Here is a 57,671-nt window from a genome sequence, read left to right on the forward strand (position 1 = left end):
GATACTGGGCCTTTATCATTGATATTCTGTATACTAGGTAACATTGCACACGTTTATTTAAGGAAGACCATGGATGCTTTAACATTGTTGTTAACCCGTCATTCTCAACCTCGTTTAACACAGCCTGCTCCTTCTGGGATGACGCTTGAAAATATTAAACAGGCAGCGCTCAGAGCCCCAGACCATGCGGGACTAAAACCTTGGGAATTCATTGTTTGTACTGATGAGGGGTTATCTAAGCTAGGTGAGATATTTAAAGATTCAGCGCTTAAATCTGGCAAGGGGCAGGAAAGTATTGACCGTGCTTTACAATTGCCGCATCGCGCACCCATGGTAATTGTGGCGATTGCGAAATATGTTGAACATGAAAAAGTTCCCAGAGAAGAGCAAATCGCTGCAACCGCGTGTGCCGTTCAATCTATGCAAATGGCTGCGCTGGTTCAAGGTTTTGCCGGTATTTGGCGCAGCGGGAGCTATGCCCAATGCCCATTTGTTAAAGCGTCGTTTAATCTAGCGGCACAAGATGAAATTGTGGGCTTCTTATATTTGGGTAGCAGTAAGATGAAACCTATGCCAAAACCAAGGATTGCCAGTGATACATACTTTACCCATTGGTCATAATCGACCAATGGGAAGTGTGCTACCTGGTGTTGAAATACGATTAAGATCCAATGCTAAACGTCAGGCCTGCGTGTTTTTGTAAACGTTCAATAAGTGCTTCACCCATTGCTGGCGCTGGTGTATACACGCCACCGAGGGTCGCTAAATCGTCAAATGCTAGACACATGGCGCTTTGGGCGAGCATTTTTGAAGTTGAACCATAGCCAGGATCTTCTGTGCCACTGACACTTGCGACATAGCGCTCATTATTCCCCTGAGCGATAAACATTAAATCGTAACTACCATTATCACGTTCCTCTTTATTAGGCCCTTCTCCCGGTTTTGGCGCATCTTTACCAGCTAATGAATTATCACTAGCGACAAAGTTAGCCATTTTTTCACCTTGTTCACCGGGCCCTGTGAGGATCATTTCATCGTACACAAAGTCTTCGCCGTATAAGTGGTCTAATAGTGCATTAGAGCGATGAATGTTTTTTGTATTAATCGTCGCCATAATAAAAGGGGCGACCCAGCTCTGTAAATCGTCATCGAAATAAGGTTGATCACCTGCTGGTTGTTCTGGGCCAGTAAAGCCATTAGCTAATGAAAAGGGGTCCTTTAGGTAACCTAAAATAGTAGGATCACTGGCTGCTGCTTTCATTGTCGCTTGTAAACTGGCAGCGGTACCCCCTGAAAATTTTCCATTCATTGCACGAACACGACATTGCACTTTGGGTAAGGTTTTAGCGGTGTAATGTTGAATATGTTCTTGTAGATAAAATACCCCTAAATCAAATGGTATAGAGTCAAATCCACAAGAAAACACGATGCGAGCACCTGAATCATGCGCCATATCGGATAAAGCGTCTATTTTTTGGCGCATCCAAGATGGTTCACCACATAAATCGACATAATCCGTTCCTAATTCTGCGCAGAGAGAGACTAGGGTGTCTCCATATAATTGATAGGGGCCTACAGTGGTAATCACAACTCTAGTCTGAGTGACTAATTCACGAAGAGCATCTTCATCATGACTGTCAGCCACTAGCATGGGTAAGTCATCTGGAAGTGCTAGTGTTTGTTTAATCTGCGCTAATTTTTCAGCACTGCGACCAGCAATTGCCCATTTAACGCTACTGTTTGCGTAGTAAGAATGAAAGTATTCTGCGACGAGTTGACCGGTAAAGCCGGTGGCGCCATAAATGATAATATCGAAAGGTTTATCAGAAGTTAAGGCATATGCCATAAAAGCGTCCTTATTATTGTTTTTGTTCAAATGTTAAATAATTGTTACTTAACAAGTGAACTACAAGGTCACTTTTATGGCAAGATATTTTTTAATTAATTATCTATTTAGTCTAATTAACTAATGGTGACAATCTTACAGGTGTTGGTTGCACCAATCGTTTCCATTTGGTCACCATAAGTAAAGATGATTTGGTCACCGACTTCTAATACACCCTCATTTTTCAGGTGCTCAACTACATCAGAGGTAATTTGACCCTGTTTAGATGCTGTTGAATCAAAACGAAGTGGGGTTACTCCGCGATATAACGCCATCATATTGAGTGTATCTGTGTGTCGTGACATACCAATAATAGGCAAAGATGTAGTGATACGTGACATCAGTTTAATACTTGAACCTGATTCCGTTAACCCGACAATCGCTTTAATGGATTTATAATGGTTAGCTGCATATACCGCCGCCATGGCAGTCGCTTCACTAATATTATCAAATTCTTGCGTTAAACGGTGATTAGACACATTTACACTCGGGTGAGTTTCAGCACCTTCACATACTCGCGCCATGGCTGCTACTGTTTCAATAGGAAATTTACCCGCTGCGGTTTCTGCTGATAACATGACTGCATCAGTACCATCTAATACGGCGTTCGCTACATCCATCACTTCTGCACGAGTAGGTAATGGTGCTTCGATCATCGATTCCATCATTTGTGTCGCAGTTATAACGATTTTATTGAGTTGACGTGAACGAGAGATAAGTTTCTTTTGTACACCGACTAATTCAGCATCACCAATTTCTACCCCTAAATCACCACGAGCAACCATTACAGCATCGGATGCTAAAATAATATCGTCAATTGCTGCATCTGTTGCAACAGTTTCAGCACGCTCTACTTTGGCACAAATTTTTGCGAAACAACCAGCGGCTTCGGCTAACTCACGAGCATAATCTAAGTCTGCACCATTACGAGGGAAACTGACAGCGAGGTAGTCAACACCAATGGCTGCTGCTGTTTTAATGTCTTCTTTATCTTTATCAGTTAACGCTGCTGCTGATAAGCCACCACCTTGACGGTTAATCCCTTTGTTATTGGATAATTTACCGGCGACACTGACGTGGTATGGATTTTTGAGCCTTCAACATTGTCAACGATCAGTTGAACACGACCATCGTCAAGTAAAAGTACATCACCTGGATTGACATCTTCAGGTAACGCTTTGTAATCGATACCGACACTGGTTTGTGTTCCACTGTCTTTATCTTGGGCTGCGTCCAACGTAAATTTGTCACCTAAAGATAAATAAATTGGGCCTTCAGCAAACTTACTGACACGAATTTTAGGACCTTGCAAATCACCTAGAATACCAACATATGTGTTTAGCTTAGCTGCTACAGCTCGAACTCGTTGAGCGCGTTGAATATGATCTTCTGCAGTACCATGAGAAAAGTTCATGCGAACAACATTAGCGCCTGCAGCAATAAGTTGCTCAAGCATTTCTGTACTGTCAGTGGCCGGACCTAATGTGGCTAAAATTTTGGTTCTACGTTGCGCTGTCATATATTTCCTTGCACCGTTTGTCGGTGTTTATCATTTTAAAATGGTTAACTTAAGGTAATTATATTACAAAATTGCGATAATTTGGCTATTTTGTTTGTTTATTACGTAATTAATTTTCAATTATAAGTAGAGAGTCTATTTATTTTTGTGAAAAACGAGAATCTTTAAGCGACTCTTTAACCCGTTTTAAATTTTCTCTGAATTTGTTTCCACGCCTTAATGTAAAGCCTGTCGCGAGGATATCGATTAACGTTAATTGAGCAATCCTAGAAGCCATTGGCATATACATATCGGTATCTTCAGGTACATCAAGCGACAGTACATAGTTGCATTCTCGACCCAGCGGACTATCTTTGGCAGTGATCCCCACCACTGTCGCATCATTGGCTCGCGCTATTTGTGCTATTTCTACTAGAGATTTGGTACGTCCAGTATGTGATATCAAGACAATCACATCCCCATCACCACTGTTCATCGTCGACATACGTTGCATAACAATATCTTCAAAATACACGACTGGGACATTAAAACGGAAAAATTTATTTAATGCATCATGCGCGACAGAGGCAGATGAACCCAACCCAAAAAAAGAAATTTTACGTGCCTGTGTTAACAAATCAACGACACGATTGATGGTATTGATATCAACAGATTGTTTAGCAATATCCAGTGCAGCCATAGTCGATTCAAAAATCTTATTAGTGTACTCTTCAGGCCCATCATTTTCATCTACGTTACGATTTACGTAGGGTGTGCCGTTAGCTAAGCTCTGGGCAAGATGAAGTTTGAAATCTGGAAAGCCCTTAGTATCTAACCGTCGACAAAAACGATTAACAGTGGGCTCACTGACGTCTGATAAATTAGCTAAAGTAGCAATACTCGAATGTATTGCATTTTGAGGGTTTGCTAAAATAGCGGCTGCTACTTTCTTTTCTGATTTACTGAAAAGTGCATTGTTGCGTGTAATTTTATCAAGGATGTTCATATATATATGCTCAAGCTGTTGTTCAATATAGCCTTTTATTTAATATTGTTATTGTCGGCTTTGTGTTCAGTATACTCTTATTTTTGTAATTAATTACAGAATTTATTGTCAAAACTAGCAAAAAAGTAAATAAAAACGATTATTTGGTAAGTAAAGTTGTAATTTTACTACAAAGTTGAGTAGAATCTTCAAATAATATTGAAAAGTAATATGTTAATATATTACTTTTCCTAAACTTAATAAGGTTGATATCAGTGTTAAATACATCTTTTGAACCCGTAGATTTTGTTTTATTCGGTACTGCCGGTGACCTTGCTCGCCGCAAACTTCTCCCATCTCTATATGAATTAGAAAAAGCAAATTTGATGCATGCTGAATCAAAAATTATCGGTGTTGCACGAAATGAATCATCTTTAACTGAATATCAAGATATGGTGAAAGAGAATATCGAGAAATTCACCAAGGAAGCAATTTGTCCTGAAACGTGGTCACGTTTTTGCGCTAAGTTAGAGTATTTACAAGTCAACATGAAAGAACCTGAAGACTACAAAGGATTCTTATCTCATGTAGATGATAGTCGTATCATGGTGTGTTATTTCGCCACTCCTCCTGCTATTTTTGGTGATATTTGTAGAGGCTTACACTCGGCTAACATTATCGATGAAACTGTAAGAGTCGTGTTAGAAAAACCGATTGGCAACGATTTAGAAACATCTAAAGCGATTAATGATGAAGTCGCGGAATATTTTAATGAAAACCAAATCTACCGCATTGACCATTACCTAGGTAAAGAAACCGTCCTTAACTTAATTGCTTTGCGTTTTGCTAATTCAATATTTGCAACAAACTGGGATCATAATTGTATCGATCACGTACAAATCAGCGTGGCCGAGTCTGTTGGGATTGAAGGCCGTTGGGGCTATTTTGATGACGCAGGTCAAATGCGCGATATGGTGCAAAATCATTTACTTCAGGTACTGAGCTTAGTAGCCATGGAACCACCCACAACACTGGATGCTGATAGTATCCGTGATGAAAAATTAAAAGTGTTAAAAGCATTACGCCCAATTAATCAATCAAACTACCAGCAATCTACAGTTCGTGGTCAATACATCGGTGGATTTGTGAATGGAGTGGAAGTGCCTGGGTATTTAGATGAACCTGACGCTAATGAACGTTCTCGTACGGAAACATTCGTGGCGATTAAGGCTGAAATTGATAACTGGCGTTGGGCAGGTGTACCTTTTTACTTAAGAACCGGTAAACGTATGCCAGCTAAAACATCTGAAGTAGTGATCTACTTCAAGCGCCAGCCCCATAATCTTTTTGGTGATAGTTTTGCTAACTTACCTCCTAATAAACTGGTTATTCGTCTTCAGCCTGATGAAGGTGTTGAAGTTACGGTGATGAATAAAGTGCCAGGTTTAACTACCTCTGGCTCTATGGATTTGCAAAAATCATATTTAAACTTAAGTTTCTCAGAAGCTTTCCAAGGCGAACGCATTGCTGATGCTTATGAAAAGTTATTATTAGAAGTAATGTTAGGTAACCAAGCATTGTTCGTCCGCCGTGATGAAGTTGAACAAGCTTGGTCTTGGGTCGATTCTATTATTGACGCTTGGAATAACAGTAATGAGCCTCCTGAACAATATCAAGCGGGAACGTGGGGACCGGTCAACTCGATAGGTCTTTTAGCGAAAGAAGGTCGTGCTTGGTATCAATCAAAAGCAGTGAAATAGGACAATATTATGTCATTACAAACGCATGAATTTGTATCAAAAGATGCATTAAACACAGAGTTTGCAACAAAAATTACCGATATATTACAAAATGCCATTGTGCAAAAAGGTAATGCAAGCCTCATCGTCAGCGGTGGGAACACTCCTAAGCCTTTGTTTGCTCAGCTATCTATTGCTGATATTGACTGGGATAAAGTCACTATTAGTCTTGCTGATGACCGCTGGGTTGATGTGACAGATGATGCGAGTAATGACAAATTAGTTCATGAACATTTGTTGGTGAATAACGCAAGTAAAGCCACTTTCATCTCCTTAAAGCATGACGTTGCCAATGCGGCTGATGCTGTTGAGGCTTGTGAAGCTGCAATAAGCGATGTGCAAATGCCATTCGATGTGCTTATTTTAGGAATGGGTGAGGATGGCCATACTGCATCGCTATTTCCATGTTCAGAACAACTTCAAGCTGGCTTAGATCTTAATTCAGGTAAAAAATATATTGCAGTTCAGCCTACTACGGCGCCCCACCAACGTATGTCATTGACTTTACCTGCGCTGTTAGCTTCCAGTAACATCTTCTTGCATTCAACGGGTGAATCCAAAAAAGCCGTTATCGCTAAAGCATTAGAAAGTACCGAATCAGAAATGCCAATAAAAGCTGTCTTAGAAAGAGCTAACGTACAGCTAATGTGGGCACCATAGGAAATTTAATCATGAATAGTTTAATTAATGAAGTCACTCAACGTATTATTGAGCGTAGCCAAACAACACGAGCAGCTTATCTTGCAAAAATAGAAGCTGCACGTATTCAAGGACCACACCGTGGTTCATTATCATGTGGTAACCTCGCCCATGGTTTTGCTGCGTGTGGTAAGGCTGATAAAGCAGATTTAACGAGCATGGTTAAAGCGAATGTCGCGATTGTATCATCATATAATGATATGTTATCAGCACATCAACCCTATGAAGAATACCCTGCGATTTTAAAAGCGGCGATCAATGAAGTGGGTTCAGTCGCCCAGTTTGCTGGTGGTGTGCCTGCTATGTGTGACGGGGTCACGCAAGGTAACGCAGGGATGGATTTGAGCTTGATGAGTCGTGACGTGATTGCAATGTCTACAGCGGTGGGTTTATCGCATAACATGTTTGATTCAGCCTTGATGCTTGGGATTTGTGACAAAATTGTCCCAGGGCTTTTAATTGGTGGATTAAGTTTTGGACATTTACCAACAGTATTTGTGCCTGCCGGTCCAATGCCTTCAGGCCTTCCAAACAAAGAAAAAGCACGTGTACGTCAAGCCTATGCAGAGGGTAAGGCAGATCGCAATGAATTATTAAAAGCAGAATCTGAATCTTATCACTCTGCCGGTACCTGTACCTTCTATGGCACCGCTAATTCGAATCAGCTAGTAGTTGAAATGATGGGCTTACACTTACCAGGTTCTAGTTTTGTTAATCCTGGCACTGAGTTACGTGACGCGTTAACGAAAGCAGCTGCGGTGCAAGCTACACGTATTACTGATTTAGGTGATAACTATACACCGATTGGTCATATTGTTGATGCAAAAGCGGTAGTGAATGGGATTGTTGCATTATTGGCAACAGGTGGCTCAACGAATCACACGATGCACTTAGTTGCAGTAGCTCGAGCAGCTGGATTTATTGTTAACTGGGATGACTTTGCCGATTTATCGCGCGCAACGCCACTACTCACACGTATTTACCCTAATGGCTCTGCCGATATCAACCACTTTACTGCTGCTGGTGGTATGTCTTTATTATTTAAAGAATTATTAGATAATCAATTATTACACAATGATGTTAAAACTATTTGTGGTGAAGGGTTGGATTTGTATACCAAGGAGCCTGTTGTTCGCGATGGCGAGTTATCATGGGTGGATGGACCATCTGCGTCATTAGATAAAACGGTAGTAGCAACAGTGGCAGAACCGTTTAAACAGGATGGTGGTTTATCCGTGTTAGAAGGGAATTTAGGCCGTGCAGTCATGAAGACTTCAGCCTTACGTAATCCACATTGTACCTTTACTGCACCTGCGGTTGTATTCGAAGACCAATTCGATTTAGACGATGCGTTTAATTCTGGTCAATTAAACCGAGATTGCATCGTTGTTGTCCGATTCCAAGGGCCTTCAGCTATTGGTATGCCAGAATTACACCGTTTAACGCCTCCTCTCGGTGTATTACAAGATAAAGGTTATAAAGTCGCGCTTGTTACAGACGGTCGTATGTCGGGTGCATCAGGTAAAGTCCCAGCTGCTATCCATATGACTCCAGAAGCATACAAGGGTGGTTTATTGGCTAAAGTTCAAGACGGTGATCTCATTGAATTAGATACTAAGACCGGTGTGGTGAACTTACTGGTAGATGACGCTGAATTAGCACAACGCGAAAACAAGCCAGCTGATTTATCAAAACACGCACAAGGTATGGGGCGTGAAATGTTTGCATCTATGCGTTTAGCTATGTCTGGAGCAGAGGAAGGCGCATGTGCATTATTTTCTGAACAAGGAAATCTGCATGACGCATAAGTTAATTGCTGATATTGGTGGCACAAATGCACGTTTTGCCCAAGTCACAGATACTGGCTTAATCAACATAGAGAAATATTTGGTGGCGGATTACCCCACCATTCAAGATGCTTTAGAACACTATTTTGCCAGTTATCCAGAAGCTAAATTTACTTCGGTGTGTTTAGCTATAGCAGCGCCAGCCAATCAAGATTGGGTTGATTTTTCTAATAGTCATTGGTCTTTTTCTTGCCAAGATCTCAAAACGGCGTTATCGCTAGAGCATTTGCTGGTGATCAATGACTTTACCGCTGTGGCTCACTCATTACCGGTATTAAATGATGAGCAGATTATACAAATTGGTTCGGGGCACGCTGAACCTCACGGCAATCGGGCCGTATTTGGGCCTGGTACTGGCTTAGGTGTTGAACATCTTACCCATAATGCATCCGGCTGGACAACACTTGATGGGGAAGGGGGGCATGTTGATTTTGCACCTGTAGATCTGACTCAGATGGTTGTTTGGCAACATATCTATAAGAAATTAGGTCGAGTTACCGCTGAAGAAGTCATGTCTGGACGAGGTATTGTCAATATCTATGAAGCCTTGTGTGCGCATCATGGCCAAGAGTCTGTGTTGACTGAAGCTGCTGACATCACTGAGGCGGCATTGGCCGGTTCCTGTAAAATTTGTGTAGAAGTGCTTGACGTCTTCTGCAACGCCATGGGTACCTTCGCTGGTAATCTAGCGATAAATTTGGCGACTACAGGAGGCGTATTTATTGGTGGTGGTATTGCTGCGCGATTCATTGATTTTTTACAAGCCAGCAAATTCCGAGCACGCTTTGAGGCGAAACCTCCTATTTCAGGCTATGTCAAAGACATACCTACTTTTATTATTAACGAGCCTGACCATGGGCTAATTGGTGCGGCAGCGTACCTCAACCAACATTTAAGGAGTGCGCCATAATGAGTCAACATTGGCAAACCACGGCAGCTGAAGTATTTGCCACTAGTCCCGTCGTTCCCGTTATTGTGATTCACAATATTGAAGATGCGGTGCCGTTAGCAAAAGCGTTAATTGCCGGCGGAATCAGTGTATTAGAGGTGACATTACGTACGCCTGTCGCATTAGATGCGATACGTGCGATTGCACAAGCGTTACCTGACTCTATGATAGGCGCTGGTACAGTAACGAATGCTAAGCAGCTTAAAGACGTGACAGATGCTGGCGCTAAGTTTGCGATTAGTCCTGGTATGACGGCAGAATTATTAGCTGCAGGTCAAGCAGGTTCTATTCCTCTGATCCCTGGTATTTCTTCGACATCCGATTTAATGAAGGGAAAAGATGCCGGTTATACACACCTTAAATTCTTCCCAGCTGAAGCAGTAGGTGGTATCAAAGCGATTAAGTCCATCAGTGGTCCGTTCCCTGATATGGTATTTTGCCCCACTGGTGGTATTAGCTTAGCGAATTATAAAAATTACTTGGCTTTACCAAATATTCCATGTGTGGGTGGATCGTGGATTGTACCAGATGACCTAGTGAAAAACGGCGATTGGGCTGGGATTACACAACTAGCTAAAGAAGCTGTAGATGGTGCTAAAATTTAGGTAAATCGCTTAATCGATTAAGTTTTGGTTGAACTTATACAGCATAATGATAGTATACATTTTTTTAACATATTATTAATCTTGCTGTGAAAACTAAATCTAATACACTACGTTCAATTGCTGAGCAACTGAACGTTAGTACTGCAACTATCTCAAATGCGTTTAACCGTCCGGATCAACTGTCGAAGGTTAAACGCGAAGAGATCCTCTCTGCATGTAAGGAACTAGGGTACTTTGGACCAAATAAAGCGGCGCAGTCTTTACGTCGCGGACGTTCAGGTATTATTGCGTTAGTATTAGCTGATAGTATTGACTATATGATCAGCGACCCTGTGGCTTCCTCCTTCATTCGTGGCGTTTCTGAAATTGTTAAAGAACATGATTCACACTTGTTACTTTTTTCTGGTAGTTCGACATCGATAAATTCGGTGATTGATTTTGTTGATGGATTTATTTGTTACGGTACGCCTAGAAACTCAACGTTACTTAAAGAACTGGAACGTTGTCCCAAAAAAGTGATTACGGTTGATTTTGAAATTCAAGATAGAGCCTCTGTGAGTGTAGATAATTATCAAGCCGCTTATGAAATTGCGTTAAAGGCTCTGACACCTAATGATTCGGTAGCTATTGTCGGTTTACGTATTACTAATGATGAAGTTACAACGAGAGTTAACAATACTTCCTTAGCAAATGTCGCGACTTCAGTTGGCTATAAGCGTTATGAGGGATACTTGAAAGCCATGAGTGAGCTTGGCATAGAATTAGACACATCACTTGTATGGAACGTGCCTGAAAGTACTCAAGAACATGCTAAAAAAGCCGCTCTTGACATCCTTGATAGAGAACGGTTACCTAACACGATATTATGTATGTCAGATTTGATTGCCTTGTCGATTTTGAAGGAATTACTCAGTGCTGGTGTGAAAGTCCCTGAGCAAGTTAAGATTGTTGGCTTTGACGGAATTGAAGAAACTAAACGACACCATCCTATTTTGTCTACTGTCTATCAAAATAGTACGGAAAAAGGGCGCATGGCCGCCCATTTATTTAAAAGTAAAGAACCGACAACCACAATGTTAGACTATCATATCCTGGAAGGTGAATCCTGCTAGGCTATCGTTTGAATTAATTGATGATGATTATGCGGTGCTAATTCAAAATGTTGTGTGAGCGCCGTTTCAACACAAATCATTTGTAAGTATTCATCATCTGCGAAATCAACAAAACTCTGGCTCTTATTCCTCCAAGGATTCCAGATCACTAATGAATCATGCCCTGCATGAGTGATTGCAGTGATGGGGCGATCTTTATGATATATATCGGTACTTAATATATTATCAGTATTAGGATGTATCCGGTCAACCTCTCCCGTGAATCGATAAGTTTCAGGAGTACTGCCTATTGCCCCTTCATTAGCATTATCAGAATACTCACCTGTAATACCTGATAAGCTTGTTTCTGGAAGATCATCAATTGCGAAATAACTATGTAACGCACATGACAAGGGAACCGGTTTTTCTCCTTTGTTATGGGATAGTAATTTTACCTCAAGATGGTCGTGTGTTAGCGTGATTATCAATTGACAGGTTAACCCTTGCGGCCATAATGGATGGGTTAGGTCAGTAGGGCTTAATGTAATACTCACGCTTTTAGTTGTGCTGACTTTAGCATCGAGCTCCCATAATTGCTGACGGACCAAACCATGAGCAAGTTTATGCTCGTTAATATCGGGGTGGAGCTGGCCAAACCAAGGCCAACAAACCGGGATACCACCTCGTATCGGACGCGAACCGTCGAGTTTAGCTTGCTTACTCATAAACAGTTTTTCAACGCCTGATTGTGTATAAGATAACACATGCCCACCAAATAAACTGACTACACAGGTATTTTCACCTAGCGTTAAATGGACGAGTGGAACTGAAGCATGAGAGAAGTGAGTCATTGGTCATCCTTAAGGTTGTATGTTTTGGATATAAAAAAAGCCACTTACCCTATCATGAGTAAGTGGCTCTATCACATCGTTTTATTTATTTTGAAATGTGGGTCACAAGGTCAAGTACCTTGTTTGAATAACCCATTTCGTTGTCATACCATGATACGAGTTTTACAAATGTATCTGACAATGCAATCCCAGCTGAAGCATCAAAAATAGAGGTATGCTTATCGCCAATAAAATCATTAGATACTACAGCGTCTTCTGTATAGTCTAAAATACCTTTCATGCTTGTTTCTGATGCCGTTTTAATCGTGGCACAGATTTCAGCATATGTTGCAGGCTTTTCTAGTGTGACAGTTAAATCAACAACAGAGACATCTGGAGTAGGTACGCGGAAAGCCATACCCGTTAACTTACCATTTAATTCAGGGATAACTTTACCAACCGCTTTGGCTGCACCAGTTGATGAAGGGATAATGTTCTGGCCTGCACCACGGCCACCACGCCAATCTTTTGCAGATGGGCCGTCTACTGTTTTTTGTGTAGCGGTTGTCGCGTGTACTGTTGTCATTAAGCCTTCTTTAATACCGAAGTTATCATTAATAACTTTCGCTAACGGCGCTAAACAGTTGGTTGTACAAGATGCGTTTGAAACAATATTTTGTCCAGCATACTCGGTGTGGTTAACACCCATTACAAACATAGGAGTGTGATCTTTAGAAGGAGCAGACATGACTACTTTTTTAGCGCCTGCGGTGATGTGTTGAGCAGCGGTTTCTTCAGTTAGGAATAAGCCCGTCGCTTCAACGACAACATCAGTATCGATAGCGTCCCATGCGAGCGCTTCTGGATTGCGTTCGCTAGTTACACGAATAAATTGTCCATTGACTTCTAAACCACCATCAACAACTTCAACAGAGCCATTGAAACGTCCATGAGTAGAATCGTATTTGAACATATACGCGATGTAATCTAAGTCTAATAAATCGTTGATACCAACAATTTGAATGTTATCTCTTTCTAGCGCAGCGCGCATTACTAAGCGTCCAATGCGTCCGAATCCATTGATTCCTACTTTGATCGTCATGATTGACTCCGATAATGAAATTAAGTTACATAATTATAGGCTTTTAGTCTGATATTTGCAATAATGATGTAGTTTTATTACATGCTGGTTGTTCATTTATTTTTGCAAACGTATTCAATATCACCTTGCTAATGAATAATGAATAATGTTAAGCATAAAAATTTATTATTAACGGAATAATGTATGACTCAATCTATTATCGATACGTTAGTGCAAATGCGTGGCATTGAAACTAGCTTTGTGGATGCATGGGGTAAGCCAGCGACTGTTGCTGATGGTACAAAGGAAAAAATTCTTGGTGTCATGGGATATGACGTTGAAAACATAGATGTACTTGAAGCCCAAATGCATGAACAAGTGAGTGATGTGTGGATGACACCATTGAATCCTGTTCAGGTCATTAGGGATGATGAGCAGGTGCAGATACCTGTGCGCTTACCGATTGAGTTAGTCACTGAAACCGTTTGTTTTACACTGACTTTCGAAGATAAAGATTCACATGTATTTACTACGCAGTTAATTGAGCATGAATTAGTTAATGCAACCGAAGTGGATGGCGCTGAGTTTCAAGAATACATCATAATGTTAGACGTTAATATGCCGCATGGTTATCACACATTAACTTTAGCCATGGAAGATGGTGACGTCATTGGACAAGGCCGAATTATTCAAGCGCCTAAAGCATGTTTTACCCCTGATGCTATAACTCAAGGAAAGAAAATATGGGGATTAAGCATTCAACTGTATTGTGTACGAAGCGAAAAAAATTGGGGGATAGGTGATTTTAGTGATTTAACTGTCTTAATTAACCGCGCAGCCGATCAAGGTGCTGATTTTGTTGGTTTAAATCCAATACATGCGCTATACCCTAATAATCCCAACTCCTGTTCTCCCTATTCTCCGTCATCTCGTAAATGGTTGAATCATTTATATATTAATGTAAGCGCAGTGCCTGGCTATGACCAACCATCTATCCAAGCAATGGTGAATGATGCTGATTTCCAAGCTCAGTTAACTCATACCAGGGCCATTGAATATGTTGATTATAATGCTGTTAGTGCATTAAAAATGCCGGTGCTCAAAGCGTTATTTGAACTTAATTCATCGAATATCGAGCTACAAAAAGCGCTAGATATATTTATTGATGCAGGCGGCGAAAGTTTACAAACGCTCATGCGTTATGATGCATTACAAGCCCACTTAAAAAGCACAGATCAAGACTATTGGGGCTGGCCAGTATTCCCAGAAGCATTACAAACGGCAGATTTACCTGCGGTGGATGAGTTTGCTCAAGCACATGCTGATGAAGTTCGTTTCTATGGATTTTTACAATACCTTGCTGCTGAACAGTTTGAGGCTGCAAGTGCTCAAGCGAATGCACGAAATATGATTATTGGATTATATCGTGATTTAGCTGTCGGCGTCAGCGAAGGAAGTGCTGAAATTTGGGGGGCGAAAGACCTCTACGTGACGGATGCTTCTGTTGGTGCACCGCCTGATATCCTAGGGCCTCTGGGACAAAATTGGGGATTGCCGCCAATGGATCCTGAACAGCTCTATCAACAAGGTTATCAGCCGATTATTGATTTATTTTCTTCAAATATGCAGCATTCCGGCGCCTTACGTATTGATCATGCAATGGCATTATTACGTTTATGGTGGGTCACGAAAGGAGACCATGCTGATAAGGGCGGTTATGTGTATTATCCTGTGGATGATTTATTAGGGATATTGGCCTTAGAATCACATCGTCATCAAACGTTGATTATTGGTGAAGATTTGGGCACTGTGCCGGAAGAAATACGTCAAAAATTAGCAGATAATGGTGTGTATTCTTATCGTGTATTCTTTTTTGAGCAAGCTAAGGATGGCGGGTTTTACTCACCAAGTCACTATCCTGTGCAATCAATGTCGACACTGACAATTCATGACTTTCCTACATTAATTGGTTACTGGCATTGTAATGATCTTGCGTTAGGTAAAGAACTTGGTCTTTATCCGACCGACGAAATTTTACAACCGCTGTATGATTCTCGGCACGATAACAAACAACAAATCTTGAATACCTTGCACGGGCATGGTGCTATTTCAGATAATATTGCCCGATCTGTTGAGCATGTGGGGATGACCCAAGAGCTTAATTACGGTATGCAGGTTCATATGGCAACGGGTTCAAGTGCATTGTTATCTTTGCAGTTAGAAGATTGGTTACAGATGGACAAACCGGTTAATATTCCTGGTACTTTTGAAGAATATCCTAATTGGAAACGCAAATTATCGCATAATTTAGAAGATATATTTACGTTACCTGAGGTGTTAAGATTATCTCAACGGATTAATAGCGCTAGACGCGACGCTTCAACGACATAATATTTTTAGAAGGATTTTTTAGTTTCATGGCTGATTTTACACATATTACTACTGCAAGTGCATCTCATCCCTTTATTGATTTAGGGGCATTCGTGCATGATGACGGGACATTTTTTCGTTTTTCTTTACCCGGTGCCAACGCCGTAGATGTTATTGCTTTAGACGGTAGTATTTTAACTCAATGTGTTGAAACAGAACCGGGTATTTTTGAGGCCACGTCGACGCAAAGTGTGACTCACTATGAAATTGAAGTTACCACACCCGATACACAATATCGAGTATATGACCCATACTCATTCAAAGATGAAGCATATCATGCAGTGCATTTTGTCGACCATGCGCCAGAAAATGTTTACCAACAACTGGGTGCTCAACTGATCAATATCAAACTAGACGACGGCAGTGAAATTAATGCAGTGCGTTTTGCGGTATTTGCACCAAATGCACAATCTGTCAGTGTGGTGGGTGAGTTTAATCTATGGAATGATGTGTGTCATCCTATGCAAAAAACCGACATGGGCTATTGGGTGTTAGTCATCCCTCAAGCGAAAGTAGGTGATAAATACAAGTACGCAATAAAAGATGCGCAAGGTCATTCCCTGCCGCATAAAGCTGATCCAGTGGGTTTTAGTGCCGATCAATATCCATCTCATGCATCTAACATTGTTGATCATAATGCATATCAATGGTCGGACAGCCAATGGATGCAGCGAAAGACGTTTAATCCTTATCAACAACCGATGAGTATTTATGAAGTGCAATTAGCGTCATGGAAACGTCCTCATGATGATCGCACTTATTTAACTTACCGTGAATTAGCCGTAGAACTCGTCGATTATGTTGTCGAAATGGGCTATACCCATATTGAATTAATGCCAATAAGTGAATATCCATTTGATGGTTCTTGGGGGTATCAACCTGTTGGTTTATTTGCACCTACTAGTCGATTTGGTTCGGTAGATGACTTTAAATATTTTGTGGATGCCTGTCACCAAGCTGGGATTGGCGTCATCATTGATTGGGTACCAGCGCATTTCCCAGAAGATGGCCATGGGCTAGCTCGTTTTGATGGTAGCTGCGTATACGAATATGAAGATCCTAGAAAGGGGTGGCATCCAGATTGGAATTCCTGCATTTACGATTTTGGTAAAAGTGAAGTACGTCAATTCCTAGTCGCAAACGCGTTGTTTTGGTGCGATAAATTTCATATCGATGGATTGCGTGTAGATGCTGTCGCATCGATGTTATATTTAGATTATTCACGTGATGACGGTGAATGGATCCCGAATGTTGATGGTGGGAACCATAACTATGAAGCGATTTCCTTATTACGTTGGATGAATCAAGCGGTCTATTCAGCCTTTCCTAAGGTGATGACTATAGCTGAAGAGTCTACTTCATTTGCTAAAGTATCTCGTCCAGTCGATATGGATGGTCTGGGTTTTGGTTTTAAATGGAATATGGGTTGGATGCATGATTCATTGCATTACATTGCCAAGGATCCTGCTTATCGACGTTATCACCATAATGACATCACTTTTAGTATGGTTTATGCGTTTGATGAAAACTTCGTGTTACCTATATCACATGATGAAGTCGTATATGGAAAAGGTTCATTACTTGGAAAAATGCCGGGAGATGAATGGCAACAAGCAGCGAACTTACGTACCTATGCTGGTTTTATGTATGCCCATCCAGGGAAAAAGTTAAATTTTATGGGTAATGAATTTGCCCAGTACAAAGAATGGGATCACGATGGTCAATTGGATTGGGATTTACTTCAATATGATAAACATCAACAAATCCAAACGCTATACAAAACACTTAACCATCTCTATGGAGACTATCCAGCATTGCATGCATGTGATCATGAACATCATGGGTTTGCGTGGTTGACGCATGATGATGCTGAGCGGTCCATTCTATCGTTTAAACGTATTGATCCTAAAACACAACAAACCATCTATATTATCTGTAACTTTACCCCAGTGCCCGTCGATAACGTGCATATTGGTGTGAGTGCTGGTCAATATCGTTGTTTATTAAACACAGATGCAATTGAATTTGGTGGCAGTGGTTTTGCTATACCGGATACGCTCAGTGCTAATGAGTTTGAGAGTCACGGCCAAGCTCATAGTATTGCACTCACATTACCCCCATTATCAACGATGTTCTGGATTGCTCAGGATTAGTTTTTCTCTTAAATAGAGGCGCTATGTCAAGCTTAGCCAACCCTTATCCTTTTGGATGTAGTTTTTTAACTCACGATGTCAACTTTGCGGTCTATGGACCGCAACTTGATAACTGTACTATTTTTATTTTTCATCCTGATACGCAAGAGATATTGTATGAGCAGCCCATGCGTCATCGTCAAGGCCATGTGTGGTTCGACGCTCTGTCGATTAATGTGGAAGGGTTTTGTTATTTATACGGTACGGTCATTGAGGTTGACGGTGTCGAAGAAGTTCAGTATTTTTCTGATCCCTTTAGTCGCGAACTAATTTCTGCGTGGCACTGGGACAAAGCGCGCTATGAAAAACGTTCGCACTTGTTTTATCCTAAAACAAAGATAGTTCAACAACATCTTCACCGTTATCCACTGGCATATAAAATAGCGCCTGAAAAACGGGCAGTGTATGAAATGCACGTTAAGAGTATCTCAATGCGTCACCCCGAAGTCCCAGAAAAAGAACAAGGGACGTATGTCGGGGCAACTCATCCCGCGATCATTGACCATTTAAAGCAACTTGGGATCACTACCGTTCAATTAATGCCAGTGATGGCATATATGCCAGAACCATTTATTACGGAAAAAGGCTTAACGAATTTTTGGGGGTATAATCCCGCTTCTTTGTTAGCGCCTGAACCGCGGTATGCAATGTATGATGCGCATAAAGAACTGCAAGTCATGATTAAGGAATATCATAAAGCAGGTTTAGAAGTCATCATTGATGTGGTGTTTAACCATACCGCAGAGTCTGGACCAGATGGCCCTATTTTGAATCTTCGCGCAACCTGTGAAGATGAAGCTTACACCCGAGTAGAAGGAACTGAGCATTACGCCAATTACTCAGGATGTGGTAATAGTCTTAATCTTGAAAGTCCTTATATCCTCACCTTAGTGTTAGAAGCGATGCGGCATTGGGTCCAGATTTATGGTGTCGATGGTTTCCGCTTTGACTTGGCTACTGGACTTGGCAGAGAGCCGCACGCGTATTCTTCTCGAGCTGCGTTTTTTAAAGCCGTACAACAAGATCCAATATTGCGTAATACTTATATGATTGCTGAACCTTGGGATTTGGGCGATTATGGTTATCAGTTAGGTCAGTTTCCTGTCAGTTTTGCGGAGGTAAATGATCAATTCCGTGATGTAGCTCGAGGTTTTTGGCGTGGAGATAGAGGGTTGACGGGCACTTTTGCTACGCGAATGTTCGGCTCGCGTGATATTTTCCATAAGGGATATTGCAGTATTCACACCTCCGTAAACCCCATTACTTATCATGATGGTTTTACCTTGCATGATTTGGTCAGTTATAACGAAAAACACAACGATGCAAATTTAGAAGAGAATCGTGATGGCCACAACCACAACCTGTCTTATAACTATGGGGTAGAGGGACCGACTAAAGATCTGGTCATCCTTAGTGTCCGTGAGCGGCAAAAACGTAATATGATTGCATGTATGGTGTTTGCTCAAGGGACACCACACTTTTTATCCGGTGATGAACTGAGTAAAACGCAACACGGCAATAACAATGCTTATTGTCAAGACAATGAAATGAATTATTTGGACTGGGACTTAGTCAAATCACAACAGGACTTTTTATCGTTCTGTCAATATTGTCTCGCACTTAAACGCAATAGCCGGATCTTAACCAACGCGCAATTAGACGATGATGATTATCGTCTAGATTCTAATATTGAATTTGTAAAATGGTATAAGATTGACGGATCGGATAAAGGCGACAGTGATTGGGAAGACCCAGATGTATTGGGTTTTGCTGTGGAGATGTGTGAAAAATCTCAAATGACACCACCAACGGATGCAGAGCACTGGCTACTCTGCGTTAATGCCAGTACTCAAGACGACGTATTAGTGTTACCTAAACTGCCTCATGGGGCGCGTTGGGAAGTGTTACTGGATACCCGTATGAGCGAATTTAGACCCAAAGGTAATTACATCCCTAAACCAGAATTTGTGATCTCAAATCGCTCCGTCGTCTTATTTAAAACAGATTGGTCGGCAATCGACTAACTTATGTTGAGGAATGAGGATGAGTATTGATAAAGCACAATTAGCACAACGTCTTAGCCGAGAAGCATTTTATGTGACTCAAGAAAAAGGGACTGAGCGACCTTTTACTGGGGAATATAATGATCATTGGGAAGCTGGGGATTACCACTGCGTGTGCTGTGATGCACGCTTATTTACGCAAGCCCATAAATTTAATGCTGGGTGTGGTTGGCCCTCATTCTTTGAGCAAACCGATGATAGTAATGTGGTCTTTCGTGAAGACAATAGCCACGGTATGGTTCGCACTGAAATTGTATGTAAGCATTGTGATGCCCATTTAGGGCATGTGTTTGACGATGGACCTGCGCCTACTGGACAAAGATATTGTGTTAATTCAGTATCATTATCATTTAAATAAATAAAATATCATTTTTTCATACGTTTTTAGTATTAGTCCTGCCGCTTATTTTGTAATGAAATTTCTCGTAAATGACCTCATTTGTGAGTTTCATGTGTAAAACAGAATAAGCTGTTGTAATCCTTCAATCACATTCACAATTTTCAGCTCATAATTGATGAATTCTGTAATAAATCAACAGTTTGGCAATAATGAAAACTCCGCTTACACTATCTTTGAATTATAGCGGAGGGTAGTGTAATACGCACATTTACTCTCCATTAAGACTTCCCAATTAGGAATCATTTAAGGTAGGAAAATGAATCAACAAGTTGAACAGGATCTCCAAAACAGCTGGCAAGAGCGTCAGGAATACGCTGAAACGATGTTGCCACTGATTGGTAAACTTTATCGTAACCGTGCTATTGAGATTTCGGTCTATGGCCGTTCTTTATTAAATGCCAGTGCAATCGACGTGATCAAAGCACACCGAACAGTGCGTTTACATGAAGGTCAAAAGTTACGTTTACGAGAGTCATTTCCCATTGTTGAGTCGTTAGCGGTGATGCAACTTGCACCAGCGCAGATTGATATTGGCAAGTTAGCATGGGAATTCAATTACGGTCGCGGGAAAGATCAAACTGATTTGACGGCGTTTTTAAATGACGAATTAAATGACATTGTGAATCGCGGTGATGATCAAGTACCTCAAGATGTAGTGTTGTATGGATTTGGGCGTATTGGTCGATTATTGGCGCGTTTATTGATTGAGCGTCAAGGTACCAATAATAAATTACGTTTACGTGCGATTGTTGTGCGTGGAGGTCGAGATGGTGACTTAGAGAAGCGTGCCAGTTTACTGCGTCGTGATTCCGTTCATGGGCCTTTCAACGGCAGTATCACTGTTGATACAGAACGAAAAGCGTTACTGGCTAATGGTTCTTTTATTCAAATGATTTATGCTAATTCACCTACCGAAGTTGATTATACTCAATACGGGATCAATAACGCGATTGTGATTGATAACACCGGCATGTGGCGTGATCGTGATGGTTTAGGTTTGCATCTAAAATCGAAAGGGGCGAAAAAGGTATTATTAACGGCACCAGGTAAGGGCGATATTAAAAACATCGTTCACGGTGTCAACCATGCCGATATCTTAGATTCGGACACCATTATGTCTGCTGCAAGTTGTACTACCAATGCGATCACTCCGGTATTAAAAGCATTAGATGAGCAATATGGCATTGAGAATGGTCACGTGGAAACCGTCCATTCATATACCAATGATCAAAATTTGATTGATAACTTCCATAAAGCCGAACGCCGTGGTCGTAGTGCGCCATTGAATATGGTCATTACGGAGACGGGTGCTGCAAAAGCAGTTTCAAAAGCGTATCCACAGTTAGAAGGGAAGTTAACGGGTAATGCGATCCGTGTGCCTACTCCGAATGTGTCGATGGCGATTTTGAACCTGAATCTTAAACACGCGACAAATAAAGAAGAAGTGAATCATTTTTTACAAGATGCATCGCTTTTTTCTGAACTACAGCACCAAATTGACTTTACTCAGTCTACTGAAATTGTATCAAGTGATCTAGTAGGCGCGCGGGCCGCGTCAATCGTGGATTCAACTGCAACCATCGTTGCGGGTAACCGTGTTACTTTGTATGTTTGGTATGATAATGAGTTTGGTTACAGCTGTCAGGTAATGCGTGTGGTTCGCGATATGGCAGGGATCACCTCTCCAACATTACCTAAGTAACCACAGCGCATTAAGCGCTTAGTTCATTAATAAAAAACCTGAATATTTTATAGTATTCAGGTTTTTTTATGAGGTGATGAAAGATCGACACTCATTTATATGTCTGTTACATTAATAATTGAATATTTTTTGAGTCAAATTGTGTCTGAATCCAGCCCATCTCCCCAAAAGCCACTGAAACGTTATATATTTGAAACAGTGATGATATGTTTAGTCATAGGGGCAGTATTTGCTTTTCAACAACGTAATATGCTGCCAAGTGATGGTTCGGTCAGCTTACCCGATACCCAATTTGTGACGTTATCCGGTCAAACTATTCCTTTGCTAGCTAAAGATAAACCGACACTGGTATACATTTTTGCTCCTTGGTGCACTATTTGTCGTATCAGCATCAATAACCTTGATAGCTTAAATTCCGATAAAGTCAATGTAGTGCGGATTGGAGTTGACTATCAATACATTGAAGAGTTAACCCATTTTGTCGATGAGGTAGGGGTTAAAGGGGAAATACTACTGGGCAATAATCAGACCATTAGAGATTTTCAGGTGACTGCTTACCCCAGTATTTATATCTTACAACCCGATGGCACTGTCGTTGGGCGTTCAGTGGGATATACCACATCGCTGGGTTTAAAATTACGTACTGCATTTGAGTAACGATATTCTTGTATTATTAGGAGTTGCATAGCATTAAATATCTTAAGATCATGCCTAGTATTTTTGATGAGTAATTGGTAAATTACAAAAAACAATAATAACTGGAATGATTCAATGCAAATCAGCTCCCAATTCGACAGTGGTAACATTCACGTCGTTTCTGCAACATCTCCTAATGACATCCGTCTACGTATCAACCGCGATAACCAATCCAATTTTTATCAATGGTTTCACTTCCGCTTACATACTCAAGCCATGGTCAATCATACTATTGTAATTGAGGATCTAGCTAAATCCGCCTATCCAAAAGGGTGGGAAGGTTATCAGGCGCTCGCCAGTTATGACCGAGATGAGTGGTTTCGTGTGGATACCTCTTTTTATGGGGATGAACTCACAATCGATGTGACACCAGAGTACGAGGTGATATATTTTGCATATTTTATCCCTTATAGCTATGAACGTTATCTAAACTTATTAGCGTCCGCACAAACGGCGTTTGATTGTCAGCATGTGTTATTAGGCGACACTATAGATGGGCGTGATGTATCAATGTTAGTGATTGGTGATACCCTCAGTGACACGCCTAAAAAATCAGTATGGATTACTGCGCGCCAACATCCGGGTGAATCTATGGCTTCCTGGTGTGTAGAAGGGTTGATCTATCGTTTGCTAGACGAAGATGATGGCGTAGCGCGCAAATTGTTAAAGGATGCTGTCTTTTATATTGTTCCTAATATGAATCCCGATGGTTCAGTTCGCGGCCATCTTCGGACTAATGCCGTCGGCACAAATTTAAACCGTGAATGGCAAACGCCGTCGTTAGATAAGAGTCCTGAAGTTTATTATGTACTCAATAAAATGCGAGAAACTGGTGTCGACATGTATCTGGATATTCACGGTGATGAAGCATTACCCTATAATTTTGTCGCCGGTTCTGAAGGTGTACCTAATTATGATGATACGATGGCGCACCTAGAAAATACATTTAAACAAGCATTACTCAGCGCAACGCCTGAATTTCAAGATACTTTTGGGTATCCTAAAGATGAACCGGGTAAAGCGAATTTAACGGTTGCATCAAATGCAATTGCACATCAATTTGGCTGTATGTCTTATACTTTAGAAATGCCGTTTAAAGATAATGCGGATTTACCTGATGCTGCGTATGGATGGTCAGTACCTCGATGCGCGCAACTAGGTGAGGATCTATTGATCCCTATCCGAGCCGTGATACAAGAATTACAAAACAATAAAACAACAACGATAAAACAATAACTACATCACAAGGAACACCTTATGGATGCACTCTATAACGTACTAACAACGCTCGATGGCTTTTTGGGGGGCGCTTTTTGGTTCCCTTATGTGCTACTTGGCGTCGGTTTATTTTTTACTCTCTATTTGAAATTCCCACAAATTCGATTTTTTAAGCATGCTTGGAAAGTGGTCACTGGTAAATACGACAAAGCTGATGACCCAGGTGATACATCTCATTTCCAATCACTCACGACTGCCTTATCTGGTACAGTGGGTACGGGTAATATATCCGGTGTGGCATTTGCGATTTTCTTAGGTGGTCCCGCTGCATTATTCTGGATGTGGGTGACGGCCTTTTTTGGTATGACAACCAAGTTTGTTGAAGTCACACTTTCGCATAAATATCGTGAAAAAACGGCCGATGGCACGATGGCCGGTGGTCCTATGTATTACATGGATAAGCGACTTAATATGAAGTGGTTAGCCGTGGCGTTTGCTGTAGCGACAGTAATATGTTCATTTGGTACGGGTAATCTACCCCAATCAAATGGTATTGCCACTTCAATTGAGGCGACGTTTGGGTTTGACCCGATGTTAGTAGGTGGTGTGTTAGCTATCTTATTAGGGTTAGTGATTATTGGTGGTATCCATAGGATTGCAACGGTCACTGCTAAAATTGTTCCGATAATGGCGCTCATTTATATCATTGGTGCTTTAGCGGTTATTTTCGCCAATGCAGGCAATATTGGACCTGCGTTTGCAGCTGTCATCTCAGATGCGTTTACTGGTTCTGCCGCTGCCGGTGGTTTCTTAGGGGCGACGTTAGCATACGCATTTAACCGTGGGGTGAATCGCGGCTTATTCTCGAATGAAGCTGGTCAAGGTTCAGCACCAATTGCTCATGCTGCGGCTAAAACGAAAGAATCTGCCTCAGAAGGTATCGTATCTATCTTAGAGCCGTTCATTGATACTATCATTATCTGTACTATTACAGGTTTGGTTATTTTATCGTCGGGTGTATGGAAAGAAAAACATCAAAACGTCTTTGATGCATCTGATATGGTTTTCTTGGCGGGCCAGCATTCTGATAAGAATCAAGCAGACGTAGAAAACTTATATAAGTTGATTAATAATATTGATGGTTCGAGCGTAGAATATTACAACGGTGTGGTCACTATTGTGGCTGGTAAAGCACAAAACACTGCAGACTTTACGTTAATGAATGCCCGTTCAATTGCTGAAGATGTTTCATATGGCGTCGGGTCTGAAGAAGATTTATTCACAGGTCGTTTTGAAGTCGTCAACGGTGTACCACAAAAAAATAATTTAGTAGTGTCAGGTAAGTCTCTAGTTCACTCGGCTAAATTAACGACCATCGCCTTCACACGCGGTTATTTTGGTGACTTTGGGCAATATATTGTGTCGGTGGGCTTACTATTATTTGCATTCTCGACAGCCATTGCTTGGTCTTATTATGGGGATCGTGCGATGACCTATTTATTAGGGCCAAAATCGGTTATGCCATATCGCGTAGTGTATATTGCAGGGTTCTTCTGGGCTGCTTTCTCTGATACAACCTTAGTTTGGGCATTATCAGCAGTCGCGATCGTCGTGATGACCTTGCCTAATTTGTTCGGCATCATGATGTTACGCAAAGAAATGAAAGATACGATGAACGAGTATTGGAATAAAGTTAAGAGTTAAATCCACTGCTAAAATCGTGTAAACTATAAGACCTAGTAGGGGAGACCTTACTAGGTTTTTTATTTTCCAACCTATTTCTACACTATGATTTTATAATAAGAAAGGAACATGATAATGCTGACGGATTGTCCTGCCTGTAAGAAGAAAATTTCAGATAAAGCTGACATATGTAATCACTGTGGTTTCGCGGTAAAAGCCGAAGATGCTGAAGCGTTGTTACGTAAGCAAAAGATGGATAAATACCAGCGCCATCAGTCCTTACAAACTCAATCGTTTATCGCAGTCCTGTTATTTTTAGCTGGATTTGGAATGATGTACTGGGGCACTCCTGAAGTAGGCAGTACGCAGCATAGCATCGCAATATTAGTGTGTGTACTCGGGTTTATTTGGTACTTGATCAATCGCGTGCGGATATTACTCACGAAACGTAATAAATTTTTTGGCTAATTGGGGCTAATACAGAGGCTGTATAGAGATGAATGTAGAACAACTTGTCAATGCAATGACACCTGAAGTATACCAAAATTTAAAGCAAGCAGTAGAGACTGGCAAGTGGCCAAATGGTGCTGAGCTAACAGAAGAACAAAAAGCAAATTCGTTACAAATGGTCATGTTATACCAGGCTAAAGTAGAGCGTTCAAATGAACACATGACCATTGGGGAAGATGGTGAAATGGTGCACAAGTCCAAATCTGAACTGCGTAATGAGTTGCGCCAAGCAGGTCAAGCTCCCATCGCCCAAGTCAAACTTAAAGACTAATTTCACCGCATAAGTCGCGCGATAATAGCGCGACTTGTTGTTCATAATCATTTGTCTGTGACAGCACAAAGTGTAACTTTGTCAACGCCGCTTCTACCGTCATATCATGACCCGATAGTACGCCTACTTCAGCTAGCCTTTGTCCATTTGCATACCCTGACATATTCACTTTACCAGATAAACATTGTGTACAATTAAGAATAATAATGTGACGGGCCTTGGCTTCTGCGAAAGCCGTTAGCATTGCCTCATTTTGAGGGGCATTACCCACACCATAGCTGAGTAAAATAAGTGCTTTTACCGGTTGTAGTAATAAATTATGAATAATGTCCACACTGATCCCAGGATACAAACTCACTAAACCCACTGGTTGGGCATCTATGTGATGTAAGATTAACGGGCTTGGCTTCGAAGCGATTGGTGAGCAGGCTGCTTGATTGACGTTAATGTTTATACCCGCTTCAATCAGTACTGGATAGTTAGGGGAGGCAAAGGCGTTAAAACCATCTGCATTGACTTTTCGAGAACGATTACCTCGAAATAATTGATTATTAAAAAATAACGTGACTTCAGGAACGGGATAATTTGCAGCAAGAAATAACGCATTTAATAAATTTTCTTGACCGTCTGAACGTAATTGAGCCAACGGAATTTGTGAACCTGTGACGATAATCGGTTTGGTTAGACCTTCAAACATAAATGACAGTGCTGAGGCTGTATAGGCCATCGTATCGGTGCCATGTAAAATAATAAACCCATCATATTGGTCGTAGTGTGATTCAATATCTTGGGCAATCATTTCCCAATCACTCGGTTGCATATCTGATGAATCTAATAACGTATCATACTCGTGTACGGTGAAAGCTGGCATTTCAGTACGGTGGAACTCGGGCATACCATTTAAGGTGTTAGTTAAGAATCCAGCAACCGGAATATAACCTTGCTGTGATGGCTGCATCCCAATAGTACCGCCGGTATAAGCTACATAGATATGCTTGCGTTGTTTTGTGTCGCAAGGTTTTAGTTGAATTGTGTGCTCAGTCATTGGGTTAGCTCATTGAGATTGTTACGAATGATGTGGTAATGATAACAAATATTGGTTGTATATGACGCGTTTGTAGGGCAAATTAAAAGTTGTATCCTTTGATAAATATTAAATTGAGGTAGTTTGTAATGAAAATGATTGGCTTATTAGGCACGTTATTTATCACCTATAGTATTATAATATCTTCGGTTAATGCGCAAACCAATTTTTCTCAAAGTATTGATTTATCTTCGTTAACCCCGTTAACCACTGCCGATATTTTACCGATGAAAGCGCGTGCAGAGCACATAGATACTATGCTAGAAGATAAGTTAGTCAATACACTTCCTCAGCTGATGACTCGCGAAGGCATTGATATGTGGATCTTGATCTCGCGTGAATATAATGAAGATCCGGTATTGAAAACAATGTTACCTGCGACCTGGTTATCTGCTCGCCGGCGAACTATTCTAGTATTAGTGAACCCTGGTGAGGGCAAGGCTGTTGAGCGTTATGCCGTCGCGCGCTATCAAGTCGATACGTTATTTCAAAAAGCATGGGACAAAGAATCTCAGCCGTCACAATGGCAACGTTTAGTGGAATTAATCCAACAAAAACAACCGCGTAATATTGCAATAAATCAATCTACACATTTTGCTTTAGCTGATGGCATGACAGCCACTGAATATGATGAGTTTGTAGCAGTACTTCCTAACTCGTTAAAAGAAAAAATTGTATCAAGTGAACCTCTCGCACTAGCATGGTTAGAAACGCGTACAGCAATGGAATTAGCTATATATCCTGAAATAGTTGCGATGGGACATCGTATTATTAAAGAGTTATATACTCATCGTGTTATTACCCCTGGGGAGACAACAACCGATGACTTAGTGTGGTGGCTTAGAGATAAGTCTACATCCGTAGGATTAAGTAATTGGTTTCATCCGAGTGTTTCGATTCAGCGAGCATCAAAAGAGACGTTTAATCATATCGAAGCATTTAGCAAAAATAAGCCTAATAATATTATTTTACCAGGTGACTTGATTCATTTGGATTTCGGCATCACGTATTTACGCTTACATACCGATCAACAACAGCATGCCTATGTACTCAAAAAAGGTGAAACTGATGCACCTGAATACTTGAAGGCGGCGTTAGCGGATGCTAATCGATTACAGGATATTTTTACAGATAAGTTTGCAGTCGGGGTAACTGGCAATACCATTTTAAAAGCAGCTCGTGAACAAGCAATAGCAGAAGGGATAAAACCGGCTATATACACGCACCCATTGGGTTATCATGGGCATGCTGCAGGAACAACATTAGGTATGTGGGATTCTCAGGGCGGCGTGCCGGTCCAAGGCGATTATCCGCTACATGCAAATACGGCGTATTCGATTGAATTAAATGCAGCAAAATTCATTGAGCCTTGGGGCAAAGAGATACGTATTATGCTGGAGGAAAATGCGATTTTTGATGGAAACAAGGTCACGTATTTTAATGGTCGTCAGACACAATTTCATTTAATCAAACCAAAAGAGTAATGAATGAGAAGCATAAAAAAAGTCCGATAATATTCGGACTTTTTTAGTTCAACATTAAAACGCTTATGTTACTTTTTAGTAGGCGTAAAATGACTAACGACATCTTCACCAGCAGCTTGTTTATCAGCATGGTAACTTGAACGTACCATAGGTCCACAAGCAGCGTGGGTAAAGCCAATTTCATCAGCATATTCACCTAGTGCCGTAAACTCATCAGGTGTGACATAACGCTTAACTGGGTAATGATGACGAGAAGGTTGAAGGTATTGACCGAGTGTTAACATGTTCACATCGTGGGCACGCAAGTCTTCTAATACAACCTTGATTTCATCCACTTCTTCTCCCATCCCCATCATGAGACCCGATTTAGTAGGAATATGAGGGTGAGCAGCTTTGAACTTTTTCAATAAATCCAATGACCATTGATAGTTTGCTCCAGGACGACACTCACGATAAAGACGTGGGATAGTTTCTAGATTATGATTGAAAACATCAGGTAAGCCAGTCGCTAAGATCTCTAAAGCGCGATCCATGCGCCCTCGAAAATCTGGGACTAACACTTCAATTTTAGTATTGGGGCTATGTTCACGAATTGCATTAATGCAATCTACAAAATGCTGTGCACCACCATCACGAAGATCATCACGGTCAACTGAAGTAATGACCACATATTTTAAGTCCATCTTAGCAATTGTAGTCGCTAATTTAAGCGGCTCTTCTGCACTTGGAGGTAGCGGTTTACCATGAGCCACATCACAAAATGGGCAACGACGTGTACAAATATCACCTAAGATCATGAATGTTGCAGTGCCGTGGTTAAAACACTCAGATAGGTTAGGGCAACTTGCTTCTTCACACACTGAATGCAAATTATTCTCACGAAGCGTTTGTTTAATTTTTTCTACTTTTTCAGTCGTGCGCGGGAGTTTAATTTTAATCCACTCAGGTTTACGCAACATTGCTTCCTTTTCAGTTGGAATAATGGTGACTGGAATGTGCTTAACTTTCTCATCATCGCGGAGTTTGACTCCTGCTTCTGGACGTGAACTACTCATCAAAACCTTCTTTAAACTCTATTTGTTGAACACCAATTAAGGTGCAAAAATGGGTGACAATATCTTTACTCGCGATGGCTAAATCGGCAATGCCACCAAGTCGAGCACTATCTGTCATTTCTAGCCCTGCATAACCACATGGATTGATATGGCTAAAAGGTGATAAATCCATATTAACATTTAATGCTAATCCATGAAATGAACAACCTTTACGAATGCGTAATCCGATGGAACATATTTTTTGCTCATTGACATAAACACCTGGGGCGTCTTTTTTTGGATATGCTTGAATACCACTGCCAGCAAGGTGCGCTACAATACACTCTTCTAGTGCAGTGACTAATTGGCGTACTCCTAACTTCAAACGCTTGATGTTCAATAATACATACATCATTTGTTGACCAGGGCCGTGATAGGTAATTTGACCCCCTCGGTCAACTTTGACTACTGGAATATCATTAGGGTTAAGTAAGTGTTCAGGCTTACCTGCTTGACCTTGAGTATAAACAGGGAAGTGTTCGACCAACCAAATTTCATCCGTTGTATCTGCATCACGCGCATCGGTGAATTGATGCATTGCTTCCCAAATGGGTTCATATGCTTGCTGATGAAGTTGTCGAACTATCACAGTCATTAGATCACAACACGCACAAGATCTAAGGCTGATAATTCAGTATAAATGGTTTCCATATGAGTTTTTGACGTCACTTTTACACTGATTGAAAGGGCATGATAATTGCCTTTACTACTCGGCTTGACTGACGGTGAATAGTCACCAGGTGCATGAATTTGTAAACACGCAATCACATCGTTTGGAAGTTGATCGTCTGCCACACCTAAAACTTTAAATGTTTGAAAACAAGGAAACTCTAATAATTCATCAAAATGCGTATCCATCAAACCACCTGTAGATAAAAGTAATACCAATAAAAAACGGCCTGATTATACACTCAGACCGTTTTTTTGCTAGATTATGTGATGTTTAATTCGAGCTTTCATCACTAAACTGTAAACGAAAGTAATCAAGTGCTTTATCAAACATGCCGCCTTCATTAACATCTTGTAATGCTACTAACGGATAGTCAGCAATCGTCTCATTATCTATTTCTAAACTGAGTACACCGACGACTTCGCCTTTTTTGAGTGGTGCTTCTAAGTGACGGTCAATAATGTAGTTTGCTTTGAGGTTTTTAGCTTGCCCTCTGGGGATCGTCAAAGAGACATCTTGTGTGATCCCTAAATCAATTGTCTTACGATCTCCCATATAGATACGATGGGCAACAAAACTATGTCCTGCTTGGTACGGAGATATAGATTCGAAGAACCTAAAGCCATAGCGTAATAATTTTTTATTTTCAACTTTTCGTGCTCGCTCTGAATCTGTACCCATGACGACTGATACTAGTCGCATGTCACCTTGAGTGGCAGAAGTGATTAAGCTATAACCAGCGTCTGAAGTATGGCCCGTTTTAATGCCATCGACACTCAATGCTTTATCCCATAATAGGCTATTACGGTTATATTGGCGGATATTGTTATAGGTGAATTCTTTTTTGCTGTATAGTTCGTATTCTTCTGGATTATCTTTAATCAAAGCACGAGATAACACTGCCATATCACGAGGTGAAGTGAAGTGTTGACTATCATGTAAGCCATGTGCGTTGACGAAGTTAGTTGCCGTCATACCTAATTTAGCAGCATGAGCGTTCATCATTGATGCAAATGCTTCTTCAGATCCTGCAATGTGTTCAGCCATTGCGACACACGCATCATTACCTGACTGAACGACAATACCATGCATCAAATCTGACACACTGACTCTAGTGCCCACTTCAATGAACATTTTAGATGAATCAGGGAAGTTCTTTGCCCAAGCATTTTCCGAGATAATCACCTCGTCAGTCAGTGCAATATTTCCTGCTTGAAGCTCTTGGCCAATAACATACATCGTCATGATTTTGGTAAGTGATGCGGGTGCAAGTTGCATATCTGCATTTTGTTCGGCAATAACATCCCCGGTATTGGCGTCAAGCAGAATATATCCTTTCGCTGCGACACTTGGAGCAGGGGGAATAATTACGACAGCTTGCGCAACAAAGGAAAAACAAATAAAGGACCACACGATAAGCAGTTTTTGCATACAACACCTAGAGCTTAATAATAATTATTGTGAATTATAATACCATTTTAACTGCGTGTATGACTATGCCAGTGCTAAAAAGTTTCAAATATTCTTACTAATATGTCTTTGCAGGTATTAGTGCAAAAGATGACTAGCTACAGGTGTAGCTACGGGGGTAACTAAGGTTTAACTACGGATGTAAATAAATGCTTCATTATATCCACTTCCTTTGACATCGAGAATTAATGCATCAGCTAGGGTACGATTTTTAATGGGACCAATTAATGTTCTATATATAGCTTGAGTCTTACTCACAGTGGTAGGGTGTTGGTACATGATATTGGCAGCTTGTGCCAAAGACTGAGCTTTAGTTTGGTCACTAAATGCAGCAATTTGAATAAATATTTGCGGAGTGACTGTTGGTGCTGGAAGTGCTGGTTTGATATTAATCGGGCTGGGATCTAGAAATTGGGATAATGGAATAGCAGGATTATTCGCGATAGTCACCATATTGTTTTCATCAACATGAATCACTTCAATCTTAACAGGTGCAGTGCCAGTAGTTAAGTAATCCAGTTCTTTCGCCGCAGCAAAGGATAAATCGATAATGCGATTTGAGTGAAAGGGGCCACGATCATTTACCCTAACAATTAATTGTTTGCCATTGTCAGTATTAGTTACTCGCACATAGGAGGGTAAAGGTAAGGTGGTATGAGCCGCGGTAAATTCATACATATCAAAGACTTCACCATTAGAGGTTAAGTGACCATGAAATTTTTGACCATACCAAGAAGCGATACCCGTTTGAACGATCCCTTTACCCGATAAAACCGGCTGATAGTCAGTGCCATTAATAGTATATGGGCGCATGTTGGCTAAACGGTAAGGCTCATGCTTAGGAATAATGATACTGGGTTCATGGTCAGGGATTAATATTATTGGTGCAGAATCAACCTTCATGCTGTATCGATTTGAGGAACTTGAAGCACAGCTCATAACCAATACACAGGTAATGAATAAGCATAATGACTGATAAGCTTTCATCGAGGCATAACTCTATTTTGTGTGGCAATCGCCATTAATAAACCAAAACCAGACATTAATGTCACCATAGATGTGCCGCCATAACTCACTAATGGTAGGGGCACACCTACTACTGGAAGCAAACCAGATACCATACCAATATTAACGAAAACATAGACAAAAAAGGTGAGAGTAATGCTACCGGCTAATAATTTACTGAATAAAAACTGACTTCGAGATGCAATCACCAAGCCTCTACCCACAATAAAACCATACACTAATAACAGACCAATTACGCCTAAAAAGCCAAATTCCTCACTAAATACTGCAAAGATAAAGTCAGTATGGCGTTCAGGTAAAAACTCTAATTGCGATTGTGAGCCTTGGAGCCAACCTTTTCCAGTCCATCCGCCGGAACCAATTGCAATTTTAGACTGAATAATATGATACCCAGCACCTAACGGATCGCTTTCAGGGTTCAAAAAGGTGATGACGCGTTGCTTTTGGTAAGCCTTCATCAAAAATAGCCACATGATAGGGGTGAAACTACCTATTAATAAGGTAAATACAGATATAATCCGCCAGCTCATTCCTGCTAAAAATAGTGCAAATATACCTGAACTGGCAATTAACAAAGAAGTCCCTAAATCAGGTTGTTTAGCTATTAAGATTGTCGGTACGACCACTAATAATAATGCCGTTAATAATGTCTTTAAACTCGGTGGCATGCCAACACGACTGATATACCAAGCAACAGTCATCGGCACAAAGAGTTTCAATATTTCTGATGGTTGGAAACGAAAAGCGCCTAAATCTAACCAACGTTGAGCACCTTTACCGGTGACACCAATTGCCAGAACTGCTATAAGTAATATGATCCCAATACCATAGACGAAAGGCGAGATATTCCGATAAAACAAGACCGGTATTTGTGCGAGCAAAAACATAGCAACTAAACCGATACCCAATCGGATGAGTTGGCGTTTAATTAATGCCATATCTTGTCCACTGGCAGAATATATCGTCATCAAACCAATCGCCATTAATAATAGAAGACCAGCGAGTAACCAACCGTCAATATGGATCTTGGTTAAGAATCTGTCCCGTTGCTGAATTCCTGTTTTACTGACGGGCATACTTTTCTCCTAACCAATAATCCATCACACTGCGTGAAATAGGTGCCGCATTTGAACCACCGCCACCAGCATTTTCTAATGCAACAATCACACTAATTTGTGGAGCGTCAGAAGGCGCATAACCGAGGTACATAGCATTATCTTTTAGATAATCGGCGATAATCAGATCATCTACGTTTTCATCTTGCCCAACCGAAAACAATTGGGCAGTACCCGTTTTCCCCGAAGAAGAGTAGGTCGCATTACGAAATGCTTTATGTGCTGTGCCGTGAGGGAGTCTAACGGTATCTTGCATAGCCTGTTTAACTAATGCCCAGTTTTCAGGTGATAAAACCTGTACTGGAGTGGCTTCGTTTAATGTTTCTGGTATGTCGATATTATCTTGTTTAATGGCGCGAAGTAATTGAGGTCTAAATCGTTGTCCATCATTAATAATAGTGTTGATGGAATCTAATAATTGCACCGGTGTAGCTGTCCAATAGCCTTGTCCGATACCGACTGAAATAGTATCCCCAATATACCAAGGTTGATTAAATTTAGCGCGTTTCCAGCCTCGACTAGGCATATTGCCATCAGATTCTTCTAATAGATCAATGTTGGTATATTCACCGAAGCCAAATTGACTCATATATTCATAAATATTATCAATCCCTAGTTTATACGCCATCTCATAGAAAAATGTATCACAAGAAACTTCTATAGAGCGTTTAATATCGACGATCCCGTGACCTCTTCTTAGCCAATCCCGCCAGATATGTTCAACGTCTTTAAGTTGATAAAAGCCTTTATCTTGTATTTTTGTTTTGGCAGTAACCACTTGGTACTCTAATCCTAATAGAGCCAGGTGTGGCTTGATAAGTGAAGCGGGTGGGTATTGACCTTGTACAGCACGATTAAGTAAAGGACGATCCGGGTTTTGAATGAGGGTTGAATAATCCTTCTGAGAGATACCATTGACAAATAAATTAGGATCGTATGAAGGATTTGAATACATGGCTAATACACCACCATCTCTAGGATCTGAAACGACGACTGAACCGCGACGTTCTAACAGCTGTGATTGGACATAAAGCTGTAACTCAATATCGATATTCAACACCAAATCTTCCCCTGCGATGGGAGCATTTTCTTCCAATACTCGCAAGGTACGACCTTTACTATCCACTTCTAACTTAGCATAGCCAACTTTACCGTGAAGTCGTTCTTCATAATAACGTTCAATGCCTTGTTTGCCGATATTTTTAGTTGCTGCATAATTAGATTGGGCCCCCCAGCTAGCGATTAAATTTAAATCCCGTTCATTAATTTTTGAGACATACCCTAAAACATGAGTCAGGGCGCTCCCATAAGGATAAAAGCGAGATAAACTAGCTTCAACAGAGACACCGTCGAAGAGATGTTGATGCGCGGAGAATATAGCGACCCTCTCCTCACTCATATTACTTTTCAATGTGACGGGTTGGAATCGTCGCTGTCTTTTCCTATTTCGCTCAAAACGAGCAATGTCAGTATCGGAGAGCTGTAACAGTTTTTTAAGTGCTGCTAAGGTAGTGTCTAAATTAGGGACTTCTTCAATACTAATCTCAAGGTTAAAAACAGGTTTGTTTTCGGCAATAATGGTACCGTTTCGATCATATATAATGCCTCTATTAGGGGCCACAGGGACGACTTTAATCCGGTTACCATCTGCGCGTATTTTATAATCTTCAAATTGGTCGATTTGTAATGAGAAAAGATTACTTAATATAACGAATATCAGTAATAAACAAAAAAAGACGGCAAACAAACAACGGCGCAAAAACAAGTTAGACTCTGCACTGAAATCTCGAATGGTTTGACGCTGTTTAGCCATGCAGTACTGCTCAATTATTCGCGGTGATAAGGATGGTTTTGAGTGATTGACCACGCTCGATATAAGCTTTCAACCACAATTATTCTGACTAATGGGTGGGGGAGTGTCAATGGTGAAAGTGACCAGCGTTGTTCTGCTTTAGCAAGACAAGCTGGCGCTAATCCTTCAGGTCCGCCAATGAGTAAGCTGATATCACGCCCATCCATTTTCCAGTGATCTATTTGCTTAGCTAGAGTTGGGGAATCCCATGGTTTACCCAAGACTTCTAAAGTGACGACTTTGTCATGTTTACCAATCGCTTGTAAGGTAAGTTCACCTTCTTTTTCAAGAATTCGTGCAACATCAGCGTTCTTACCTCTTTTACCTGCTGGTATTTGCACAAATTTAACGGGCATATCGCTAGGAAAGCGTTTTAAGAAGTGTGCGCAACCTGTTTCCACCCATTCTGGCATTTTGGTGCCCACGGCGATAATTTGGATGCGCATAAGATTTGATTAAGACCAGAGTTTTTCTAATTGATAAAAATCACGAGTTTCATCTTGCATCACATGCACGACAACCTCACCTAGATCAACTAATACCCATTCACCGGTTTCTTGACCTTCTATACTCAATGGCGGCAATCCAGCTCGTTTCATTTCAATGACAACATTCTCGGCGATAGAACGAACATGGCGCTTCGAATTACCCGAACACACTAACATGGTATCAGTGACTGTTGATTTACCTTCGACGTTAATATCGATGATATCGCGGCCTTTCATGTCTTCAATTTTATCAATGACGAATTTTTTTAAACTATCGTGGTCCAATTTTGCCTCAATCTTCATATAAATTATGTTCTCTTATATAGTTTAACACGCTTGGAATAATTAATTGACTTTCTCTGCTATGATTTTGTAAATCTTTGCGACACTGGGTCGAAGAAATGTTCACTTTAGGTAAGTCTACATGAGTAATTCGTCCAGTTTGATAAGTAATTGGCCCATTTTTTTGAGTGGTGGTATTTTGCACAATATGTTGAGGCAATTGATGAGGAATTTGTTTCGATATCGTGCGCGGTAAGACAATCAAGTGACATAAACTCAAAATGCTATCAAGTTGATACCATTTGGGTAAAGTAATGTAACTATCATAACCAATAATAAAAAACACCTGATAATGACGAGCAAAATGGGTCAGTGTATTCACCGTATAACTTGGTTGAGTTTGATGTAATTCATAATCGTCGATGCATAAGTTAGGATGCTCTGAGATACATAATTCAAGCATGTTAAGACGATGATGATTTGCAACGGGAGGAGTATCAACCTTCAAGGGAGATATTGCGTTAGGTAACAGGGTTATAGTATCAATTTGATATTGAGATTGCAGATCGAGTAATAAATTAATATGACCTTGATGTGGTGGGTTGAAGCTCCCTCCAAATAAATAAATTGGCGTTTTATTCATACGCTAATGGAAATCCTGATACGGCATATGGAGTAAACAACAAACATAAGTGACACAAAATCACAAAAGGTCTAACGGGTGTCGTGTTTTTAAATTGAAAATCCGCTTCTTTTAGCGCATCACGAATGTCATTAAAACGTTGCGGGGTCAATTCATTCACCAATTTGGTATAGAGTCCTTGTTTGTTACCCCACACTCGTAAAGCAGACCAATTAATGCGTTGACAGGTTCGCTGGAGCTGATCAATTTGATACAAGGTCTCCCATTCTTTAATTAACGCCCAAATGACAATATTCGGCTCCAATCCTTCACTCTCTAAACGGTATAAGAGTTTTACTAGACGTTGTGCATCACCACTGAGCATAGTGTCGATAAGTTGATACACTGTAAAACGTGATGTGTTCAACCACAGCAGCCTTAGTTTGAGTAATATCTAGTGTCTGACCAGCATATAGTAAACCCAGTTTATCGATTTCTTGTTTAGCCGCTAGCATATTTCCTTCACATGCATCAGCAATAAACGTGACACAGTCGGGGGTAGTATGAATGGGGATAGCGGTAAGTAATTGAGAGATCCATTGCTCTAAATCACGACCTTCTAAGGCATAACAAGGAATAAACCAACCTGCTTGTGACAGCGTTTTAAACCATTTAGTGTTTTGTACATCTTTACCAATGCGTGGGCCGTGAATGACAAGCAATACATCGGGTGACGCATTCGCTACTATGTCTAATAATGTTTTACTGCCTTCTTTGCCTGGTTTACCGGTGGGTAGATGTAATTCAATTAACTGTTTATCGCTAAACAGTGACATGGTTTGGGTTGCGTCAATGAGGGTTGACCATTCAAAATCACCATCAACGGTCAAACTTTGGCGTTCTTCAAAACCGTTTTGTTTAGCTGTATTTCTAACGGTATCTAATGCTTCAATAGTTTGTTGAGGTTCATCACCAAAAATAAGAATAAAAGGGACTAAACCTTGTTGGCATTGTGAGGCAAGTTGATGTTGGCGCAATTGCATGGTTATAGACCTAACTGCTGTGTGATATTGGCAGGTAGTCGCTGATATATAGTACGAGCGGCCTCTTGTCTTAATTCGCTTAGCACTAAATTTAACTCTCGAGTTTTCGCTAACACTTGCCGCGGATCATCTTGGTATTCTCGGGTTAGAACAAACTGATAGGATACCGGTGGATTATCACCTAAGCTAAGCGCATAGCGAACATTGTAAATCAATTCATACTCAGCCACTTGGCCAGTAGAGAATACCGAAAGTAATCTACGTTCGATGTTTTCAGGTTGCAACACCATTGTGTTTTGGATTTGGCCATTAAGAGAATCAGCCATCCCTTGTTTCTCTAGTAGTTGCTGCATGGTCTGATGTAAATCAGAATACTGAGGAGTAGATTCTAATGTTAAATGAGAGAGTAAACTCTGCGGGATCTGTTGACCACGCAGAGTAAAACCACACGCACTGAGCAACGCCATTATACAAATGAGTAAGACAATACGAGTGTTCCGCATAATGTAGTCCTTAATTTGCCACAATATTCAGTAATTTACCTGGCACATAAATCACTTTACGAATCGTTTTGCCATCGACAAAACTTTGGACATTCGTTTCAGCTAACCCTAATGCTTCAACTGTATCTTTATCGGCATCCGCAGCAACTGTGATTTTCGCTCTCAACTTACCATTAACCTGAACAATGATAAGTTTCTCTGCTTCTACCATAGCATCGGCATCTGCTATTGGCCACTGAGCTAGATGTACATCAGTGTGTCCCAGCGCGGTCCAAAGTTCATGACAAATATGCGGTGTAATGGGTGTTAGCATTAATACGACTGCTTCAACCCCTTCTTGGAGAATGGCTCTGTCTTGTGCATTATCACTCGGTGCTTTTTGTAAGTGATTACATAATTCCATGATGGCAGCAATAGCGGTATTAAAGGTTTGACGACGTTCAATATCATCACTGACTTTTGCGATCGTTTGATGTACGAGTCGACGTAAATCTTGTTGTGACTTGGTTAACGTCTCAGGCGTAAGGGCCTCAGTTGCTCCCAACGCAATATGTTCATTGACCAATTTCCAAACACGTTTTAGGAAACGATTAGCGCCTTCAACGCCTGAATCTACCCACTCTAACGTTTGCTCTGGAGGTGCAGCAAACATAGTAAATAATCGAACCGTATCTGCGCCATACAAATCGATGACTTGTTGTGGGTCGATGCCATTGTTTTTAGATTTTGACATCTTCGTCATGCCACCATGAATGACCGGCTCACCATCGGCATCTAAAATCGCAGCATTAATGCGTCCTTTATCATCTTTGGTAACCGTCACATCTGCAGGGGAGTACCATGTCTTCTTCCCAGATTCATCTTCACGATAAAATGAATCTGCTAATACCATACCTTGGCATAATAAGCGCTTATATGGTTCATCAGAATCAACTAAGCCTTCATCACGTAATAATTTATGGAAGAAACGAGAGTAAAGTAAATGCAAAATCGCATGTTCAATCCCGCCAACATATTGGTCAACAGGTAACCAATAGTTCGCTTCACTTGGATCAAGCATGGCGTTATTGGTTTGTGAGGTGTAACGCGCGTAATACCATGATGATTCCATGAAAGTATCAAAGGTATCTGTTTCTCGGAGTGCATTTTGACCGTTAAATTTAGTTTTCGCCCACTCAGGATCGGCTTTTATAGGAGAAGTAACGCCGTTCATTACCACATCTTCAGGTAATACGACAGGTAACTGATCTTCTGGGACGGGTGCCGATTCACCATTTTCGAGATTTAACATCGGGATTGGTGCTCCCCAATAACGTTGACGAGATACTCCCCAATCACGTAAACGGTAGTTCACCGTCTTTGTTCCTTTACCCATCTCGTTAAGTTTTTGAGCAATGGCGTCAAAACCTGCTTGGAAATCCATACCGTCAAACTCACCGGAGTTTACCAATGTGCCTTTTTCAGTATAGGCGCTTAGGCTTAAATCACAGCCTTCACCAGCAACAACTTGTTTGATTGGCAAATTATAGGCTTTAGCAAAATCATAATCTCGTTGGTCATGACCTGGTACCGCCATTACAGCGCCTGAGCCATAGCCCATAAGAACGAAGTTAGCGACCCAAATAGGAACCGTCTCATCGGTAAGAGGGTGGATAGCAGTAAAGCCCGTATCGACTCCTTTTTTCTCCATTGTAGCCATATCAGCTTCAGCTACTTTGGCATTTTTACATTCGTCGATAAACGTATTCAATGCTGAGTTTTGTTCTGCCGCTGCTAATGCTAGCGGATGCTGTGCAGCGACAGCCACATAACTGACGCCGTATAAGGTATCTGGGCGAGTTGTATACACGTCAAGTGCATCTAAACCGGCAATAGTGTGAGGTAAATCAAACGTAATTTCCACGCCTTCCGATCGTCCAATCCAGTTTTTCTGCATGGTTTTCACCTGCTCTGGCCATTGGTCAAGCTGGTCTAGATCATCCAAGAGTTTTTGGGCATAGTCAGTAATTTTGATGAACCATTGCGGAATTTCTTTTTGTTCTACTATCGCACCTGAACGCCATCCACGACCATCAATAACCTGTTCATTAGCGAGTACCGTTTGGTCAATTGGATCCCAGTTCACGGTAGAGAGTTTTTTATAAACTAATCCTTTTTCATACAAACGCGTGAAGAACCATTGTTCCCAACGATAATAATCCGGTTGGCATGTAGCAAACTCACGTTCCCAATCGTAACCAAAACCTAATGAGTTCAATTGGCCTTTCATATATTCAATATTTGAATAGGTCCATTTTGCCGGCGCAGTGTTGTTATTTATTGCGGCGTTCTCCGCTGGTAAGCCGAAAGCATCCCATCCCATAGGCTGTAAGACATTTTTACCTAACATGCGCTGATGACGACTGATCACATCCCCAATGGTATAGTTACGTACGTGGCCCATGTGCAGTTTGCCACTGGGATACGGGAACATAGATAAGCAATAAAACTTCTCTCTGCTATCGTCTGGTTGTGCGGCAAAACACGCATTATCTTGCCAATATTGCTGAACATTGGCTTCAAGGCTCTGGGGGGAGTAAGGTTGTTGCGACATGTTGTATAGGATCCCGAGTAATAAGGTTCAATCTTTTAGCCCTATAGAATACCTTAGCTATGGACGTAAGGCTATGCTCGATAAGGAATTTTTATGCGACTATTAGCTGCATACTGTGTAGACTTAGCATTAATAAAACAAAATATGTATTAGGTAAACTTCTCCTTATGAGTCAATTGTTATTTTCAGCCCATTCATCTGTGCTTGATTTGATGGCGCGAACCCGTTTGGAATCTAGTCAATGTCGTGCTGATTTGAGCGCTTTTGATATTGACAAAATCATGTCTGATATTAAATGTCAGCCATGTAATGAAAAAGTCTTTATTGGCCAAAAAAGAGCCAAGCGGGCACTAGAATTTGGCTTAGGAATTGATGCGCCAGGTTATAATATATTTGTAATGGGAGAGCATGCTTCAGGCCGCACTACACTAGTGAAAACCTATATCGAACATGATGGGAAAAGTGCTTCTATACCCAGTGATTGGGTATATGTTAATAATATGTCAGATGAACGCTCACCCGTCGCGATAGCATTTCCAGCAGGCGCGTCACGTACGTTTGAAAAAGATATGCAGGATTTGGTCAATAACCTATTAGATACATTTCCAGCTGCGTTTGATAATCCTGGCTATCAGCGCAAAGAGCTTGCCTTAAAAAAAGAATACGAAGCGTTATATGAGGGAGCTTTAGAAGCGGTTGAACACATTGCCCGAGGATATGATATTGCGCTGTTTGAAGACGATGGGAAAGTCGCATTCTTACCTATTGTGGATAATAAACCTGTCGAGGACGAACAATTCCATGCGTTACCAGAACATGTCCAAGCAGAGTTTTTGTTACACATTAAAGAATGTGAACAAGAACTAGAAGAGGGCTTGTTTGAGTTACCTACATGGAAGCGAAGTCAATCGGAAAAATTGCGGCAACTTAAGCGTGACACCGCCGAACACAGTATTAAACCGTTATTAAAAGCACTTGAACATACTTATGCTAATAATCTTCCGGTATTGAAATATCTCAAGTCTATCAAGGATCATATTATTGACTCGGTTTTATGGCTTGATGATTTGGATGAAAAAGAAGAAAAGTATGATGTTACCGAAGCTAAGGAGATGTTACAAAGTCATTACTTACCTAATATTTTAGTTCAGCATGATGTAAGTAGTCGTGCGCCAGTTATATATGAGTCGCATCCAACCTATCAAAACGTGTTTGGTCGCATTGAGTATTCTACTGCGCAGGGCAGTATCATGACTGATTACAGTATGATATTTAGTGGTGCATTACATCAAGCAAATGGCGGATATTTATTATTAGATGCTGACAAAATGGTCGATCAACTGCATGTGTGGGAATCATTAAAGCGTGCTTTGAAACAACAACAATTACGCGTTGATTTACCTCAGCAAGACGCAGGCATGGTTAATTCTATGACGTTATCACCGGCACCGATTCCGCTTAATGTTAAAGTGATATTGTTAGGGTCTAGAGAACTATTTTATACGCTTCAAGATTATGATCCTGAGTTTGAACAATTATTTGGTGTGCTCGTCGATTTTGATTATGAGTTACCGCTTAACCGCAGTAATGTACAAGATTTTATTGTGTGTATTTTACAACATTTGCAAGGCCATGGTTTCAATGACATTGAACCTGATGCAGTGAGTTATCTGTTAGAGTATTCATTACGTTTAAGTGAACATCAAAATAAACTTAGCGCCAAGTTTTCCGCTGTTATCGATATGATTAATCAAGCGGTATTTTTTGCGAAACAAGCGCATGCGACAGTATTTACTGCTGCACATTTGCACACCGCAAAAATGGAACACCATCAACGTGTATCTCGGGTGGCAACCACACTACTAGAAGATATCAAAGAAGAACAAATTCTCATTCAAACTCAAGGAACTGCCACAGGTACAGTGAATGGGCTAACTGTGCTGGATGCCGGTGGCACTGCTTTTGGTATGCCATCTAGAATCACTGCCACTGTCTATGTGGGGGCGAGTGGCGTGATTGATATTGAGCGAGAAGTTGAACTAGGCCAATCCATCCATTCAAAAGGTGTGATGTTGCTGACGGGCTATTTGGGACAAAAATATGCTCAACATTTTCCTTTAACACTATCGGCCAATATTGCTCTTGAACAATCTTATGGCTATATCGATGGAGATAGTGCTTCATTAGGAGAATTAATCGCCTTAATTTCAGCGTTAACTGATATTCCGTGTTTGCAGTCTCTGGCCATCACCGGCTCAATTAATCAGTACGGTGAAGTCCAGTCTGTTGGTGGGATAAATGAAAAAATTGAAGGTTTTTTTGATTTATGCAGACACCGGGGTTTGCATTCAGAACAAGGGGTGATTATTCCTTTTTCTAACCAGCATCATTTGATGTTACGTAATGATATCGTTGATGCAGTAAAACAAGGTAAGTTTTCTATATTTGCGGTGAAGACGGTGGATGAGGCATTGAGTTTGTTGATGCAACGTGAAGCTGGGCAATATAACCTTAAGGGTCGTTATCCTAAAGGTTCAGTGAACTATATAGCCTTAAATCAACTGTATAATATTTCAAATATCATCAATGGTAGCGATGAGGAATAGAGTAGTTGGTTTTCATTATCACATAAAAATAAGTGACAGGGTGATAGCGCTAAGCAGCACCCTGTATCTCAAGATTTATGCTTTTGGAATTTGAATCTTCTTTTCTTCAGATGGTTTGAAAATGACCAAAATATGACCGATATTTTGTACCTTAACCGCACCTGTTTCACGTACAATCGCATCCATAATAAGTTGCTTTTCTTCTCTGTCGTCACTGGGGATTTTGACTTTAATTAGTTCATGATGCGCCAATGCACTTTCAATTTCTGCCAGCACACCTTCAGTAAAGCCATTACCACCAAGTTGTACAACAGGTTTGAGTGGATGTGCTAAGCCTTTTAGGTATTGTTTTTGTTTATTGGATAATTTCATTAATTAATATCTTTAGTGTCATTCGGGTCTTGAAAAAATATATTCTACCTCTATCTATCTTGTAAGACCAATAAAGATCGGTCAGATTATCGTGATATAGTCGACGATGACATATTATGTCTATCAATAATAGTAGACTCAGATCGATTTTTTACACTCTGAAATTTCTTATTCATTACAATTGAACATTATTGTGATTTACTGCGTAGAAATTGAAAGGCTGTAATAGTCTCATGCATATTTTAATAGCGGTGTTTAGATTGGAAACACAGTAAGTGATAAATTAGTGGTTCTTTGTACTTATTCTCGGTAGTAAGAAGGCACTTTTTATAGTAATCTAAAATCTATTAAGATATCTCAATATCAGGCAAAACAAGAGGTTAATGGCGTTGAGTGATATGGCAAAAAATTTAATCCTATGGTTAGTTATCGCAGTAGTGCTGATGGCTGTCTTCGAAAGCTTCTCACCTGGAGAAAGCTCGCGTCCACAGACTGATTACACTACATTTTTGAAAGAAGCCAATCAGGGCATGATACGCGAAGTCAAAATTGATAGTGCCAAAAATGAAATTCGAGGAGTTAAACGCTCGGGTGAAAATTTTGTGACATATATTCCTTATTTTGACGACCAACTTGTGTCTGATTTAGTGAAACAAGACGTTCGCGTGTTGGGTGAACCGCCTGCTGAACAGTCAATGTTAGCCAGTATTTTCATTTCATGGTTCCCAATGTTATTGCTTATTGGTGTATGGATATTCTTCATGCGTCAAATGCAAGGTGGGGGCGGTAAGGGGGCGATGTCATTTGGTAAATCTAAAGCACGTTTACTAGGTGAAGATCAAATCAAAACGACCTTTGCTGATGTGGCTGGTTGTGATGAAGCAAAAGAAGACGTATCTGAATTAGTTGATTTTTTACGTGACCCATCTAAATTCCAAAAGTTAGGCGGTAAAATTCCTAAAGGTGTGTTAATGGTTGGTCCTCCGGGAACGGGTAAAACCTTATTAGCTAAGGCTATTGCTGGTGAAGCAAAAGTACCTTTCTTTACCATATCAGGGTCTGATTTTGTTGAAATGTTTGTCGGTGTTGGTGCATCTCGGGTTCGAGATATGTTTGAACAGGCTAAAAAGAGCGCACCATGCATTATCTTCATTGATGAAATTGATGCTGTGGGTCGTCAACGTGGAGCTGGCCTTGGTGGCGGTCACGATGAACGTGAACAAACGTTAAATCAAATGTTAGTAGAGATGGATGGTTTTGAAGGTCATGAAGGCATCATTGTAATTGCCGCGACTAACCGTCCAGATGTATTAGATCCTGCATTGCTTCGTCCTGGACGTTTTGATCGTCAAGTGGTTGTTGGGTTACCTGATATTCGTGGTCGTGAACATATATTAAAAGTTCATATGCGTAAGGTGCCAATAGCTGATAATGTCGAGCCGGCAGTGATAGCCCGTGGTACGCCAGGTTTCTCGGGTGCTGATCTAGCTAACTTAGTCAATGAAGCTGCGTTATTTGCTGCTCGTTCAAACAAGCGCGTTGTCGCAATGGAAGAGTTTGAAAAAGCAAAAGATAAAATCATGATGGGCTCAGAACGTAAGTCAATGGTCATGACAGAAGAAGAGAAAGCCATGACGGCTTATCATGAGGCTGGACATGCTATTGTAGGGCGTTTAGTTCCAGAACACGATCCGGTATATAAAGTATCTATTATTCCTCGTGGACGTGCATTAGGTGTGACGATGTATTTACCAGAACAAGACCGAGTAAGTCATTCTAAGCAACACTTAGAAAGTATGATTTCAAGTCTTTATGGTGGTCGTTTAGCCGAGAAAATTATTTATGGTGATGAAAAAGTCACCACTGGTGCATCTAACGATATCGAACGGGCAACGGATATTGCGCGTAAGATGGTAACGCAGTGGGGGCTATCTGAGAAGATGGGGCCGCAATTGTTTGCTGAAGAAGAAGGTGAAGTTTTCTTAGGACGTAGTTCATCTAAATCATCAAGTATGTCTGATGAAACCGCTCGTGCCATTGATGCTGAAATTAAAGATTTAATTGACCGTAATTATGCTCGTGCGGAAAAAATGTTAAATGACAACATTGATATATTGCACACGATGAAAGATGCATTGATGAAATATGAAACCATTGACGCTAAACAAATCGATGATTTAATGGAGCGCCGCGACGTTCGCCCACCGAGTGATTGGGAACAACGTAAATCTTCTGACGATGATAAGTCAGGTGGTATGTCTGCCAAAGGTGAAGATAAAAACTCACCGAATTTGGATGGTGCCAGTGATTTAACTCAGTAATTAAATGGGTAATAGGTAAAAAATAAAACGTCGGTAATTTACCGGCGTTTTTTGTTTTTAACGCCTTTTTGGCATATAATTATGACTCGGTTATGGAGAGCAGACGATGCAATTTGGAAATAAACAGTGCTATTTTGATACACCTCAAATAATGGGGGTACTTAATGTGACTCCAGATAGCTTTTCTGATGGTGGTCAGCATAATTCTATTGATGATGCTGTAGCACAAGCACAACTCATGGTCGATAATGGTGCTGTATTTATTGATGTGGGGGGCGAATCAACTAAGCCTGGCGCAGTTGCAGTGGGTGAACAAACCGAATTAGATAGAGTGGTTCCTGTCATTGAAAAAATAGCAGCAAATATAGATTGTATTATATCGATAGATACTTCTAAAGCGACTGTAATGCAAGCAGCGGTTCATGCAGGTGCTCGTTTAATTAACGATGTGTGTGCTTTACAGCAACCTGATGCATTAAGTACTGCTGCTAAATTACAAGTCCCAGTATCTTTAATGCATATGCAAGGTGAGCCCCGTACAATGCAAGAGACGCCAGAATATGGAAGTGTAGTGGGCGAGGTCTATGAATTTTTAGAAGCCCGGATTAATGCTTGCTTAGGTGCAGGAATAAAGCATGAACACATCATTGTAGATCCGGGTTTTGGGTTTGGTAAAACATTAGAACATAATTATCAGTTATTAAAGCATTTCGATAAATTTCAATATTTAAAAGTCCCTACCTTAGCGGGTATGTCACGTAAATCAATGGTTGGTAACTTGCTTAATCGCAGTGTGGATGACCGTTTAGCCGGGAGTCTAGCATGTGCATTATTAGCATGCAGCAAGGGCGCCAGCATTTTACGTGTTCATGATGTGAAAGAAACGGCCGATATTATAAAAGTATTCAACAAAATGAACAGTACTCTATAACGTATTTCGTTGTAGATTTAAGGAAATAGTATTTATATGAGCGAACGTAAGTATTTTGGTACCGATGGGATCCGCGGAAAAGTAGGTAGTTCAGTCATCAACCCTGAATTTGTCACTAAGTTAGGTTGGGCTGCAGGGAAAGTGTTAGCGGGTAAAGGCACTAATAAAGTATTAATCGGTAAAGACACACGTATATCAGGTTATATGTTGGAATCTGCGCTTGAATCTGGCCTAGCTGCTGCAGGTTTAAATGTGGGTTTATTAGGTCCTATGCCAACCCCAGCTATCGCGTATTTAACAAAGACCTTTCGTTCAGAGGCGGGTATCGTGATTAGCGCTTCGCATAATCCTTATTATGATAATGGGATTAAGTTTTTTTCTGCTAATGGTTATAAATTAGATGATGAAGTAGAAGCAGCAATAGAAGCGATGATGGATGAGCCAATGACATGTGTGGATTCAAGTGCGTTAGGTAAAGCGATGCGTATTGATGATGCTGCGGGCCGTTATATTGAATTTTGCAAAGGTTCTTTTCCAAGTGACTTATCATTGACTGGACTTAAAATCGTCGTCGATTGTGCTCATGGTGCGACTTATCATATCGCCCCAAGTGTACTAAGTGAATTAGGTGCAGAGGTGATTGAAATTGGGACCAAACCTAATGGTACGAATATTAATCATAAAGTAGGTGCTACTTCAATGCGAGCCTGTGTCGAGGCAGTGAAAGAACATCAAGCTGATTTAGGCTTTGCTCTTGACGGTGATGGCGATCGTATTATGCTAGTTGACCATGAAGGTAATGTGGTTGATGGCGATCAAATTATCTTTATTATCGCGCGTGATGCCCTTAAGAGTGGTCGGTTATCTGGAGGAGTAGTAGGGACGCAGATGAGTAATTTAGGCTTAGAAGTGGCCCTTGATAATTTAGGTATCCCATTTGCGCGTTCAAAAGTGGGCGACCGATATGTTATGGAATTATTGAAAGAAAAGAACTGGTCCATTGGTGGAGAAAACTCTGGGCATGTGCTGAATTTGGGGACGATATCTACAGGTGATGGTATTGTCGCTGGCTTACAAGTGCTAACAGCGATGTTACGTTCTGAAAAGTCATTAAAATCATTATTATCAGGCATGACTAAATTTCCTCAAAAACTTATCAATGTCCGCTATGAACCGTCAGAAACAGATTATTGTTTAGATCCAGATGTATTAGCGTCTGTTGCAGAAGCAGAAACCGCTTTAGGTGATACTGGACGTGTATTGCTACGTAAAAGCGGGACTGAACCGCTAATCCGAGTGATGGTTGAAGCGCAAAGTGCCGAAGATGCAGATAAATGGTCAGCGCACATTGCACAAGTTGTCACCAAAAAAGCAGTTGAGTAATTATCCATGCCCTTATTTATGTGTAAGGGCTGATTTTACTTGTATATTTACGGTAGGTTGGGTAATATCGCCGACCTGAAATTCATTGCTAAATGAAAAAGGGATTTATTCAGATGTCTCGTACAAAAATAGTTGCTGGAAATTGGAAACTAAATGGTAATAAGGCATTAGTAAGTGCATTCAATAATGCGTTTACTGTCGCTAAATTAGATAACGTTTCAGTGATGATTTTCCCTCCAGCTTTGTACGTGAATGAGTTTGATTGTGAACAGCTTATCATCGGTGTACAGAACGTATCGGAGCAACAATCAGGTGCATTTACCGGTGAATTATCAACGTTAATGCTTAACGATATTGATATTAGCCACACGCTGATTGGACACTCTGAACGTCGTGATTTATATCATGAAAATAATGATATTATTGCGGCAAAAGTGGTTACCGCTCTTGCAGCGAATATCACCCCAATACTTTGTATTGGAGAATCATTAGATATTCGCACAGCAGGGAAAGTGAACGAATTTATCCAGGCACAGCTTGACAGTGTTATTGATGCAGTGGGTATGACTGGGTTAAGTAAGTGTATTTTAGCTTATGAACCTATCTGGGCAATAGGTACCGGAGTGACAGCAACACCAGCACAAGCGCAGGAAGTACATGCTTTCATTCGGGATTACTTAGGTAGTATTGACGCCTCTGTTGCCCAATCGTTATCGATTTTATATGGTGGCAGTGTTAATGCTAAGACTGCACCTGATTTATTTGCTCAACCTGATATAGACGGTGGTCTAGTGGGCGGAGCAAGCTTAAAAGAAGAAGAATTTTTAACTATTTGCCAAGCGGCAAATCAAAGAGGCTAACATGTTACAAGAAGTATTGATCGTTGCATATCTTATCGTTGCATTATTGTTGATTGGCTTAGTGTTGATCCAACAAGGTAAAGGTGCTGATATGGGAGCATCACTTGGTGGTGGCGGTTCAAATACAGTATTTGGTTCGAGTGGTTCAGGTAATTTCTTATCCCGTTCTACTGCAATACTCGCTACTTTATTTTTCTTAATTAGTTTATTATTAGGAAACTTAACAGCTTCTTCAGAAAAGGCTGTAGATGAATGGCAAAATTTAGAAGTGCCAGTTGTTGACGCGCCGGTAGTTGATTTGCCAGCCTCTGATGTCCCAGTTGCTACTGCGACAACAATATCAGATGCTTCTACAGTTAATGACGTCCCTGTTTCGAATGAAAACAAAGAAACAGACGGTAATCCAAACTAAAATTTAGTTAACAATATTTCGCGGAAGTGGTGGAATTGGTAGACACGCCATCTTGAGGGGGTGGTGAGCATAGCTCGTGCGGGTTCAAGTCCCGCTTTCCGCACCATATAAAAAAGACAGCTTTAGTAGCTGTCTTTTTTTTTGCATCTGTTTTAATCTAACATGTCATTAATTATGTGTTTCATTCTCTGATTTATTAGGACTTTTCTTTAAATATTTTTTTAAGATTAAGTCGCGTTCTTTTATGCGGTGATTTTTATCATAGTAGTACACTCCCAATAGGCTCATAGCTAAAATTAAAGTGATAGTAACTATCATAATATTTATTTACTCCAGAAAATAAGTTAATCAACATGTAAAGTTTATTCACAAAAACACTCATTTTTAATTAAGTTATTTTCGCTTATGTATCAATGCTTTAAGCAACAAATTCGATATCTTCGACATCTGTATTTCGGCTTGCTATAACTGCTTGTAGATCAAAGTTATCCATCAATAACAGTAAGTCTGCAATTCGTGAGCGTAATTCTATGCAATGTTTTTCAGAATAGGATTGTTTTTTGACTACACAACGAGTTTCATATCGATAAATTTTATTTAGCAATTTTTCTAAATTGTGCTCGTTTATTGCTGTGAGTTCAGGAAGTGCAACTTCACTTTTAATTAAGTTGTGAAAATATTGAACTTCAGCTGTAACTGTATTGATTCTAGACATAAGACTTCATTACCTTTTTACGAATGTATAGTTTAAGTAATAAAGATACAGCAAACTCTAGGCCAACTTTTTAATCTATTGTTTTTTATAGTTTTTTTGATTTATTTGTAGGGGATGTTTATAGAAGTGTAAATATTTTAGACACAAAAATATGATGATGTGTAGATTGTCGATGTCATTTAGTGATTATTGATAGTGTGTTGTAGGTAATTAATACGTCTTGTAATAATCATATACTCACTTTTATTTTTCTGTTGACGCCTAAGAATTTGTTGTAATTCTGGTACAGAATAGTCTTGAATCGTATCAAGATAATATTGTTTAGCACGATTATCACGTGTGCGTTTGATGACAGAATATATATACGAGACACTGATAATCAAAATAAGTGCTAGCCAGCCATATAATCCACTAATTTTATTAAGAAGGCTTACCCCCAAAATAATTGATGATACCGCTGTGACGGAATACAAAAATACGTACTCATACCATGCTGGTTGAACACGGAAGTCATTAATTTTATTTAGTTTCATTAGTGTATAGCCATTCAAAAAACATGTAACCCTTTAAATTATAATCCTCATTTATAAAAAGCCTATGGCACTTTAGTATTGTTCAGAGCCTAAAGTTACCCGTTTACTTACTTCGAAAGTATGATTTTGATTATTCAGCTTGCTTCATAATACTTTAATGGCATTTTGCATAAGAACAATTTATAATATGCACCGCATTTAAAAGCGTATGAAATAATTGAAATCAAAGGATAAATAGTGACTCCTATTACTCAAAACTTCCAGTATGGTCAGCATACTGTGACATTAGAAACGGGCGTAGTTGCTCGTCAAGCCACTGCTGCTGTTATGGCAAGCATGGATGATACATCTGTATTAGTAACGGTTGTTGGAAAAAAAGAAGCGAAAGCAGATCAAGATTTTTTCCCTCTAACGGTTAACTACCAAGAAAAAGCTTATGCTGCGGGTAAAATCCCAGGTGGTTTTTTTAAACGTGAAGGCCGTCCTTCAGAAGGCGAAACATTAACGGCTCGTCTTATTGACCGCCCAATTCGTCCATTATTTCCAGAAAGCTTTAAAAACGAAGTACAAATCGTTATTACAGTTGTTTCTGCGAACCCAGAAATTCCAACGGATATCATTTCTTTAATCGGTACCTCAGCAGCATTAGCTATCTCTGGTATTCCATTTAATGGTCCAATCGGAGCTGCGCGTGTTGGTTACACTAACGGCGAGTACATCTTAAATACACGTCATTCAGAGCAAGCAGAAAGCCAACTAGACTTAGTTGTTGCAGGAACTGAATCAGCCGTATTAATGGTTGAGTCAGAAGCTGATATCTTATCTGAAGAAGTCATGCTAGGTGCTGTTGTTTTCGGTCATGAACAATCACAAGCTGTGGTTAATAATGTGCGTGAGTTTGCTGCTAAGGTTAACACTCCGATGTGGGACTGGACACCAGAAGCTGAAAACACAGAATTAAAAACTAAAGTGGCTGAGCTTGCGAAAGCCGGTATGACCGAAGCGTATCAAATTTCTGATAAATTAGCGCGTAAAGACGCTGTTGTTGCAGTGACTTCAGCAGCATCTGCAGCAATTTTAGCGGAAAATCCTGATCAAGATCCTAAAGAAGTGTCTGAATTATTACACGATTTAGAGTCTGATGTTGTTCGTTCACGCATCTTAGCCGGTGAGCCGCGTATTGATGGTCGTGATCCAGCGATGATCCGTGCATTAGACGTAGCAACGGGTGTACTTCCTCGTACTCACGGTTCTTCTGTTTTCACCCGTGGTGAAACGCAAGCATTGGTTGCTGCTACACTAGGAACGGAACGTGATGCACAAATGATTGATGAGTTAGGCGGAACGTCTACTTCTCGTTTTATGTTGCATTATAACTTCCCTCCATACTGTGTGGGTGAAACTGGTTTCATCGGTTCTCCGAAGCGTCGTGAAATTGGTCATGGTCGTCTTGCTAAACGCGGTATCCAAGCCGTTATGCCAAGCGAGACTGATTTCCCATACGTAGTTCGTGTTGTGTCAGAAATCACAGAATCAAACGGTTCTTCTTCAATGGCGTCTGTTTGTGGTACTTCTCTAGCGTTAATGGATGCTGGTGTACCAATCAAAGCTTCTGTTGCTGGTATTGCAATGGGTCTTGTTAAATCTGATGAAAACTTCGTTGTATTATCAGATATCCTTGGTGATGAAGATCACTTAGGTGATATGGACTTTAAAGTAGCGGGTACTACTAACGGTATTACTGCTTTGCAGATGGATATCAAAATTGAAGGTATTACTCAAGAAATCATGCAGATCGCGCTTAAGCAAGCGAAAGAAGCACGTTTACACATTCTAGGTGTCATGGATCAAGCGATCGGTGGACACCGTGATGAGTTATCTGAATTTGCGCCACGTATCTACACATTGAAGATTGACCAAGAGAAAATCCGTGATGTTATCGGTAAAGGTGGTGCGATGATCCGTGCTATTACTGAAGCATCGGACACTAATATCGAAATCGAAGACGACGGAACTATTAAAATCTTTGCAACGGAAAAAGCGAAAGCAACCATTGCTATTGAGAAGATTGAACAAGTTACGGCTGAAATCGAAGTCGGTAAAGTATATACCGGTAAAGTCTCACGTATCGCAGATTTTGGTGCGTTTGTTGAAGTATTACCTGGCAAAGATGGCCTGGTACATATCTCTCAAATCGCGCATGAGCGTGTTGCTAAAGTGACTGATTATTTATCAGAAGGTCAAGAAGTACAAGTGAAGGTCATGGAAATTGATCGTCAAAACCGTGTACGCTTGAGTATGAAAGAATTGATTGAAAAGCCAGCGGCTGAATCAGACGCTGAATAAGTACTGATTGATTTTCAATAGTTTTAAAGGAGCCGATAAGGCTCCTTTTTTATGCCTGTAATAAAATTCAGATTGTTGTTTAACACCGTTTCATGATAATTTTATCTGCTCACCTGTCTGTTTAATCCACAAGGATATCTCCTGTGCCTGTGTCACGTTTATTAAGTTTATTGGTATGCATTTCATTATTTAGTTGTCAGTCTATTCCTGAACATGAAAATAGCGTTGATCACTCTAATACAACACATGCTATGTCTAATCTCATTATCCCTGAGTCAGCTCGCACATCAATCTTAGCTCAACAAGCTTTGGCTAAATTTAATGTGGTGATGATGAGTACAGAATTAGCAGAAGCAGAGCGAGCTCAATTTTTGTTTCGTCGTGGACTATTGTTCGATAGCGTAGGATTAGATGGACTGGCATTTTATGATTTTCAACAAGCACTTCGTTTTGATCCTACTTTATATGAAGCTTATAACTCTCTTGGCATACATCATACGGTTCGAGGGGAGTTTATTGAAGCATATGATGCTTTTGATGCAGTAGTAGAAATGGCACCAGAATATGAGTTCGCATACTTGAATCGAGCAATGGCACTATACTATGCAAAGCGGTATGAGTTGTCTCTTCCTGATATTGAAACATATTATCATCATGACACTCAGGATACTTATCGTCTATTATGGGCGTATATTATTGCTTCTAAAATAGATAAAAATCGTGCAATGATAGATTTACAACAGCGTCGTGAATTAATGATTAATGATCAATGGGCGAATAAGATTGTTGATTTTTACTTAGGTAATATTTCACAAAAATCACTGCTTGATTCAGTAGTGGAGGGTGTTGAGAGTCGGAATCAACTCAATAAGCGACTCTGCGAGGTATATTTTTATTTAGGTAAATATTATCGTGAGTTAGGGCAGAATAGGGTCGCGACTAACTTCTTTAAGTTAGCATTAAGCACGAATGTATTTGAATTTGTTGAACATCGTTTTGCTCGTGTGGAAATTTCAGCAATTCGAGATGCTAATACTCAATAATCGATATGCACATGACGAGATCATTAATGTTAGTCTTGTTATGTATGAATTTATGGGGGAAAAATCCTCATGCGGCCGTTATTAGTCAACCGCTCATACATACATCTAACCAAAACTTCATTCTCAAGCCTTTTGAGAAGTGTCTTGATCATGTGGCATTAGAAGCCGAGACGTTTAATAGCTACTTTTATTTATGGGATATTTATACGCAGTTTTTATTTGATAAAACTAAAACCTTCTTACCCATTTGTTTGTTGCAACCAAATAATAAAAAGTCACTTGAGCAAGGTATATCGCCTTCTCAATGGGTAACCGTTGATCATCGTAACACCGCTTATGTTTCTGCCGCTCGTATGTACCTAGGTTTTGATGATACTTATGAGGTGTTTATCCATGAACTGGCCCATTTTGCCGGTTTTTTAGATGAATATCCTATGCGCGTCGCAGCAGCTAAGTATCAATGTCAAATTAAACGGTATGCGCCAAATGTGATTTTCGAAAGTCAGCTATTAGGACAATCTAACCATCCGTATCAGCAGCTATTTCAAATTCAGTTACTCAGCACTTCAGGTACGCTGAGGAAAGATATCGAAGCATTTATATTTCCTGGCTGCCAGTATTTAGCTTCAACACCGAGACAATATCTATTGCATCCAAACCAATTTAATTTTTTACGGTTTTTTGATGTCGCGATGATCCCTTATTGGTATCAATATTTATGGCAGCAACAAGTGTTAACAGGCCGAACAGCAAAGCTATCTACTAAGATTTATATTCATTGACCCACATTGCTGTTGCGCCACAAATAGCCACAGGCATCACAATAAAATTCACAATTGGGATCAAGGCAAAGATACTGGTGATAATGCCAAAACTAAAGCTTAACGAGCGACGTTCACTTAAGCGTTGACGCATTTGGTGAAATGGGATTTTATGATTATCAAAGGGATAATCTGCATATTGCACTGTCATCATCCAGCCATTAAATAAAAACCATAATATTTGACCAAAGATAGGTAATATAAAAAACAATATTAAAAATCCGATAGCACGAGGGATATAATATAGTAATTTAGTCATTTCCCGACCTAGTGTACGAGGCAGGTCTTTAATAATATCGCCAAGTCCACTTGAATCTATTGCCTGTCCAGTTAAGTGTTGTTCTACTTTTTCAGCTAATAATCCATTAAAAGGAGCGGCAATCCAGTTAGCTAACGTGCCAAATATCAACGCGAAAATTAGTAAAACACTGATCACGGCAATGGGCCACAACACGTAAATTAACCCTTCTTTTAACCAGCCTAACCAATCAGGAATAAAACTCAGTACCGTCTGAATACCTATAGCGATTTCACCAAATAAAAAATAAAAGGCGCTCGCAAATAACACTAAATTAATCATCAAGGGAACAAACACGAAGCGTTTTAAGCCTTTGACGGTAATTAGGGAAAATCCTTGCATAAAGTAACTTACACCAGAAGGAGAAGATGATTCGGCGATCATGAAATAAACCTAGTAATCAATAATGTATTTATTATAAGTCAGTTAAATGAATTAGTCTTTGATGTAATTGTTACTAAGTTTTGCGTCAGTATGACTCCCCTTAATTAAGAGAAAGATGAAATACATATAATTAATGGTGTGTCATATGTAGTCATTGCACGAAAACGGCATTATTGTTAAATTAAACAATCAACCTTAACGGTAAATTTCGTATACTTTTTATGCGTCTTAAACAATTCAAATGAGCCAATTTAAGCCTTATTTGGCTGTTTTAAAATTCGCTATATTCGAATACCACTTTGCGCGATTATGTTTGTTAGATAAAGTGGATGACAGGCTGGTTGGCAAAACGTTAGACGTTTTTATAAATGAATCAGTGAAAGGTCTAAAACCGTACAAATTATACATAATTGCACAATAAAATTGCGATGGAGATGGCGTGTCATTTAACTGATGTTACAATATCTCCACTCTGGGGATCGAGAATGGTCGCCGTCAATATCGAAGAAGCAGTTGCCATAACACTGGCATAAAGGATTTTTGGATGGACTTACAACTTACGTTAATCATACTCGGCTCAATTGCGATTGTTGCTTTATTAGTACATGGCCTGTGGGTCAGTCGTAAAAGCAATACTCCACAAGCCCATTGGAGCAAGGATGAGATTGACTATGATGCGCCCAATATTGGTATAGATAGCGAAGATGTCGAAGGATTAGATGATCCTTTAGCTGAAAATATCGATTTACCCGATCCGTTTAACGACATTGATCAATTTGATGAATATGGTGTAGGTAAAGTCAGTACTATTTCATCGAAAAAAACTGAACCTGTTGAAGCGGTAGATGGTGGTTTACCTGTTGTTAATTCTAGTGAGCCTTCTGCT

Annotated in this window: 51 protein-coding genes, 1 tRNA gene and 1 pseudogene (1 of these 53 cut by a window edge); 29 read left to right on the plus strand and 24 right to left on the minus strand. The window is 40.4% G+C overall.

Annotated elements, in window-relative coordinates:
- Positions 1 to 69: 69 nt before the first annotated feature.
- A complete protein-coding gene (locus tag G2999_RS07505; protein ID WP_010180322.1) occupies positions 70 to 621 on the plus strand; it encodes an NAD(P)H nitroreductase in 552 nt (183 codons plus the stop codon).
- Positions 622 to 661: 40 nt separating this feature from the next.
- On the opposite strand, the gene G2999_RS07510 is transcribed toward G2999_RS07505, so the two are convergent.
- The 3 genes and pseudogenes from G2999_RS07510 to G2999_RS07520 form a co-directional block, all read right to left on the minus strand.
- A complete protein-coding gene (locus G2999_RS07510) occupies positions 662 to 1,846 on the minus strand; it encodes a trans-acting enoyl reductase family protein (RefSeq protein ID WP_010180324.1) in 1,185 nt (394 codons plus the stop codon).
- Between the two features lie 116 nt (positions 1,847 to 1,962).
- Positions 1,963 to 3,404, minus strand: a pseudogene (pyk, locus tag G2999_RS12160) (pyruvate kinase).
- A 139-nt stretch (positions 3,405 to 3,543) separates the two neighbouring features.
- Positions 3,544 to 4,389, minus strand: a complete 846-nt coding sequence (locus G2999_RS07520) for a MurR/RpiR family transcriptional regulator (protein WP_010180330.1) — start codon at positions 4,387 to 4,389, stop codon at positions 3,544 to 3,546.
- Positions 4,390 to 4,643: 254 nt separating this feature from the next.
- Here G2999_RS07520 and zwf point away from each other — a divergent pair, with 254 nt between their 5' ends.
- The 6 genes from zwf to G2999_RS07550 all read left to right on the plus strand — a co-directional run bounded on the left by zwf (position 4,644) and on the right by G2999_RS07550 (position 11,379).
- Entirely contained in the window at positions 4,644 to 6,128 is a 1,485-nt protein-coding gene (zwf, locus tag G2999_RS07525) for a glucose-6-phosphate dehydrogenase (RefSeq protein ID WP_010180332.1), read from the plus strand.
- Positions 6,129 to 6,137: 9 nt separating this feature from the next.
- Positions 6,138 to 6,827: a 6-phosphogluconolactonase gene (pgl, locus tag G2999_RS07530; protein WP_010180334.1), complete on the plus strand. Its 690-nt coding sequence runs from the start codon at positions 6,138 to 6,140 to the stop codon at positions 6,825 to 6,827.
- An 11-nt stretch (positions 6,828 to 6,838) separates the two neighbouring features.
- Positions 6,839 to 8,674 carry a phosphogluconate dehydratase gene (gene edd / locus G2999_RS07535; RefSeq protein ID WP_010180336.1) on the plus strand — a complete coding sequence of 612 codons (1,836 nt, stop codon included), beginning with the start codon at positions 6,839 to 6,841 and terminating at the stop codon, positions 8,672 to 8,674.
- On the plus strand, positions 8,664 to 9,623 hold the full coding sequence (gene glk, locus G2999_RS07540; RefSeq protein WP_010180338.1) for a glucokinase: 960 nt from the start codon (positions 8,664 to 8,666) through the stop codon (positions 9,621 to 9,623). The genes edd and glk overlap by 11 nt, the downstream gene beginning before the upstream one ends.
- Entirely contained in the window at positions 9,623 to 10,267 is a 645-nt protein-coding gene (locus tag G2999_RS07545) for a bifunctional 4-hydroxy-2-oxoglutarate aldolase/2-dehydro-3-deoxy-phosphogluconate aldolase (RefSeq protein WP_010180340.1), read from the plus strand. The genes glk and G2999_RS07545 overlap by 1 nt, the downstream gene beginning before the upstream one ends.
- Before the next feature lie 86 nt (positions 10,268 to 10,353).
- Positions 10,354 to 11,379 (plus strand): LacI family DNA-binding transcriptional regulator, encoded by a 1,026-nt coding sequence (locus tag G2999_RS07550; RefSeq protein ID WP_010180341.1) that lies wholly within the window; start codon positions 10,354 to 10,356, stop codon positions 11,377 to 11,379.
- Here G2999_RS07550 and G2999_RS12165 read toward each other — a convergent pair.
- Both G2999_RS12165 and gap read right to left on the minus strand, forming a co-directional pair.
- The gene (locus G2999_RS12165) at positions 11,376 to 12,209 is read right to left on the minus strand and encodes a D-hexose-6-phosphate mutarotase (RefSeq protein ID WP_010180343.1); all 834 of its coding nucleotides are present in this window, start codon (positions 12,207 to 12,209) and stop codon (positions 11,376 to 11,378) included. The genes G2999_RS07550 and G2999_RS12165 overlap by 4 nt on opposite strands.
- A gap of 85 nt (positions 12,210 to 12,294) precedes the next feature.
- The gene (gene gap, locus G2999_RS07560; protein ID WP_010180345.1) at positions 12,295 to 13,290 is read right to left on the minus strand and encodes a type I glyceraldehyde-3-phosphate dehydrogenase; all 996 of its coding nucleotides are present in this window, start codon (positions 13,288 to 13,290) and stop codon (positions 12,295 to 12,297) included.
- 183 nt (positions 13,291 to 13,473) lie between these two features.
- Between gap and malQ the strand changes: the two genes are divergently transcribed.
- From malQ to G2999_RS07610, 10 genes are all read left to right on the plus strand, one after another.
- Complete coding sequence (gene malQ / locus G2999_RS07565) at positions 13,474 to 15,660, plus strand: 4-alpha-glucanotransferase (protein WP_010180347.1); 2,187 nt, start codon at positions 13,474 to 13,476, stop codon at positions 15,658 to 15,660.
- A 26-nt stretch (positions 15,661 to 15,686) separates the two neighbouring features.
- Complete coding sequence (glgB, locus tag G2999_RS07570) at positions 15,687 to 17,852, plus strand: 1,4-alpha-glucan branching protein GlgB (protein ID WP_010180349.1); 2,166 nt, start codon at positions 15,687 to 15,689, stop codon at positions 17,850 to 17,852.
- Positions 17,853 to 17,875: 23 nt separating this feature from the next.
- Positions 17,876 to 19,915 carry a glycogen debranching protein GlgX gene (glgX, locus tag G2999_RS07575; protein ID WP_010180351.1) on the plus strand — a complete coding sequence of 680 codons (2,040 nt, stop codon included), beginning with the start codon at positions 17,876 to 17,878 and terminating at the stop codon, positions 19,913 to 19,915.
- A gap of 19 nt (positions 19,916 to 19,934) precedes the next feature.
- A complete protein-coding gene (gene msrB, locus G2999_RS07580; RefSeq protein WP_010180352.1) occupies positions 19,935 to 20,312 on the plus strand; it encodes a peptide-methionine (R)-S-oxide reductase MsrB in 378 nt (125 codons plus the stop codon).
- 298 nt (positions 20,313 to 20,610) lie between these two features.
- Positions 20,611 to 22,056: a glyceraldehyde-3-phosphate dehydrogenase gene (locus G2999_RS07585; protein WP_010180354.1), complete on the plus strand. Its 1,446-nt coding sequence runs from the start codon at positions 20,611 to 20,613 to the stop codon at positions 22,054 to 22,056.
- 141 nt (positions 22,057 to 22,197) lie between these two features.
- On the plus strand, positions 22,198 to 22,713 hold the full coding sequence (locus G2999_RS07590; RefSeq protein ID WP_198006094.1) for a redoxin domain-containing protein: 516 nt from the start codon (positions 22,198 to 22,200) through the stop codon (positions 22,711 to 22,713).
- 114 nt (positions 22,714 to 22,827) lie between these two features.
- A complete protein-coding gene (locus G2999_RS07595) occupies positions 22,828 to 23,988 on the plus strand; it encodes a M14-type cytosolic carboxypeptidase (protein WP_010180358.1) in 1,161 nt (386 codons plus the stop codon).
- A 21-nt stretch (positions 23,989 to 24,009) separates the two neighbouring features.
- A complete protein-coding gene (locus G2999_RS07600) occupies positions 24,010 to 25,674 on the plus strand; it encodes a sodium:alanine symporter family protein (RefSeq protein WP_010180360.1) in 1,665 nt (554 codons plus the stop codon).
- 114 nt (positions 25,675 to 25,788) lie between these two features.
- A complete protein-coding gene (locus G2999_RS07605; RefSeq protein WP_010180362.1) occupies positions 25,789 to 26,121 on the plus strand; it encodes a hypothetical protein in 333 nt (110 codons plus the stop codon).
- A gap of 28 nt (positions 26,122 to 26,149) precedes the next feature.
- The gene (locus G2999_RS07610) at positions 26,150 to 26,434 is read left to right on the plus strand and encodes a YeaC family protein (protein ID WP_010180364.1); all 285 of its coding nucleotides are present in this window, start codon (positions 26,150 to 26,152) and stop codon (positions 26,432 to 26,434) included.
- Here G2999_RS07610 and ansA read toward each other — a convergent pair.
- Positions 26,424 to 27,479, minus strand: coding sequence for an asparaginase (gene ansA, locus G2999_RS07615; protein WP_010180366.1), 1,056 nt, complete (start codon positions 27,477 to 27,479; stop codon positions 26,424 to 26,426). The genes G2999_RS07610 and ansA overlap by 11 nt on opposite strands.
- 128 nt (positions 27,480 to 27,607) lie before the next feature.
- On the opposite strand from ansA, the gene G2999_RS07620 reads away from it, so the two are divergent.
- Entirely contained in the window at positions 27,608 to 29,002 is a 1,395-nt protein-coding gene (locus G2999_RS07620) for a M24 family metallopeptidase (protein WP_010180367.1), read from the plus strand.
- A gap of 68 nt (positions 29,003 to 29,070) precedes the next feature.
- Here the strand turns inward: G2999_RS07620 and lipA are convergent, their stop codons facing one another.
- The 14 genes from lipA to leuS all read right to left on the minus strand — a co-directional run bounded on the left by lipA (position 29,071) and on the right by leuS (position 41,760).
- Complete coding sequence (gene lipA / locus G2999_RS07625; protein WP_010180368.1) at positions 29,071 to 30,057, minus strand: lipoyl synthase; 987 nt, start codon at positions 30,055 to 30,057, stop codon at positions 29,071 to 29,073.
- The gene (gene lipB / locus G2999_RS07630; RefSeq protein ID WP_010180369.1) at positions 30,050 to 30,691 is read right to left on the minus strand and encodes a lipoyl(octanoyl) transferase LipB; all 642 of its coding nucleotides are present in this window, start codon (positions 30,689 to 30,691) and stop codon (positions 30,050 to 30,052) included. Before lipB ends, lipA begins: the two co-directional genes overlap by 8 nt.
- Positions 30,691 to 30,954: a DUF493 family protein YbeD gene (gene ybeD / locus G2999_RS07635; RefSeq protein WP_010180370.1), complete on the minus strand. Its 264-nt coding sequence runs from the start codon at positions 30,952 to 30,954 to the stop codon at positions 30,691 to 30,693. Before ybeD ends, lipB begins: the two co-directional genes overlap by 1 nt.
- A gap of 85 nt (positions 30,955 to 31,039) precedes the next feature.
- Positions 31,040 to 32,197, minus strand: coding sequence for a serine hydrolase (locus tag G2999_RS07640; protein WP_010180371.1), 1,158 nt, complete (start codon positions 32,195 to 32,197; stop codon positions 31,040 to 31,042).
- Positions 32,198 to 32,365: 168 nt separating this feature from the next.
- Positions 32,366 to 33,139 carry a septal ring lytic transglycosylase RlpA family protein gene (locus G2999_RS13775; RefSeq protein ID WP_255347330.1) on the minus strand — a complete coding sequence of 258 codons (774 nt, stop codon included), beginning with the start codon at positions 33,137 to 33,139 and terminating at the stop codon, positions 32,366 to 32,368.
- An 80-nt stretch (positions 33,140 to 33,219) separates the two neighbouring features.
- Entirely contained in the window at positions 33,220 to 34,338 is a 1,119-nt protein-coding gene (gene rodA / locus G2999_RS07650; RefSeq protein ID WP_010180373.1) for a rod shape-determining protein RodA, read from the minus strand.
- Entirely contained in the window at positions 34,325 to 36,190 is a 1,866-nt protein-coding gene (gene mrdA / locus G2999_RS12170; RefSeq protein ID WP_010180374.1) for a penicillin-binding protein 2, read from the minus strand. Before mrdA ends, rodA begins: the two co-directional genes overlap by 14 nt.
- 14 nt (positions 36,191 to 36,204) lie before the next feature.
- Complete coding sequence (gene rlmH / locus G2999_RS07660; protein WP_010180375.1) at positions 36,205 to 36,675, minus strand: 23S rRNA (pseudouridine(1915)-N(3))-methyltransferase RlmH; 471 nt, start codon at positions 36,673 to 36,675, stop codon at positions 36,205 to 36,207.
- A gap of 9 nt (positions 36,676 to 36,684) precedes the next feature.
- Positions 36,685 to 37,002, minus strand: coding sequence for a ribosome silencing factor (rsfS, locus tag G2999_RS07665; RefSeq protein ID WP_029257456.1), 318 nt, complete (start codon positions 37,000 to 37,002; stop codon positions 36,685 to 36,687).
- 7 nt (positions 37,003 to 37,009) lie between these two features.
- The gene (nadD, locus tag G2999_RS07670) at positions 37,010 to 37,642 is read right to left on the minus strand and encodes a nicotinate (nicotinamide) nucleotide adenylyltransferase (RefSeq protein WP_010180378.1); all 633 of its coding nucleotides are present in this window, start codon (positions 37,640 to 37,642) and stop codon (positions 37,010 to 37,012) included.
- Positions 37,635 to 38,048 (minus strand): hypothetical protein, encoded by a 414-nt coding sequence (locus G2999_RS13825; RefSeq protein ID WP_369769859.1) that lies wholly within the window; start codon positions 38,046 to 38,048, stop codon positions 37,635 to 37,637. The genes nadD and G2999_RS13825 overlap by 8 nt, the downstream gene beginning before the upstream one ends.
- Positions 37,993 to 38,664, minus strand: a complete 672-nt coding sequence (holA, locus tag G2999_RS12175; protein WP_369769860.1) for a DNA polymerase III subunit delta — start codon at positions 38,662 to 38,664, stop codon at positions 37,993 to 37,995. Before holA ends, G2999_RS13825 begins: the two co-directional genes overlap by 56 nt.
- A gap of 2 nt (positions 38,665 to 38,666) precedes the next feature.
- Positions 38,667 to 39,167 carry an LPS assembly lipoprotein LptE gene (gene lptE, locus G2999_RS07680; RefSeq protein WP_010180380.1) on the minus strand — a complete coding sequence of 167 codons (501 nt, stop codon included), beginning with the start codon at positions 39,165 to 39,167 and terminating at the stop codon, positions 38,667 to 38,669.
- A gap of 10 nt (positions 39,168 to 39,177) precedes the next feature.
- Entirely contained in the window at positions 39,178 to 41,760 is a 2,583-nt protein-coding gene (gene leuS, locus G2999_RS07685; protein WP_010180382.1) for a leucine--tRNA ligase, read from the minus strand.
- A gap of 167 nt (positions 41,761 to 41,927) precedes the next feature.
- On the opposite strand from leuS, the gene G2999_RS07690 reads away from it, so the two are divergent.
- On the plus strand, positions 41,928 to 44,366 hold the full coding sequence (locus G2999_RS07690; protein ID WP_010180384.1) for a Lon protease family protein: 2,439 nt from the start codon (positions 41,928 to 41,930) through the stop codon (positions 44,364 to 44,366).
- A gap of 75 nt (positions 44,367 to 44,441) precedes the next feature.
- On the opposite strand, the gene yhbY is transcribed toward G2999_RS07690, so the two are convergent.
- Positions 44,442 to 44,738, minus strand: coding sequence for a ribosome assembly RNA-binding protein YhbY (gene yhbY / locus G2999_RS07695; RefSeq protein ID WP_010180386.1), 297 nt, complete (start codon positions 44,736 to 44,738; stop codon positions 44,442 to 44,444).
- A 389-nt stretch (positions 44,739 to 45,127) separates the two neighbouring features.
- Here yhbY and ftsH point away from each other — a divergent pair, with 389 nt between their 5' ends.
- The 6 genes from ftsH to G2999_RS07725 all read left to right on the plus strand — a co-directional run bounded on the left by ftsH (position 45,128) and on the right by G2999_RS07725 (position 50,751).
- Entirely contained in the window at positions 45,128 to 47,059 is a 1,932-nt protein-coding gene (gene ftsH, locus G2999_RS07700; protein WP_034955624.1) for an ATP-dependent zinc metalloprotease FtsH, read from the plus strand.
- Positions 47,060 to 47,165: 106 nt separating this feature from the next.
- Positions 47,166 to 47,990: a dihydropteroate synthase gene (gene folP, locus G2999_RS07705; protein ID WP_010180390.1), complete on the plus strand. Its 825-nt coding sequence runs from the start codon at positions 47,166 to 47,168 to the stop codon at positions 47,988 to 47,990.
- 36 nt (positions 47,991 to 48,026) lie between these two features.
- Positions 48,027 to 49,373: a phosphoglucosamine mutase gene (gene glmM, locus G2999_RS07710; RefSeq protein WP_010180392.1), complete on the plus strand. Its 1,347-nt coding sequence runs from the start codon at positions 48,027 to 48,029 to the stop codon at positions 49,371 to 49,373.
- Between the two features lie 113 nt (positions 49,374 to 49,486).
- Positions 49,487 to 50,233: a triose-phosphate isomerase gene (gene tpiA, locus G2999_RS07715; RefSeq protein ID WP_010180395.1), complete on the plus strand. Its 747-nt coding sequence runs from the start codon at positions 49,487 to 49,489 to the stop codon at positions 50,231 to 50,233.
- 1 nt (position 50,234) lies between these two features.
- Positions 50,235 to 50,645 carry a preprotein translocase subunit SecG gene (gene secG / locus G2999_RS07720; RefSeq protein ID WP_010180397.1) on the plus strand — a complete coding sequence of 137 codons (411 nt, stop codon included), beginning with the start codon at positions 50,235 to 50,237 and terminating at the stop codon, positions 50,643 to 50,645.
- Positions 50,646 to 50,665: 20 nt separating this feature from the next.
- A tRNA-Leu gene (locus G2999_RS07725) sits at positions 50,666 to 50,751 on the plus strand.
- Between the two features lie 312 nt (positions 50,752 to 51,063).
- Here the strand turns inward: G2999_RS07725 and G2999_RS07730 are convergent.
- Together G2999_RS07730 and G2999_RS07735 are read right to left on the minus strand one after the other, a co-directional pair.
- A complete protein-coding gene (locus tag G2999_RS07730; protein ID WP_010180399.1) occupies positions 51,064 to 51,360 on the minus strand; it encodes a hypothetical protein in 297 nt (98 codons plus the stop codon).
- 179 nt (positions 51,361 to 51,539) lie between these two features.
- Positions 51,540 to 51,893: a hypothetical protein gene (locus tag G2999_RS07735; RefSeq protein WP_010180401.1), complete on the minus strand. Its 354-nt coding sequence runs from the start codon at positions 51,891 to 51,893 to the stop codon at positions 51,540 to 51,542.
- A gap of 237 nt (positions 51,894 to 52,130) precedes the next feature.
- On the opposite strand from G2999_RS07735, the gene pnp reads away from it, so the two are divergent.
- The 3 genes from pnp to G2999_RS07750 all read left to right on the plus strand — a co-directional run bounded on the left by pnp (position 52,131) and on the right by G2999_RS07750 (position 56,064).
- Complete coding sequence (gene pnp / locus G2999_RS07740; RefSeq protein ID WP_010180403.1) at positions 52,131 to 54,239, plus strand: polyribonucleotide nucleotidyltransferase; 2,109 nt, start codon at positions 52,131 to 52,133, stop codon at positions 54,237 to 54,239.
- Positions 54,240 to 54,382: 143 nt separating this feature from the next.
- Positions 54,383 to 55,282, plus strand: a complete 900-nt coding sequence (nlpI, locus tag G2999_RS07745) for a lipoprotein NlpI (protein ID WP_010180405.1) — start codon at positions 54,383 to 54,385, stop codon at positions 55,280 to 55,282.
- An 11-nt stretch (positions 55,283 to 55,293) separates the two neighbouring features.
- Positions 55,294 to 56,064: a hypothetical protein gene (locus G2999_RS07750; RefSeq protein ID WP_156780241.1), complete on the plus strand. Its 771-nt coding sequence runs from the start codon at positions 55,294 to 55,296 to the stop codon at positions 56,062 to 56,064.
- On the opposite strand, the gene cysZ is transcribed toward G2999_RS07750, so the two are convergent.
- Positions 56,045 to 56,785, minus strand: a complete 741-nt coding sequence (gene cysZ, locus G2999_RS07755; protein WP_010180409.1) for a sulfate transporter CysZ — start codon at positions 56,783 to 56,785, stop codon at positions 56,045 to 56,047. The two genes, G2999_RS07750 and cysZ, sit on opposite strands and share 20 nt — an antisense overlap.
- A gap of 544 nt (positions 56,786 to 57,329) precedes the next feature.
- Here cysZ and zipA point away from each other — a divergent pair.
- A protein-coding gene (gene zipA / locus G2999_RS12680; protein WP_010180410.1) for a cell division protein ZipA crosses the window boundary here: on the plus strand, positions 57,330 to 57,671 show its beginning. The gene runs 1,011 nt beyond the window's last position; 342 of the gene's 1,353 nt are visible here — the first part of the coding sequence; the start codon lies at positions 57,330 to 57,332; its stop codon lies off the right edge, out of view.

Source organism: Glaciecola sp. HTCC2999 (assembly GCF_000155775.1).
Taxonomy (GTDB): Bacteria; Pseudomonadota; Gammaproteobacteria; order Enterobacterales; family Alteromonadaceae; genus Opacimonas.

What these genes read in the sequence shown, in the direction of transcription:
- G2999_RS07505 (WP_010180322.1), top strand. Translation starts at nt 70, where the DNA reads ATGGATGCTTTAACATTGTTGTTAACCCGTCATTCTCAACCTCGTTTA.
- G2999_RS07510 (WP_010180324.1), bottom strand. Translation starts at nt 1,846, where the DNA reads ATGGCATATGCCTTAACTTCTGATAAACCTTTCGATATTATCATTTAT.
- G2999_RS07520 (WP_010180330.1), bottom strand. Translation starts at nt 4,389, where the DNA reads ATGAACATCCTTGATAAAATTACACGCAACAATGCACTTTTCAGTAAA.
- pgl (WP_010180334.1), top strand. Translation starts at nt 6,138, where the DNA reads ATGTCATTACAAACGCATGAATTTGTATCAAAAGATGCATTAAACACA.
- edd (WP_010180336.1), top strand. Translation starts at nt 6,839, where the DNA reads ATGAATAGTTTAATTAATGAAGTCACTCAACGTATTATTGAGCGTAGC.
- glk (WP_010180338.1), top strand. Translation starts at nt 8,664, where the DNA reads ATGACGCATAAGTTAATTGCTGATATTGGTGGCACAAATGCACGTTTT.
- G2999_RS07545 (WP_010180340.1), top strand. Translation starts at nt 9,623, where the DNA reads ATGAGTCAACATTGGCAAACCACGGCAGCTGAAGTATTTGCCACTAGT.
- G2999_RS12165 (WP_010180343.1), bottom strand. Translation starts at nt 12,209, where the DNA reads ATGACTCACTTCTCTCATGCTTCAGTTCCACTCGTCCATTTAACGCTA.
- gap (WP_010180345.1), bottom strand. Translation starts at nt 13,290, where the DNA reads ATGACGATCAAAGTAGGAATCAATGGATTCGGACGCATTGGACGCTTA.
- malQ (WP_010180347.1), top strand. Translation starts at nt 13,474, where the DNA reads ATGACTCAATCTATTATCGATACGTTAGTGCAAATGCGTGGCATTGAA.
- glgB (WP_010180349.1), top strand. Translation starts at nt 15,687, where the DNA reads ATGGCTGATTTTACACATATTACTACTGCAAGTGCATCTCATCCCTTT.
- glgX (WP_010180351.1), top strand. Translation starts at nt 17,876, where the DNA reads ATGTCAAGCTTAGCCAACCCTTATCCTTTTGGATGTAGTTTTTTAACT.
- msrB (WP_010180352.1), top strand. Translation starts at nt 19,935, where the DNA reads ATGAGTATTGATAAAGCACAATTAGCACAACGTCTTAGCCGAGAAGCA.
- G2999_RS07585 (WP_010180354.1), top strand. Translation starts at nt 20,611, where the DNA reads ATGAATCAACAAGTTGAACAGGATCTCCAAAACAGCTGGCAAGAGCGT.
- G2999_RS07595 (WP_010180358.1), top strand. Translation starts at nt 22,828, where the DNA reads ATGCAAATCAGCTCCCAATTCGACAGTGGTAACATTCACGTCGTTTCT.
- G2999_RS07600 (WP_010180360.1), top strand. Translation starts at nt 24,010, where the DNA reads ATGGATGCACTCTATAACGTACTAACAACGCTCGATGGCTTTTTGGGG.
- G2999_RS07605 (WP_010180362.1), top strand. Translation starts at nt 25,789, where the DNA reads ATGCTGACGGATTGTCCTGCCTGTAAGAAGAAAATTTCAGATAAAGCT.
- G2999_RS07610 (WP_010180364.1), top strand. Translation starts at nt 26,150, where the DNA reads ATGAATGTAGAACAACTTGTCAATGCAATGACACCTGAAGTATACCAA.
- ansA (WP_010180366.1), bottom strand. Translation starts at nt 27,479, where the DNA reads ATGACTGAGCACACAATTCAACTAAAACCTTGCGACACAAAACAACGC.
- G2999_RS07620 (WP_010180367.1), top strand. Translation starts at nt 27,608, where the DNA reads ATGAAAATGATTGGCTTATTAGGCACGTTATTTATCACCTATAGTATT.
- lipA (WP_010180368.1), bottom strand. Translation starts at nt 30,057, where the DNA reads ATGAGTAGTTCACGTCCAGAAGCAGGAGTCAAACTCCGCGATGATGAG.
- lipB (WP_010180369.1), bottom strand. Translation starts at nt 30,691, where the DNA reads ATGACTGTGATAGTTCGACAACTTCATCAGCAAGCATATGAACCCATT.
- ybeD (WP_010180370.1), bottom strand. Translation starts at nt 30,954, where the DNA reads ATGGATACGCATTTTGATGAATTATTAGAGTTTCCTTGTTTTCAAACA.
- G2999_RS07640 (WP_010180371.1), bottom strand. Translation starts at nt 32,197, where the DNA reads ATGCAAAAACTGCTTATCGTGTGGTCCTTTATTTGTTTTTCCTTTGTT.
- G2999_RS13775 (WP_255347330.1), bottom strand. Translation starts at nt 33,139, where the DNA reads ATGAAGGTTGATTCTGCACCAATAATATTAATCCCTGACCATGAACCC.
- rodA (WP_010180373.1), bottom strand. Translation starts at nt 34,338, where the DNA reads ATGCCCGTCAGTAAAACAGGAATTCAGCAACGGGACAGATTCTTAACC.
- mrdA (WP_010180374.1), bottom strand. Translation starts at nt 36,190, where the DNA reads ATGGCTAAACAGCGTCAAACCATTCGAGATTTCAGTGCAGAGTCTAAC.
- rlmH (WP_010180375.1), bottom strand. Translation starts at nt 36,675, where the DNA reads ATGCGCATCCAAATTATCGCCGTGGGCACCAAAATGCCAGAATGGGTG.
- nadD (WP_010180378.1), bottom strand. Translation starts at nt 37,642, where the DNA reads ATGAATAAAACGCCAATTTATTTATTTGGAGGGAGCTTCAACCCACCA.
- holA (WP_369769860.1), bottom strand. Translation starts at nt 38,664, where the DNA reads ATGCAATTGCGCCAACATCAACTTGCCTCACAATGCCAACAAGGTTTA.
- lptE (WP_010180380.1), bottom strand. Translation starts at nt 39,167, where the DNA reads ATGCGGAACACTCGTATTGTCTTACTCATTTGTATAATGGCGTTGCTC.
- leuS (WP_010180382.1), bottom strand. Translation starts at nt 41,760, where the DNA reads ATGTCGCAACAACCTTACTCCCCCCAGAGCCTTGAAGCCAATGTTCAG.
- G2999_RS07690 (WP_010180384.1), top strand. Translation starts at nt 41,928, where the DNA reads ATGAGTCAATTGTTATTTTCAGCCCATTCATCTGTGCTTGATTTGATG.
- yhbY (WP_010180386.1), bottom strand. Translation starts at nt 44,738, where the DNA reads ATGAAATTATCCAATAAACAAAAACAATACCTAAAAGGCTTAGCACAT.
- folP (WP_010180390.1), top strand. Translation starts at nt 47,166, where the DNA reads ATGCAATTTGGAAATAAACAGTGCTATTTTGATACACCTCAAATAATG.
- glmM (WP_010180392.1), top strand. Translation starts at nt 48,027, where the DNA reads ATGAGCGAACGTAAGTATTTTGGTACCGATGGGATCCGCGGAAAAGTA.
- tpiA (WP_010180395.1), top strand. Translation starts at nt 49,487, where the DNA reads ATGTCTCGTACAAAAATAGTTGCTGGAAATTGGAAACTAAATGGTAAT.
- secG (WP_010180397.1), top strand. Translation starts at nt 50,235, where the DNA reads ATGTTACAAGAAGTATTGATCGTTGCATATCTTATCGTTGCATTATTG.
- G2999_RS07730 (WP_010180399.1), bottom strand. Translation starts at nt 51,360, where the DNA reads ATGTCTAGAATCAATACAGTTACAGCTGAAGTTCAATATTTTCACAAC.
- G2999_RS07735 (WP_010180401.1), bottom strand. Translation starts at nt 51,893, where the DNA reads ATGAAACTAAATAAAATTAATGACTTCCGTGTTCAACCAGCATGGTAT.
- G2999_RS07750 (WP_156780241.1), top strand. Translation starts at nt 55,294, where the DNA reads ATGACGAGATCATTAATGTTAGTCTTGTTATGTATGAATTTATGGGGG.
- cysZ (WP_010180409.1), bottom strand. Translation starts at nt 56,785, where the DNA reads ATGATCGCCGAATCATCTTCTCCTTCTGGTGTAAGTTACTTTATGCAA.